The sequence below is a fragment of the Microcoleus sp. AS-A8 genome (genome assembly GCA_039962225.1).
Lineage (GTDB): Bacteria > Cyanobacteriota > Cyanobacteriia > Cyanobacteriales > Coleofasciculaceae > Allocoleopsis.
The window spans coordinates 287,892-345,562 of sequence record JAMPKV010000008.1; the positions used below are offsets into that span (position 1 = coordinate 287,892).

Below are 57,671 nucleotides of genomic sequence, written 5' to 3' on the forward strand. Positions count from 1 at the left end.
GCATACACATTAGCTGTGTCAAAGAAGTTAACGCCTAAGTCATAGGCTTGCTCAATGCATTCCCTTGCTACCGTTTCTGCCGCAGCCGCTCCGTAGGTGAGCCACGAACCTAAGCAGACTTCCGATACGCGGATGCCATGCTTGCCCAAGTGTCGATATTCCACTCAATTCCTCCTTGACAAATTGGATATAGTGAGTTATTTACTTAACCCTATCAATCGAGTGGAGGTGTTAACCCTTGCCAAAGGTGGATTCTGAAAACAAGGGTAGGCTGTATACAGAGCTACAAAGTCCAGGCTTTAGTTGATTACACCTACTTAAAAACTTAGGTCGGTAAGCAATTAGTGAGCAAAAGGCGATTTAGAGTCCTACTTAGTCCGTAGGACAGATTAAGTCCAAAGGGAAAATTATTGAATATAGAATTAATGAATTTATAAGCCAGTGTTCTGGTTCAAATGAACGAAACTATTTACGGAAATATTCAAGGATTAAAATCTAGCTATAGCAAGCAACTACAACGCTTGTATGAGCAACAGCAACCCGGCGATCGCTTAATTACTTCTGAATTCGCCGAGCAGTTAACCGCGATTAGTACGGAAATTCATCAGCCCGTTTGTTGCTACATCAATCGACGGGGGCAAGTCATTCGAGTTGCTGTGGGTACGCCTGCTCAAACTCAACTTTCTCCCCAAGAACTCCCTCGGCATGGTACTCAACGTTTGGGTGGGATTCGTTGTGTTGCCACTCAACTCAAAGGAGCAATACCGGATACAGCCGCTCTGACGGCAATGGCACGGCAGCGCTTAGACGCTTTAGTGCTGTTAATCCCAAGCAGCAACGAGGAAGGGCAGCAGGATGACACAATTCCTAGCTCTGTCCAGGAAGCTTTCTTGGCTCACCTTGTACCGGATCGAGAATCGCCTTGGCTGGTTTCTCCTCCTATGAGTCTGGATGAGCTGACGGAGCAAGACTTTGATGACTTAGTGGATGAATGGGAAAAAGAGTTTAAAGCAGCAGGCTTTGAAACCTCGCAATTCCAAGAGATTAAGACGGGGCGCGATCGCGTTCTTCTCGTTGGGTTGATGACCGAAGATATGTCCCCCCAGCGGTTTCAAGACAGTCTCGAAGAACTCGCTCGGTTGGTGGAGAGTGCGGGGGGAGAGGTAGCGGAGACAGTGCAGCAGAAGCGATCGCGTCCCCATCCTCAAACCGTCGTCGGTCAGGGAAAAATTGAAGAAATTACCCTGCGTGCTCATAAGCATGGAGCCAATCTCATCGTTTTCAATCGTGATATTTCTGCCTCTCAAGCGCGTAACTTAGAAACCGAGATCGGTATTCGAGTTGTAGATCGCACTGAAGTGATTTTGGATATCTTCGCTCAACGCGCCCAATCCCAAGCGGGTAAATTGCAAGTGGAACTGGCGCAACTGGAATATATGCTACCTCGACTCAGGGGTCGAGGTCAGGAGATGTCCAGATTAGGTGGCGGAATTGGGACACGAGGGCCTGGTGAAACTAAGTTAGAAACGGAACGGCGAACCATTCAGCGGCGCATCGCGCAACTTCAGCAGGAAGTAAACCAATTACAAGCTCATCGTGCCCGGTTACGACAACAGCGACAACAACAAGAGGTTCCCTCGATTGCTGTTGTGGGTTATACCAATGCGGGAAAATCTACCCTGTTAAATGTATTAACTCATGCTGAGGTTTATACCGCCGATCAACTCTTTGCTACCCTCGACCCAACAACGCGAAAACTGGTGGTTACGGAACCCGAAACCCAGGAACGGCAGACGCTGCTTGTAACCGATACGGTAGGATTTATTCACGAACTTCCACCGGCTCTGATGGATGCGTTCCGCGCCACCCTGGAGGAAGTAACCGAGGCGGATGCGTTGCTGCATGTGGTCGATCTTTCTCATCCTGCTTGGGAAAGTCACATGCGTTCAGTAGAGGAAGTGCTAAAAGAAATGCCGGCTCTTCCGGGTTCAGCTTTGATTGCTTTTAATAAAATCGATCGCGTGGATAGCGGGACTCTAACTTTAGCTCAAACAAAGTATCCCGAAGCCGCCTTTATTTCCGCCACTCAACGCCTGGGATTAGAGACGTTACGACAGCGATTGGTGAAACTCCTGGATGAAGCGGGTACACCTGTAGGAGTGTCCGGTAATTAGGGAGCATCCCGTTTTTGCCTAAAGAGCAAACCCCACCCGACGCCTCCCCTGATTAACCTGATTCAGGGGAGGCAATCCGAATGATTTCCCCACACGGCGTTAACATACCCTACAGATTTAAGCTTTACTTGATCAATCACCTCTAACTTTCGCTGGAAAGTTAACAAAACCTTTTATTAGTTTCAACGCTATCTTTGAGAAGAGCTAAAGTCTAAGTGCTTGAGCTGAATTTGTGTATACAATTCGATATACATGGCAGCTCAATTCCCTGTGGAGGCAGGGTAAAATGTCAGCGCCAGTGGCTGACCTGATAAAAATCGGCAAAGGTAGGCGAGTGCATCTCACCGACAGAAAAATTGACTCCACACTTCACCCCAACTCTTAGCTGAGTCATTAAACGTTGACAAAATTGCCTTTGTCTATCTGGTAATTCCCAATTTTCTCAAGTCCTCAAATGCATCCTGCTAGATGGAGTATTCTTAACTTACAACACTCCAAGGGTAGATCATTTAAAAATTGCTAAAGTTCAGGCAGAGAGGAAACAACATCTCTTGTTTCTTCCGGAACTGGCGAGATAAAACTAGGAGGGTTGAGGTGGAATCCATTTGCCAAACTGAAATGCTTCCAAGGTAGACGATCATGAGCAGCACTTTTGTCACACTGACCGGATATCGCATTCTTGACAAAATATACTCCGGCTCTAGAACCCAGGTTTATCGAGGGGTGCGCTCTCATGACCAAAAACCGGTCGTGCTGAAATTGCTGTTGAGTGAATATCCTACGTTCAAGGAATTGGTGCAGTTCCGCAATCAGTACACTATTGCTAAAAACCTTGATTTATCTGGGATTGTCAAACCCTTAGCCCTGGAAAACTACCGCAATGGTTATGCCTTAGTCATGGAAGACAATTGCTGTGTTTCCCTCAAGCAGAAGATAGGAAATACAGAGGGTATGGGAAGAAATGCTGATTCCCTCAAAGAATTTCTTAACATTGCGGTTCAGATTGTCCAAACCTTAGAAGGATTAATCCACCATCGAATTCTTCATAAAGATATCAAGCCGGATAACATTTTAATTCATCCGGAAAGCAGCCAAATAAAAATCATTGATTTCAGTATTGCCTCTTTATTACCGAGAGAAAGTCAAGAAATTCAAAATCCCAATGTTCTAGAAGGAACCCTCGCTTATATGTCTCCGGAACAAACCGGACGGATGAATCGAGGAATCGACTACCGCACGGATTTTTATTCATTGGGTGTTACCTTCTACGAACTGCTAACCGGACAACTGCCTTTCCCAGCGAGTGACCCCATTGAGTTAGTTCACTGTCATATTGCCAGAATTCCCACTCCGCCCATCGAACGGGTGCCATCGATTCCTCAGATGGTGAATGATATCGTGATGAAATTGATGGCAAAAACGGCAGAAGAACGCTATCAAAGTGCATTTGGATTGCGAGCGGACTTGGAAACGTGTTTGCAACAATATTCAGAGAATGGCAGCATTCAACCATTTCTCTTAGGTGAAAAAGATATCTGCGATCGCTTTGTCATTCCCGAAAAACTTTATGGTCGCGAAACTGAAGTTGCCACTCTGTTAGCCGCTTTTGACCGGGTGAGTGGTATAGGAGCCGGGGAACAAGGGAAACAAGCAGGAATTTCCACCGAAAGTTCTGGGTTAATCTCTCCCGAATCTTCCCAGTTTAACATCCAAAACCCGCCTTTAGGACAAAGTCAGAGGACGGTAAAATGCCAAATCGAACTCATGTTGGTAGCTGGTTTTTCGGGGATTGGTAAAACTGCCGTCGTCAATGAAGTCCACAAACCGATTGTGCGCCAACGAGGTTACTTCATCAAAGGCAAATTTGACCAATTCAAGCGGGATATTCCCTTTTCGGCTTGGGTGCAAGCCTTGCAAAATTTGATGCGGCAACTGCTAACCGAAAGTACCGCTGAAGTGGAAATGTGGAAAGCTAAAATCTTGGATGCCTTGGGTGAAAATGGTCAGGTGATTGTTGAGGTAATCCCAGAATTAGAACTTTTAATTGGCAAGCAGCCAGAAGTGCCAGAACTAGAGGGGAATGCGGCTCAAAAACGCTTCAATCTGTTATTTGGAAAGTTTATTCGAGTGTTCGCCACCCAAAAACATCCTCTAGTGATTTTCCTGGATGACTTGCAGTGGGCTGACTCTGCTTCTCTGACACTGATGCAATTGCTGATGAGCGAGGCAGATACTCGCTATTTGTTACTGATTGGAGCCTATCGAGATAACGAAGTCTGTGGTGCACATCCCCTGATGTTGACATTAGATGAAATTCGCAAAGCGGATGCGATCGTCAATCAAATTACTTTAGCGCCTTTAGACCAACCTTCTCTCAATCGGTTGATTGCTGATACCCTTTCGTGTTCCTCAGAACGAGCCGTTCCTTTGGCAGAATTGGTTTTCACCCAAACCAAAGGCAATCCTTTTTTTACCAATCAGTTTCTGAAAGCTCTGTATGAAGATGGATTAATCACGTTTAATCCTCCTACCTGTCGTCTTGCCCCCCCAACTCTCCTCACTAAAGATCCCGTTAGTAAGGGGGGAGAAAGCGCCTTAGTTCTAGAGGAAAGTACAGGAGGATGGCAATGTGATATTGCTCAAGTGAGAGCGCTGGTTTTGATGGATGATGTGGTGGAATTTATGGCACTTCAGTTGCAAAAACTGCCCATTAATACCCAACGTGTATTGCAACTGGCCGCCTGTATTGGCAACCAATTTGATTTAGCAACCCTGGCAACTGTACATGAAAAATCCCAAACTCAAACGGCGGCTGACTTGTGGAGAGCATTGGAAGCAGGGCTGATTATTCCAATTACTGAAGTCTACAAATTTTTTCAGGACGCCGAATCACTCAAAGTTGCACAGTCTCAAGAGTTATCTGTTTCCTACAGATTTTTACATGACCGAGTACAGCAAGCGGCTTATTTTCTGATTCCGGAAGAGCAGAAGTCATCCACTCACCTAAAAATTGGGCGATTGTTGTTAAGTAAGGGCGGGCAGGAAGGCATCCTCTCTCAAGCAGAGGAATTGGAAGAAACGATTTTTCATATCGTCAACCAGTTGAATATGGGAGTGGAGTTAATTGGCGATCGCACAGAACGCGATCAACTGGCTCAGTTAAATCTAATTGTGGGACGTAAAGCCAAAGCTTCCACCGCTTATGCAGCGGCTGTGCAATATTTAAACGTAGGTATGCAAATATTAGAGGCTCAAGGGTGGCAACGTCAGTATGAACTCACCTTAGCCTTGCATGATGAAGCGGCGGAGGCGGCGTACCTCAGTGGTGATTTTGACCAGATGGAAAGACTCGCTGAGGTGGTATACAACTCTGCTTCAACACTGCTGGATAAAGTGAAAACTTATGAAGTTAATATCCAAGCTTGTATCGCGCAGAACAAGATTTTGGAAGCCGTCAATATCGCCCTAAAAGTTCTCAAACTGTTGGGGGTGGAATTTCCCCAAAATCCAAGCCAGTTAGATATTCAACACGGATTAGAGGAAATAACGTCAAATTTGGCATCCCAACGCATTTCTGACTTAATTGACTTGCCAAAAATGACCGATCCAATCACCCTGGCAGCGATGCGTCTCCTCTCCAGTATATTTTCTGCCTCCTTTATTGCTGTCCCCGAACTGATGCCATTGATTGTGTTTAAACAAGTCATTTTATCAGTTCAATATGGCAATACCTCATTATCTGCTTTTGCCTATGTCAATTACGGACTCATTCTCTGTGGAATAGTAGGAGATATTGAGGCAGGCTATCAATTTGGTCAACTGGCTTTAAGCCTTTTAGATAAGCTCCAAGCTAAAGAACTCAAAACTAAAATATTCACCGTTTTTCATGCAACGGTAGGCATTTGGAAAGAGCATGTCAGGGAATCATTACCAGCGTTTCGGTCAGCTTACGCAAATGGGCTAGAAACAGGAGATTTAGAATTTGCTAGCAATTGTGCTTACCTATACTCCTTCCATTCATCTTTTGTTGGCAAGCAGCTAACGAGCCTTGAACCAGAGATGGCAGCTTACAGTGAGGTATTAGGTCAACTTAAGCAAGAAACCTATCTCAATTACAATAAAATCTATCGACAGGCCGTCTTAAACTTAATAAAAAAGACTGAAGCTCCATGTCGTTTAATGGGTGAATCCTATAATGAAGAGACAATGTTGCCGATTCACCAACAAGCGAATGATCGCTATGCAATTTGCAATTTATTAGTTAATAAATTAAGACTATGTTGCCTGTTTAATAATTCCCTGCAAGCCGTTGAAACTGCCATACTGGCAGAGCCGTATTTAGATGGGGCAACCGCGACATTACTGATTCCTTTATTTTATTTTTATGATTCTTTAGCTCGGCTGGCAGTGTTTCCTGATTCTCCTAAAAATGAACAACAGGGTCTTTTGGAGAAGGTAGCCGCTAATCAAGAAAAAATGCAGAAATGGGCTGACCATGCTCCAATGAATTATTGGCATAAATTTTATTTAATCGAGGCAGAACGGCATCGTGTTTTGGGTCAATTGATTGAGGCCATGGATTGTTACGATAAGGCCATTCAGGGAGCCAAAGAAAACGAATATATCCAAGAAGAAGCTTTAGCTTACGAACTTGCTGCTAAATTTTACCTGGCCTGGGGCAAAGATATCATTGCCCAAACTTACCTGACGAATGCTTACTATGTCTATGCTCGTTGGGGAGCAAAAGCTAAAGTTGAGGATTTAGAACAGCGTTATCCTCAAGTACTGGCTGCCCTTCTGAACCAGAAAATCAATTGTCAGGTAGACGATACCATTACTCAGCTAACTACGGGAACCCTTACATCTACCAGTAGAGGAGGTTCAGACGTTCTGGACTTGGCAACTGTCATGAAAGCTTCTCAAACTCTATCGGGAGAAATTCAGCTCGATCAGTTGCTTTCAACGTTGATGCAAGTGGTGATGGAAAATGCAGGAGCCGAAAAAGGAACACTGATTTTAATAGAAAGAGATTCATTAGCGATCGCGGCTCAAAGCGTGATTGGTCAAGTTTGCAACCTACAATCCATTCCCGTTTTTGGCTCTGAGAATATTCCCGTTTCCCTAATTAATTATGTCTGGCGCACGCAAGAAATCTTGGTGATTCATGATGCTACTGTCCCTCAACATTTTGCGGCTGATCCTTATATTATCCAGGAAAAACCCAAATCCGTATTGTGTAGTCCGATTAAAAATCAAGGTAAATTAATTGGCATTCTTTACCTGGAAAATAATCTCACCACGGGAGCATTTACCCCCAAGCGATTGGAAGTCTTAAACCTTTTATCCTCTCAAGTTGCCATTTCAATTAAAAATGCCAAACTCTATTCAGAAGTAGTCGAACGGGAAAAAGAATTAGGGGAAAGTGAGAAAAGACTCGCTCAATTCTTAGAAGCCATGCCAGTAGGAGTGGCTGTTCACGATGCCACAGGAAAACTTTACTACACCAATCAGACAGGGCAACAATTATTGGGAAGAAGTATTGTCAAAGAGGCTACCGCCGAGCAATTAACAAACGTTTATCAAGTGTATTGTACGGAAACTGACCAGCTCTATCCTACCGATCGCTTGCCGATTGTGCGTGCCTTGAAAGGCGAACGGGTAACCATTGATGATATGGAGATTCGTCGAGGCGAAACGGTTATTCCTTTAGAGGTGGAAACAACCCCTGTTTTTGATGAACAGGGCAATATTATTTATGCGATCGCCACCATGCAAGATATTAGCGATCGCAAACAAGCAGAAGCCGATCGCCTGCGCCTAGCTCAAGAACGGGAAGCCAAGAATGTCGCCTTACAGATGAATCAAGAAATTGAGGCAAAAAATCAAGAATTAGCTGCCGCTTTAGAACAATTACGAACCACTCAACAACAATTAATTGATTCCGAAAAAATGGCGGCGCTTGGACAACTGGTGGCTGGCATTGCCCATGAAATTAATACGCCATTGGGAGCTATTCGCTCTTCAGCAGGAAATATTTATAAGTTTCTCGGTCAAACCCTAGAACAATTACCTACCCTGTTTCAATCCCTCACCCCAGAGGAAGGGCAAGATTTCTTAACCTTACTCCAACGGTCACTGCAACAAGAATCTACTCTCTCAACCAAAGAAGAGCGACAATTCAAAAGGGCTTTAAGACGACAACTCGAAGAGTCAGCCATTGAAAACGCCGATGTGATTGCCGATCGTCTGGTTATTATGGGTATTTCTAACGACATTGAGCTGTTTTTGCCCCTATTAAGAAAACCCGATAGTTCGCAAATTTTAGCCCTCGCCTATAAACTATCGGAATTAAAACGAGGCACCATGACCATTAATACAGCCACAGAACGAGCCTCGAAAGTAGTGTTTGCCCTGAAAACCTATGCCCGTTATGATCAGACGGGTGAAATGACTCCTGCCAATCTGACTGAAGGCATTGAAACCGTCCTCACCCTCTATCACAATCAGCTTAAGAAAGGTGTGGAGGTGGTGCGGAACTATGGCGACTTACCAACGATGTTATGTTATCCTGATGAACTCAATCAGGTTTGGACAAACCTCATCCATAATGCCTTACAAGCCATGGACTATCAAGGCACTTTAACCCTTAGTGTCATGGCGGTTGAGCAGCAAGCTAAAATTAGTATTGCCGATACGGGAAAAGGCATACCTCAAGAGATTCAAGCGAAAATATTTGAACCTTTCTTTACAACAAAACCCGCAGGAGAGGGTAGTGGTTTAGGACTTGATATCGTCAAAAAAATTATCGAAAAGCATGACGGTCAAATTACGGTAGAAAGCGAACCGGGCTGCACTACCTTCAACGTGTTTCTACCTATTCATCCCATCCAGGAGACAGCGAATGGCTAAACCCGTAATTCTGTGCGTTGATGATGAGAAAGTCGTTTTACAGAGTCTCAGGGCACAACTTCAAGAAGCCTTTGGGGATTCGTACCTTTATGAAGTTGCCGAAGATGCCGATGAAGCGCTCGATGTAATTAATGAACTCAATGAAGATGAACTCAGCATTATTTTAATTGTCTCGGATTGGTTAATGCCCGGTATGAATGGAGATGAATTTCTCATTCGTGTGCATCAGAGATTTCCCAAAATTATTACCATCATGCTAACGGGTCAAGCTGATGAATTATCCATTAAACGGGCACAAGAGCAGGCTAATCTGCATAGCTGCTTATTTAAACCTTGGTCAGAAGAAGAATTAGTAGAAACGATAAAATCTGGCTTAGCCCAATTATGACGACTAAACGGGTAATTATCTGTGTCGATGATGAGACAACTGTACTCAGAAGCCTCAGAGCAGAGCTTCAAGAGGCGCTCGGCGATGATTACCTAATCGAAATTGCGGAAGGTGGAGAGGAAGCATTAGAGTTAATTGCAGAATTAGTCGCGGATGGTTATGAATTTCCTGTCATTATTTCTGACCATCTAATGCCCAAAATGAAGGGGGATGAGCTATTAAAGCGTGTCCATCTTATCTTACCTAAAACTCTCAAAATTATGCTGACCGGGCAAGCGGATTTGGAAGCGGTCGGAAATGCCATCAAAGATGCAAAATTATATCGCTATATTGCCAAACCTTGGCAGACAGATGACCTCTGTTTAACTGTAAAAGAAGCGGTTAACAGTTATTCTCAGGATAAAAAACTAGCACAACAGAACGCCCAGCTCCAGGAAATGAATCAATCGCTGGCTCACATGAATATCCAACTTCAGGAAATGAATCAGACGTTGGCAAAATTTAACCGTGAGCAATCCATGCTGATTGACCAACTTCACCAGAAAGAGAGTCGTTTGTTGAAAGCCGAACAAAAATATCGCCAAATTTTTGAAAACGCCCTGGAAGGCATCTTTCAAATTACTCCTGATGGACGTTTCTTGAGTGCGAATCAGGCCACCGCGCAATTATATGGTTACGAATCTCCTGAAGAGTTGATGACAACCATTACCGACATCAACCATCAACTTTATGTCGATCCACACCATCGGGTTGAATTCCTCACCTTAATGCAGCAGTATGGAGCGGTATCTGAGTTTGAATCTCAGGTTTACCGCAAAGATGGGAGCATTATTTGGATTAATGAAAATGCCCGTGCTGTCTTCGATTTTAATAGTTCATTACTCTATTATCAGGGCTTTGTTGAAGATATTACGGAACGGAAAAAAGCCGAAGTCGATCGACTTCAATTTACCAAAGAACTGTTTCAACTTAACCAAGCCTTTTCTCGTTTTGTCCCCCGTCAATTTCTGCAATGTTTGAATAAACAAAGCATTGCTGATGTGCAATTAGGCGACCAAGTGCATCAGGAAATGTCGGTGCTGTTTGCGGATATTCGTGACTTCACCACCCTCGCTGAAACCATGACTCCCCAGAACATTTTTAAATTGATAAATGCCTATCTTTCTCGCATGGAACCCGCCATCATCGAGAATCAGGGATTTATTGATAAATATATGGGGGATGGAATTATGGCACTGTTTAGCGGCGATGCGGATGACGCCCTCAAAGCAGGAATTTCCATGTTGCATCGCCTAACTGAATATAACCAGCACCGCGCTCAATCAGGTTATACGCCACTGCGGATTGGAATTGGCATCAATACGGGTCCTTTGATGCTCGGTACAGTTGGGGGAGAACACCGCATGGATAGTACGGTGATTAGTGATTCAGTTAACTTAGCTTCCCGCCTGGAAAGTTTGACGAAAGAATATGGCGTGTCACTGTTAATTACTCATCATACTTTTGCGCGTTTGCATCACCCAGCCGAGTATAGTATTCGCTTTATTGAACAGGTTAAAGTTAAGGGAAAATCAAAAGCCGTTGCTGTTTTTGAAGCCTTTGATGGGGATGAACCGACAATAAGGCAGGGAAAATTAGCGACGCTCAAAGTTTTTGAAGGCGGTTTGTGGCTCTACTATAAGCGGTCTTTCAGTGAAGCCGCCCAAATGTTTGAAGCCGTATTGACCATGAATCCATCCGATACCGTCGCCCAAATTTATCTTCAGCGTTGCCAGTTTCAGAAGACTAAGGTTTTACCGCTCTCTCCATCAATACCGAATCAAGAACATCGCTTTTAATCAATCATATAGCTAATCTATATTTGATGAAAAAATTATCGGTAATCTCGAATCACTCGCTCACCCAAGCCCAGTGGTTCTTAGTTTTTTTGATAGCCGCCCTCGTGCTTTGGGGTATTTCTCTAGGAAACGTACCTTTACGAGATTGGGATGAGGGAACTCGTGCTCTAGTCGCTAGAGAAATTTACCGTACTGGCAACTGGCTTTATCCCAGACTTCAGGGAACATCCTACCTCCTGAAACCGCCTTTGATGGATTGGGCGATCGCATTAAGTTACAGCATCGGGGGTGTTCATGAATTCACCACACGCCTACCGGGTGCTTTCTTTTCAGCTTGCGGCGTACCTCTGCTTTATGGGGTAGGGCAAGAACTTTTTCGCCAACGCTTACCAGCCGTTTTGGCTGCCAGTGTTTACTTAACCCTGCTGCCTGTTGTGCGTCACGGACGTTTGGCGATGCTCGATGGTACAGCCGTTTCTTTCTTCTTGTTGCTGCTATTTTGCCTGCTCAAATCCCGTCAGGATCGACGTTGGGCTGTCGGAGTGGGATTGGGTGTAGGACTGATTAGTTTAACAAAAGGCTTATTAGTGGTGCCTCTAGCTGCGATCGCAGGAGCATTTCTCCTGGCAAATCGGCAGTTTTCTTTATTAAAAAGTCCCTATTTTTGGCTTGGATTATTATTAGGAAATGCGCCAGTATTTGCCTGGTATATAGCCCAGTGGCAACATTACGGAACCAGTTTTTTGCAAGTGCATTTTCAATCTCAAGGGTTGGAGCGCCTGTCTCAAACGGTTGAAAATAATGGGGGCGATCCTTGGTATTACTTACTAGAGTTATTAAAATATACTTGGCCTTGGTTGATATTTTTGCCTAGTGGTTTATCGCTAGCTTGGCAAAAACGCCGGAGCAGTTGGGGTTGTTTGGTTTTGATTGGCACGATTGGTTATTTACTAATCATTTCTGTGATGAATACCAAACTTCCTTGGTACATCATGCCGGTGTATCCCTTTGTTGCTCTTGCTGTTGCCGCTCAACTCACTGAGTTTTGGCAAAATCACCAGCGCTATCCTCGATTTTTAATAGGAATTTTTGGCTTTTTATCAGTTGCAGGTTTGGCAGGATGTGTTTATTTTATCTTGGCAGATCCTCAGCCTGTGTTAATTCTTATGGGGGGTGTTGTAGCCCTGACAATGGGGGTAGTGGCTTGGTACATTCAACAGAATAATCCTAGATTTATCCTGATTTTGTTCCTGGGGATGTATTTAATTTTGGGACTATTAATGACCTCTAAATCTTGGCTGTGGGAATTAAACGAAGCGTTCCCTGTAAAACCAGTGGCGGCTTTAATCCAAAAGCACACTAATCCTAATCAAGTGGTTTATACGTCGTTTGCTTATGGGCGTCCGAGTTTAAATTTTTATAGCGATCGCCAAGTTATTCCTGCTGATGCTACTACTTTGCAACAGTTATGGTCAACGAAACCTTACTTTTTATTAGATAGCGCAACGTTAACCAAATTGTCATTACCGGATAGTGTTTCTCTCGGCACCGCAGAAGGCTTTACCCTAGTTGCGCCTTAAAACCTTATATATAGGTTCTCTCGGAAAAACTGAGAGAGCATTTTTTGTTGTTGAGTGGTCTGGTGTTCTAGCAAAAGCAGAGCAATGGAATGATAGTCGGTAATTTTAACATAGTATTTTCAGGGGGAAATTATTATGTTTTATTTTGAATCGGCGTTAGTCAATGAAGCCCAGACCAACGCACAGATGTGTAAAACAATGTTGTGCTAGTTGGCGATTGTTTATGGAATGTCTAATAAAAAAATTCCTGACTCAGCCAAGACAACCACTCTCTTTCCTGTAAACGTAGGTTTCGCAGTCAACCCCGAATCTCGTTTGTTTTGCCTGGAAGCGCAGGCGTTTTAAGTGTCTGTTTTTGTCCCTGACTTTTGTGCGCCCATGCAAAAATCTTCCGTTGTCGAAAATGATAATCGTTCCTGTCTTTAAGAAAATTGACTTAATCAAACTCTTATTTGCCAATAACAACTCAAGCTCGCCGATAGCCTGCAACTCTTGAGGAGTACAATCATCAAGTATCAGAACTTCTTGACGGTATCTGAAGTTCCCCTCTCCATTAAGTATAGAGGCTTCAATATAAGCCTTATTTTTAATAAATTCCTGGGGAACTCTAAATTTAAAAGCCTTTGTTTGCAAAACTGAAATCGCTTCCCTGGAAAGATGCTGCAATATTTGCCGTCCATCAATTAATTGAGTTATGCCACCTCCTAAGCTATCTTCTGCAACAACATAGAGAGCAACATATTGAGGTGGGGGTTCCTCAAAAGAAGCATCGGTATGTATAGGGAACTTCTTTGTCGTCAGCGATCGTGTTCCTTTATCCTGGTCTACATTAGCATCATATTTCACATCCCATATAACCATTCCTTTACCGTCATGAGTATCAATAGTGCCAAGATGTTCCACAATCGTTGTCATGATGGAAGCATCGGGATTATCAAAACCAAGATCCAGAAGTATAATCCCAGCCTCAAATAGCGCAGAAGCGTAAGCATCAAAATCAATGTCATTCTTCGTATCGATCTGAAAGAGGCATGAAGCAGGTAATATCAGGGGATTTTCTTCAATTGCTAGGAGGTCAGTCTTTTTTGCCGCTATCATTGATATCATCATTTACGCAGCAGATTTATATCCAGAGAATTACTTCGCAGCAGATTTATATCGAGGGAATATATTACTCCTGTGCCTTTGCGTCCCGATCTTCCCAATCCACCAGTCAAGGGCGTAATTTTCGATTGCTCATTTCTGCGATCGACAATCTTGATTACCTTTTGCGAAGTTGCACTCTTGAGTAATTCTTCATGTTCAGCTATCCTGACTTCTGTGAGAAAAGAATTATCATTACTCCTAAGAATTTCTTGGATTTTTGAACACAATTCATTAAACTGATAAGTCGAATACGTGGGCGTCATAGGGACACAACAGAACTGAATTCTATCTCTGGCTTTTTCTGGGTCATAGGATATTTGAATCTGAAAATCTGCAAGGCGCTCAAAAATTGAAGCAAAATCATCAAGAAAGTAATAACTTCCTCCTATAGAAAAAGAACAATCAACTCTTCCTTTTAACTCCAGCATATTGAACCTTGAACCCCGATACATTATTTTAGATAATCGCCCTATGTCCCCTGTATCGTATCGCAATAAAGGATTTCTGCTTCTGATAAGATTAGTAGCAATAATTGTCCCAAATCCTTCTTCATTAGGATTATTGATTTCAACATGCATGAGTTGAGAGGGAAATAAATAACCTTCGCTGGGCAAATCTGGCGGTTGATAAGCCCATACACCAGCTTCGGCAGAACCGTATAATCCACTAAACCGGGTGGCATGAAAGGCTTTTTGTAGGTATTCTCTTTGATGAGAAAGTAACGGCTCCCCTGCAAAAATAATGTGTTCAATCCTGACTTGTAATTTTTGTTTTATAACGTACCGTGCAAATTGCATCAGTCTCGAAGGAATTCCCATGAGCGTGTTAGCGCCAAAACGAATTGCAGTTTCATACGCTTCTCGATCCGGACAAAGAGAACTTACGGGTAGAGTGGTGGCGCGGGCACGTTCACAAAAATCATTAAAGATTTCCAATGAGCGATACATCATCGTACCGCCGAAAAGATTCAACGCCATAGTGGAGGGAGTAAATATCTCTGAGTGAATCAGGTATTTGGAAAGTAAAGCTCGTTGAAATCGATTTTCAGTAACATCTGTCGGAAAAAATAGCACTTGACTTGAGCTACTTCCTCCCGTTGGACTCAAATACAATCCTGTCCTAAAGCTTGCTTCCTTTAAGTTTGCTTCAACTTGCCTATAAAGAATCTGCTTCTCCAGGATGGGGACATCTGCAAAACATTTTGTTTCCTTCAACACATCTCGATAGAAGGAATGCTCCCTAGCCGCTTGATAAATTTCCTCAACTGTATGGATTTTTAATTCGTTACTCTGCATGTTCATCACCTATGAGTACAGGAAATAGTATCGTTCCTCCCCCAGAGACATTAACAATATTTTTGGGAGATGCTCGATAAATGCCGGAACCAAAAAAAACATCATCAAAAGCGGGTAACATGCCAACAACGTGCATGGGGATGATTGAGACTTCCCCGTTTAATGACGTGAGAATAGGAAACTTTTTTTGGGGAACATAGCGTTGCAGTACATACTCAGAGCAAGCTTTTTCTTTAATGATTTCTTCCCATTTTGTTGGTGAAGAAAATTTACCAAAAACAATACCTGCCCCTTTGCCCAAAAGGTGTGGCTTCATAATCCACGCTTCTGGATGTGCTAATGCTTCTTCAACAATCTCCGGAGATTGAGACATAACGTAAGTTGGTACGACATGCTCACGGAGAAATGCAGCCTCTTCTTGAGGCAGATAATCCTTCATTATGTCTTCTGAAGAGAAGACGGCAAGAAGTCGTTTATCATGAGCAATGAAAATTGTTCTGAGATCGTTAAAATAACCAAAGCTGGTGCTGAGGTTTTGCAGGAGTTCGCTATAGAGTGTTTGTAGTAATTCATGCTGATGTAACTCAAGAACAAAATAGTGAAAAACCCCATCCAGATCGCCTAGCGATTTTTCTGTGACCTGTAAATTTTCGGGTCTGAGCAGTCGGCATGTATACCCGGCTTTATTTAACTCATAATCCAGAAAAAATATATCCCACCCTTTTTCACAGCCTTTAACGATACCTATCTGAGAACCTGCTATGAACTTTTGGCAAAAAACGCTTTTAACCTGAGCAAGACCTGGAATGCTTCTTAGGCTGGGGTGTAAGTATGGTAAAGAAGGAATAAGGTTATTGATGTAATGACTGATGAAGTAGCCATTGACAGGGAACCGGGCATTGATTTCACAAATGTTGATGTTTCCATCGATATCATGAAGGAAGTCAGGACGAAAACAACCAAGCACATAGTTGTTTTTATAAAGGGGTTCTAGCAGGGAAAGAACGCTTTCTGATAAGCTAATAAATCGTTGTATTCTTGTATCGATAAAATAATGAGTTACCACGTATTGAATGGCTTTTTGCACAATCCGTTGTAATTTGGACTGCGTCTGAAATTCGTTGGGAGAGATACCAAACGGATAAGGATTAAAGGCTGTGGTATACCAGGTGGCATCATTCCCCTGAGTGGCTAATTGCTCAAGAAATAACTTGGTGTCTCCAGTAAACTGTCTGGCTAACCCATCTTTAACCTCAGGTATTATTTGTTTCATAAGTCGAGTTCTCGTCTAAATGTGGCTGCCAGAAGAGAGCGCGAGAGGTTCGATTAGTCTGACTCTCGCTATCTAAGCATTGATATATCTGACTAAGGGTAACTTATGCAGTTTTACCTACAGCTTGTTGAGCAACACCTGTGTCTTGACCGAGGTTATGACTATTAGATCCCACATTCCCCAGCCAAGGACTGTCACACGAGCAGCAACTAGTCAGAAGCGTTCACCTCGCTCCCAGACTTTGACTTATTATTAAGTACAAATACTTAATTAACAGGAAGACTTTTTCGCTTAATTCTCTCGATTGTTATTAAGCTTGCGATCTCACAATTGCCATCATATTGTCACTGATCTGTCATGTGTGCTGAGTAGACTGTGTGAGGTAGACAGAGTGTTTCATTTGACACACCTCAGTAATGCTCTTTCGTGGCGTATCGGCAAGAGGGCATTTTTTGTCATGAGGACGAGGGGGTGAGAGGGTGAAGGTTGTTGATAATCCTGGGATAAGAGTTGAAAAATTCTCTCAATCCCCAATCTCCCACTCTCCCCCTCTCCCACTCTCCCACTCCTTCTTAATATTTCCGCTCTTTCGGTTCAAATCTCGTAATCGCCACAGGTAGATAGTTTAAATCAATGCCTGCGGGGGAATAAAATGCCATTGTATGTTTGAGGAAATTGGTATCATCTCGCTCGGTATAATCTTCGCGACAGTGAGCACCCCGACTTTCTTTCCGGTTCAGGGCAGATGTGAGGATAATTTCTCCAACCACCATTAAACTCCGGAGTTCCAAGGCTTCGATGAGCTCCGTATTCCAAGTGGTACCTTTGTCATCCAAGTAAATTTGTTCGTATTGTTGTTGCAGTTGTTTGAGCTGATTGAATCCTTCTTGCATTAACTCTTGTGTACGGAAAACACCACAGTATTGAGTCATGCAATCTTGGAAGTTTTGGCGCAACGTCCCAATCCGGATGGTTCCCGATTGGTTCATCAGAGTATTAATCTGTTCTTGGGTGGAACGGATATAGGATTGTTCATTAATATCGGGTAATTTTCGGTCTTGGATGTAACGTGCGATCGCAGCCCCAGTTCTCCTGCCATAGACGATACATTCCAACAGCGAATTACTCCCCAATCGGTTTGCCCCATGCACAGAAACACAGGCGGCTTCTCCCGCTGCAAAGAAGCCCTCAATCAGTCCATCGGGGCCGCTACGCACCTGTCCATCGGTGTTCACCGGTATCCCCCCCATGGAATAGTGAACCGTTGGGCGCACGGGAATGGGTTCATGGACAGCATCAATCCCTAACAGGCGATGAGCTTCTTCCCAACAGAAGGGAATCCGGCTCATAATCTTTTCTCGGCCCATATGACGCAAGTCAAGATAGATAAAGGGGCCACCTGCACTGCCATCGGGATGAATCCCACGTCCCGCCCGAATTTCACGGACGATCGCTCTTGAAGTAATATCGCGAGGAGCGAGTTCCATGCGACTGGGGGCGTAGGTTGCCATAAAGCGATCGCCATTGGCATTAATTAAATAAGCACCTTCACCGCGTACCGCTTCCGACAGCAAGACACCCACCGGATACATCCCCGTGGGGTGAAACTGCACAAATTCCATATCCTCTAACGGCACACCCGCAAAGGCAGACATGGCTAGGCCGTCCCCCGTCGAGGCATAATCATTGGACGTAGTATTATAAACACGCCCATAGCCGCCCGTGGCAAACATCACCACCTTCGCCCGTACCACTTGCAACTGACTGTCCCGAATCCGGAACATCACCACCCCTTTGGCCTGCCCCTCCTCCACAATGAGCTGCATCACGTACCACTCATCGTAGAGGCGCACCCCGTTACGTTTCAGGTTGTTAACCAGTTCGTGCAGAATGGCATGACCGGTTTTATCCGCCGCGTAGCAGGTGCGTCGGTTGGAATGTCCACCAAACGCCCTCTGAGCAATGCGACCATCGGGCAAGCGAGAAAACAGAACCCCCATGTGTTCTAAGTCAATCACCACATCGGCAGCCTCGCGGGTGAGGATTTCCACCGCATCTTGGTCGGCTAGATAATCGGAACCCTTAACGGTATCAAAAGCATGGGCTTCCCAGGTATCTTCCACATCCACATTTTTCAGTGTGGCAGCCATTCCTCCTTGTGCAGCGACGGAGTGAGAACGAATGGGGTGAGTTTTGGCAACGAGGGCGACATCCAAATTGGGGTCAGTCCGTTTAATTTCCAAAGCGGCGCGACACCCAGCTAATCCGCCCCCCACAATAATGACATCGTGTTCTAGCATGTGTATTTTTCGTCAACGTTATTTAGCAAAATTTCTTGAGCAATTAAAGCTTGTAAACCAAAAAACTCCCCACCCAAAGGCGGGGAACTTTTGATTTTTTATCGGTTGCTACTGAGTGATGATAATAGCGATTTTTTAACTCGTTGCTTCCAGAGGTTTCTGGTTCGGTGTGTTGCCACGAACCGTCTCAGTGGTTTGGCCTTCCGACATGGGCAGAAACTCAATATGGTTGAGCAGAGTCGTCACGAAGGCAAAGAGCAAGAAGGGCAAAGACAATACCAAGATTAACCCAACAGTGGCTAAAGCGTAAATTTGGCGATCGGCGCTCCAAAGTGCCAGCGCTGAAGCAAGGCTGAGAAAAATCACAATTAACCAAATGATGATTTGTCCATAGATATCGCCAAAGCTCAAGGTGCAGATCATGCGATACTTGCCGAATTTATCCATGTGATCCCTCGAAATATTTCTTTAAAATTTAAGGATAATCCCCTCACTCAGAATTGGGTCATTTCTCAATATATTTTTAAAGATACTCTGGAAATTTATGGCTCCCTGACTTTACAAATCTTGACTTATTCAGGATTGAGTCCTTGGCGTTAATTACAAGGGAATAAAAGTCTATCTTTGGTTGCATTTACTCTATCACATGCTTAAGCCTCAAAAAAGTAAACTAAGTTTGTTAATGGTTGTGCAATCGCAACTTGAGACAATGCGAGGAAAGATTACGGATGAATAAGACAGCTTTGTGAAGCCTCAATCTTTCTCCTCACAAAACTCTGCAATCATCTGTGCCTTGACCGCTTCTAACGGATAGGTTTTGAGGTAGGTTGAGAACATTAAACATCTTCCTTACTCTTGAAGCCGATCATCCAGCCCTGCTAATCATCTCTGCCACAATCTTGCCTGAACTCATCACCCCTGGTAATCCCGCTCCTGGATGGGTTCCGGCTCCTACACAATAGAGATTAGGAATATCCTCGCTTTGGTTATGAGGACGGAACCAAGCAGACTGGAACAAAGTAGGCTCCACTGAAAACGCAGTGCCCTTGTAGCTATTCAACTCATCCCGGAAATGTACTGGATCGATATGGTGTTCGGTGACAATATGACTTGACAAATCCGGTAGATAGTGCTGCTCTAGATACTGAACGATCGCATCACGGTAAGGCTTTGCCACCTCTTTCCAATCCGTTGCACCATCCAGGTTTGGAACTGGAGCCAGCACATACCAGCAGTCACAACCAGGTGGCGCAAGGGTGGGGTCAGTTGCAGTAGGGCGATGAAGATAGAGCGAAAAGTCTGATGCTAGGTGCTTGCGATAGCGAAGCGCTGCTGCGAAGCGCAGATCGAACAAATCTACCATCCACTCCCGGTAGCGCGGACCCATCAAAATCTCATGGTGTGCCATGTGGTTGTAGCGTCGATTCGTGCCAAAGTAAACGACGAATAGTGACATCGAATATCGCAGATTTTGCAGGTAGCGATTGCTATATTTGCGGCGAAACTGGACTGGAACTAAATTGAGATAGGTCAGGGCAACATCGGCATTACTCACAACAGCATCTGCCTGGAGCAATTCACCATCCTTGAGTGCAACCCCAGTTGCTCGTTTCGTCTTACCCTCAATCAAAATCTCTGCAACTTCTGTATTGAGCCGTAATTCTCCACCCAAATCTTGAAACAATCGCACCAAACCCTGCACTAATGCGCCCGTGCCACCCATTGCAAACCAGACTCCGAAAGCCTGCTCCAGTTTGTGAATCATGGCGTAGACGGAGGTACTCTGAAAGGGATTGCCGCCAATCAGGAGGGGATGAAAGCTAAACACCTGCCGTAATCGCTCATCCTGGATGTACTGATTTACAAATCCTGCTACTGATTTGAAGGACTGCAATTGCAGCATATCGGGAGCGACTTTGAGCATATCGGTGAAGTGGCTAAACGGCTTCGTCATCAGGGGTAATCCCTTTTGAAACACCTGCTCAGATGCCCGGTAAAACCGATGGTAGCCTTCCACATCAGCAGGGTTGAATTGCCGAATTTGTTCCAGCAGGTAGTCGCTGGAGCCGTTATAGTGAAATACCGAGCCATCTTCAAACCGCACGTTGTAGAACGGGTCAAGCGGCACCAGTGTCACGTAATCCCCAGTTGTGCGGTTACTCAATTCAAACAGTTCATGAATCAGGTAGGGAGCGGTAATGATGGTGGGACCAGCATCGAAGGTGAAGCCATCCTGCTGATAGACATAGGCACGACCACCGGGTTTATCCCGTTTTTCTGCGATCGTCACCTGATGCCCCTGTGCCTGTAGTCGGATGGCAGTCGATAGCCCACCAAAGCCACTTCCAATTACAACAATCTTCATCAAAGGATTATGCCGTTGCCGTTTCAAAGGAGATTTTGAGCTTTGCGGGAGATGGAATGATGTAATTGAGTTTTTCAAAACCAATAACTTCTCCATTTCTATCTTTCATCAAAATCACTTCATCTCCAGTTTCTTCACAGGTATATTCCTCCTGTGGATTGCCAAACCAGACGGTTAAGGTATTGCCAACCTGGTCGTAATAAACTTTCACTTCTGCCATACGATTTCTCCTTCTTTGATTGCATCAGTGGGATAGGTGGTAATCAGGAATCCTTCTCCGTTTAGTTGTCTGATAACGGCACAAAGCCATCGTTTTTCTCGCTGAAGTTTGTAGAACAAATAAACGTTAGAATCACTGCGGCTGCGGCGGATTTGATCAGGTTGGGTCAGGGTTGCCTGTACTGCTGCTTCTTGCCCATTCATGATCGGATGTTTGATCTGGGTAATGATGTTCCAGTAGGCGACAGTGACGCGGATGTTGCAATTGAGAGGTGTTTGGGCAGTGAAGAACAGGCTGTCTGGTTCTTTGTCGGTCATGGGGTTGCCTCTCCTAACAATTGTCGCTCAAGGTCAGTCCTCTCCATTTTTGGTTAATCCGGCAAGCACCAATGCAGGTCGTCTTTTAGCAAAGGCAACACGCAAGGAATTTACGATCTCTCTGGCTCTATTTCCTCATTTAAGCTAATTAGCACCTTGCCCTCAAGTATTGTTCCCTTAAGATTTGCGCCATTAAAATCTACGTTTTCAAGATTAGCCCCTTCTAACCTAGCGTCTTCAAGATTAGCATTCTCTAAATCAACCTCTTTAAGATTAGCTAGACGTAAATCTGCTTTATAAAGGTTGGCATCACTAAGATTTGCATATTGTAAATTTGCTTCTCTAAGATCTGCCTCTTCAAGATTTGCCTTCCAAAATCGTACTCCTTGAATGTTTGCACGTTTCAAACTAGCCCGCTTAAGGTTTGCTTCATTCAAGTTAGCTAGCTCAAAATTTGCAGCTTCAAGATTTGCTTTTTCTAGGTTAGCTTGCTCAAGGTTAGCTCTAACAAGGTTAGCTTTTTCTAGAATTACCTGCTTTAAATTAGAGCCGACAAGAATTGCTTGTGCTAATTCTGCTTTTTTCAAATTTGTACCTTCTAAGTTTGCACGAAACAGATCTTTCATATATAAAATGCACCCTTGCAAATCAAGAAACATTAAACACTTCAAAGACAATGCATCTACCTCTACTCTTTGACTATGAAGCCTTGAAAGCCATGAGCCAAAGGCAGAGGGACTAGGATATTCAATTTTTGAAATTAATTTTGTCAAACAAGCACAAGCACTTAATACAAACAATAAAGCTTCTTCTGAATTGCGTGCCATGAAATTAATATACCAAAAATTATATCCAGAAATACGCTCCATTGGCATACCATGCTTTAGGATAAATCCAATTAAACGGCACAGTAGTTTTTGCCATTGTTCTATATTTAATTTGTTCTCCAACTGCATTTCATCAAAGATGAAATCAAGCAAGTATTCGTCGATGTTTGAGGGACCACACAGCAATGCCCAGCGATATAAAGCATCACGCTCATCCCAACCTTCATCTGGGTCGTACTGACGCTCCTCTAATTTCTTAGAAATTAGCCGAACTTCCCGTACAACGCGCTTTGCTACCAAATACTCACCAAAACTCTTGTGGGTAAACTCAAAGGTCTTGTTACCAGCATGATCATGTCCACTCTGGCGGAAATAGAAGGCAGTCAGCAGGCGAGTAATGCTAGCCTTTGAATCTTCCCGAAAGCCCTCTTGAAATCGGTTCAATAGGCTTTTGAGATTACTATTGTCACAATGCAGCTCAATTTCTTGTACCGTTGTCGTTCGTCCATTCCCATGCCAAGCTGCCAGGGCAATCTCCTCTAGAATGCGAACAAAATCTTTTTCCTCGATGCCCTGAAGGGCGGCGTGTTGATGTCCTGCCCAACCCCGCTCATAAATAGCTTTGAGTAGGTCAGCATACACCGCATTTAGGTTGGTTTCTTCCGAAAATTGCAGTTCTCCCCGTCTAAGACTAAGGGCAACTAGGTAGTTCAACAGGGGTTGAGCCGTAATCTCCGTCAAATTGCCCTGGTCTAGCTCGGTGGGTAAGCCAGTATAGCCACTGCCACTCACTGCACCATAGCTTTGCCACCAAAGCTGCCGGTGGTCTTGTTCCAGTAGCTTTTTAGCATCCACATAATTCTTCCGGTCATCTTCAGGCACGAAGTAGGGCAGGACGTGTAGGATTTGTCCATCCTTGCGAAAGTCAGTTTCATTTGCCTGCACCACCAGTTCTCGACCCCCGATGAGTACCTGCAAGCACGTTTCCTGCTGGTTAAACCGCTCCACTTTGCGCTGCACCTCTCGCACAAAATCTTGCGCTGTTTTCTCGGCAATCTTCCCCTGCATTGCTAACTCATCCAAGCCATCAAAGATAATCAATAGACGAGATTCTCGATGCTCAGCAGCCAGCGGATTGTGAGGTAATATCCCATCCATCTGCACAAACTTGCCAACCGCATCAATCAGATCGTCGGAAGGTTCAAAATGGTGCAGTGGAATAAATAGAACTGAAATCGTGCCCTTTGCTGCCAGCTTAGCGGCAAACATTTTGGCAAAGGACGACTTGCCACTACCAGGCCCCCCACTAATCAAGCGAATTGCATCAGTTCGCACTGCTTTACTGAGCCAGGTTTCTAATTCTTTCTCCAAGTCAACTGCCACTCGCTCAGATTGCCTGCTGCCTGCGAGTCTTTCTTCTACCTCCTCAGCCTTCTGTCCCTCAACTTTGCGGTTGTAATAAGCCCGTAACGGCACATACACCTGCTTCAGGCTAAAGGCTTCCAAAAACATCGGTTCTTCCACCTGCTTTTGGAGCCAGGTTGCATACCGCAGCCATGATTGAACTCGCTCATTGGCTTGCGTAAAGGGAGTATCTAGCTTTTCTTTGAGAACAGCATAGTCTTTCGCATGACTGCCCCACTCGTCATGGAGTGCCGCCGCAAAGTAGATGGGCAGTCGGTCACTAATCGCTTGGGCATCTGCTTCGCTCAAACCACACTGCTTTAACCACTTGACAAAAGCAGGTTTTACTGAGCCAACAATGGAGTCTTTGTCAGGATGCTCAAAAAACTTCTTATTGACGGTTAAACTGCTGGTTTCTAATGCCTCGTTAATCCCAGTTTGCAAGGCTTTGACATCAAATTTCTCCGGTTCCAGTTCAGTTTTCTCATCAATCAGGTTTTTCATTGCCTGGAGCAAAGAGCGGTAAACCAGCAACCAGGCAATTTCCTCTGCATTTGCGGCTAAACCCAGGGCAGACAGAGCCTCAACCCCATCCCCTGCCAAACTATCCCACTTGCCAAAACCCAGGTCTACTAAGCCTTTACCCAGTGCTTTAGAGAAATCTTTGAAGTTGACCTTAACTGATTTCTTAAAAACAGAAGTGGGCTTGCTGATTGAAAGTCCAGATTCGCTAGTCATAAGTAATTTGAAATTGGCTTTGCTCAAAAGCAGTGGCTTGCATCTATGTTAAGCAAGTTATTTAGCCCACGTCAGTAAAGCCACCGAGCTTCATTAAGAAACTGAGACAGCTTTCAAAGTGGCTTTTTGAGTTGAAATATGCAACGCCAACGTTTAAAGCTAAAAACTCCGACCTCCAAAACACTTCCTTGCTCAAGGTTTTGCACGAGAGGAGCGATTGCTTCGCAGACGCTTTCGCGTAGCGCATAGCGTCCACTTCACGGAATCAGCGACAATAGAAGCCTCAACGTAATCAGCCGCTACTTTCTCTAGAACCTGGAATGGACACCATCAAGTACCTCCTGTCGGAAGACCAAATGCCCACTGCCTGGTATAACATTCAGGCGGATTTGTCCACGCCGCTACCCCCCGTTCTCCATCCCGGCACCGGGCAACCGATTACTCCCGATGACCTGGCTCCCCTCTTTCCCATGACCCTGATTGAACAGGAAGTCAGCCAGGAACGTTGGATTGAGATTCCTGACGAGGTGCAGTCCATCTACCGTCAATGGCGACCAACACCGCTTTATCGGGCACGCCGACTGGAGAAAGCCCTCGATACCCCTGCCAAGATTTACTACAAATATGAAGGCGTTAGCCCTGCCGGAAGCCACAAACCGAATACAGCCGTTGCCCAGGCGTACTACAACAAACAAGCAGGCGTAAAGCGATTGACCACGGAAACCGGAGCCGGACAGTGGGGTTCCTCACTCGCGTTTGCCGGGGCACTGTTTGGGCTGGAAGTGCTGGTCTATATGGTGAAAGTCAGCTATAACCAAAAGCCGTACCGTCGAGCGTTGATGGAAACCTATGGAGCTAGAGTGGTTGCCAGTCCCAGTGAAGAAACCCAGGCAGGGCGCTCAATTCTAACTGCCTATCCCAACAGCACAGGGAGCCTGGGCATCGCTATCAGTGAAGCGGTAGAAGTTGCCGCAGGGGATGAGGGGAGCAAGTACGCTTTGGGGAGTGTCCTCAACCATGTTTTGCTGCACCAAACGGTGATTGGACAAGAAGCATTGGCACAGCTAGAAATGGCAGGAGATTATCCAGATATTGTCGTTGGTTGCACAGGTGGGGGCAGCAACTTTGCCGGAATCGCCTTTCCGTTTCTGGGCGCAAAGCTACGCGGTGAGCGAGAGGTTGAGATTATTGCCGTGGAACCCGCCGCGTGTCCTTCCCTGACTCGTGGCAAGTACGCCTATGATTTCGGCGATACAGCACATCTGACTCCGTTAGTCAAGATGCATACCTTAGGCAGCACATTTGTACCGGAAGGCATTCATGCGGGTGGCTTACGCTATCACGGGATGGCTGCCCTTGTCAGTCATGTGGTTAACTTGGGACTCGCACAAACCCGCTCTGAATATCAGTTAGGTTGTTTCGCAGCAGGGTTGACCTTTGCTCGTGCCGAAGGTATCCTTCCCGCTCCAGAAGCCAACCATGCTGTTAAGGGAGCGATTGACGAGGCATTGAAATGCAAAGAGTCTGGAGAGAGTAAGGTAATTTTGTTTAACCTTTGCGGACATGGGCACTTTGATATGCAGGCGTACATGGACTATCAGGCCGGAAAATTAGTAGATACTGAGTACAGTGCAGAGGAAGTAGCGATGGCTCTGGCAGGATTACCTGTTGTCGGTTAGAGCGAATGAAAGCTGATTTTTTACCGCCTTCAGTTGTTGATATTCAAGACAAAGATGCGATCGCTCTTCTTCAACCGCTTCAGCGTCGGGTGGTTCAGGTTCCCTTCGAGCAGGGCACAACTGCAATCGCAACTGCCTACATTCGTCATTGTTCCGATCGCTCAGCTTCCCGCTCCAACGCTACACCAATTCTGTTGCTCCACGGATTTGACAGTTCCCTGCTGGAGTTCCGGCGTTTGCTCCCCTTATTAACAACCCGACACGAGACTTGGGCAGTGGATCTGTTTGGCTCTGGATTTACAGAGTACGTTCCCACCCTTGCCGTCAATCCTCAAACCATCCGGCAGCACCTCCTTAGCGTTGTAGAAACCTGGATTGGTCAACCTGTAATGCTGGTTGGTGCATCGTTAGGAGGTGCAGTGGCGATCGACTTTGCCTTAAATTATCCCAACTGGGTGCGATCGCTCATCTTGATTGACAGTGTTGGCTTCTCTGGCAGCTTTCCGGTTGGGCAATTTCTGCCGCATCCCCTGATTGAATTGGGGGCGAATTGGCTACACTTCCGCAAACAGGCTGCTCTCACTGCCGCTTTAGCTTTCCCAATGATTGACCCAACGCTAGTCGATGCGCTTCGCTGTTCTCTGCTGCATCAGGAGATGCCAGGATGGAAAGCGGCGATCGCATCCTTCACCCAAAGTGGAGGTTATGGTAATTTGGGCGATCGCATCACTCAGGTAAACCACCCTACTCTGATTTTGTGGGGAGAAGCCGATGATGTATTGGGGACGGACGATGCAACTAAGTTTGAACAGGCAATTTCAGGCAGTCAACTCATTTGGATTCCAGAAGCGGGTCATGTGCCTCACTTCGATCGACCTCAATCTGTTGCAGCGCATATGCTGACTTTTGCGCGACGCATCAGAAGTTGATCGCCTATTTGTCTGTGTGATGCTCACTATCCCTCTCCAACTACCTGACGCCGATATCGTATTCTACCCATCTCTGCTGGATGGGCAGGAAAGCGATGGCCTTTTGACAGAACTGACTGAAACGATCAACTGGCGACAGGACTGGATTACGATTTACGGGCGTTCAATGCCTCAACCCAGGCTGACAGCTTGGTATGGCGATCCTGGTAAATCCTACATTTACTCTGGCATCACGATGCACCCCTCTCCCTGGACACATACACTACTTGACCTCAAAGCAAAGGCTGAAGCGATTTCTGGTGTGGCGTTCAACAGTGTATTGCTAAATCTCTACCGAGATGGCAACGACAGTATGGGGTGGCACAGCGATGATGAACCTGAGTTGGGGCACAATCCCGTCATTGGTTCTCTGAGTTTGGGCGGAACACGGCGGTTCAGGCTCCGGCACCGAGCTGAGAAAGACTTGAAGCATCAACTGGAGTTAACCTCTGGCAGTTTCTTGTTGATGCAAGGGACAACGCAACATTACTGGCAGCATCACATTCCTAAAACTAAACGTCCGGTTCCTCCCCGGATTAATTTAACCTTTCGAGTGATTGACTGAGCAAGGAGCAGGGAGCATCCCAAAGTTGCAAATTGCCCACAAACTAGACAACCGTGATGTAATCATACGGAGTTGCTGTCTAACGTAGAATTTAACGTAGACGCGTAGCGGCTTGCCGCAGGCTACCACAGAGGTACAGAGGACTTTGAGGTAAGAGAAACAGAGAGTTATACGTTTGAATTCAATTTGGTATCAATCAGGTTCTATCTCTCGACAGTAGCTTACCTCAATATTGAAAGGCACAAATAGAAGTGTCCCTTTCACTATTTCGCTTGTGGAAAGCATTACACTGATTGCTCCCAACATTGCAGCAGCGCTCCTCATGCTTCTGGGGGGAGCAGCGTTGCTTTTTCCCAAAACAATGGCTGCTTTTGTGGGTATTCAACCCATTGCCCCAGTTGGGGTTTCTGAAATTCGCTCAACACTCGGCAGTTTTTTTCTGGGGTTGGGAGCAACTTGTTTATGGTTGCAGTCTGCTGATGCCTTTACGGTTCTGGGTGTCGCTTCTTTGGGAGCGGCAACGGTTCGCCTGCTGTCAAGTGTGTTCGATCGCAGTGCCTCGATTAAGAACATTGGGGGTGTAGTTGCAGAGGCGTTACTCGGTGTCCTGTTTCTCCTGAGTTGGGGTTGGAGTGCTTGAGGAGAGGATTACTTCTGGGCGGAAGTTGTCCTGCGGGTAGTATAAGCAGCAATGCGGTCAACGAACCCTGGCGCAATCAACTTTACCCAAGGTGTCACTTTGCCTTTCAACGTCATCAGGTGTTCGCGTTTGCGTCGTTCCATCGCCCTAACAATTTGACGCACACACTCGTCTATCGACATATTGCCCTTGCTCTCATCACGAGGACTCTGTCCCAATGGTTGTCCATTCGCTCCTAGAGCACGTTGCCGGATGTCGGTTGCAACAAACCCCGGTGAGACAACCAGCACATCCACCCCAGTTCCCCGTAACTCAATGCGGAGGGTATCGAAGAACCCTTGCATCGCGTGCTTACTGGCAACGTAACCGGTGCGAGTAGGTACAGCCGTTTTGCCACACAGCGAAGAGATAGCCACCACAAGCCCTCGACTGGCTTTGAGATAGGGTAAGGCGTAGTGGGTGCAGTAGACGGCACCGAGGTAGTTTACCTGCATCACCTGCTCAAAAATGGACACGTCTGTAATCTCATCAAAGCGGGTCAGCATTGATATTCCGGCATTATTGATCAAAATATCAATCTGCCCAAATGTTGCGATCGCTTTCTCTATCAAATCCTGACAGGCGTCTTTTTGAGTCACATCTGTGGGAATTGCGATTGCAGTTCCTGGCTGATTGGTACAGGCAGCAACTGTTTCTTCTAATGCTGCTTCATTGCGGGCGGCTAATACTAAATTCGCCCCCTGCTGAGCCAAGGAGAGTGCTAGCGATCGTCCAATTCCGGCGGATGCACCTGTAAGAATAATCGTTTTGTTAGCAAAACTCATGGTTTGGGTCTCAACTTTTGCCTTCTGTCCTCACTCTCATCTCCGGTTTGCCTTCTGCCTTTTGTTATATCTCGATTTTCCTTCATCCCCTGCCTGGTGAACCCACTGATTACCAAAGACCAAGGGGTGGACGCAAGTCTGTCCTGATAGCGAAGCGGGCGAGCGTACCCGCTCGACGGCACTCCCCCACGAGTGCGGAAGCTCCGGGTGTAGCATAGCGAAACCCGGAGTACTTCACTGCTCAGGTTCCCAACATTTGCAACTTATACAAACTCGCATACAGTCCATTCTGCTGCAACAGTTCGTCGTGACTGCCCGACTCAATCAACTCTCCCCGTTTCAATACCAGAATCCGGTCTACATTACGAATCGTCGATAGGCGGTGTGCAATGATAATCGCGGTGCGTTTTTCCAGTACCCGGTCTAAGGCTTGTTGAATCAGCGCTTCTGTACCCACATCCAAACTAGCTGTTGCCTCATCCAGTACTAGGATACTGGGGTCACGAATCGCCGCACGCGCAAACGCCAACAATTGCTTTTGTCCCCCAGAAAGATTAGTTCCTCGCTCTCGCAGTTGGGTATTGTAGCCTTGGGGTAGCTGTTCGATGAAATTTGCAACATTCGTCACTTGAGCCGCCGCTTGGACTTGCTCAATCGAGTAAGTTTCTCCTAAGGTGATGTTTCCCTTGACATCTCCAGCAAACAGAAATCCTTCTTGCAGGATGACACCCAGGTAGCGCCGGAGTTCGGCTTGGGATATGTCGCGAATATCAATGCCATCAATCAGAATTCGTCCTTGTGTCGGTTCATAGAGGCGGCACAGGAGACGGATAATCGAACTCTTGCCAGCACCCGTCGGCCCGACTAAGGCCACTTTTTCACCGGGACGGATGGTAAAGTGTAGGTCTTTAAGCACGTATTCATCTTGCTTGTAGGCAAACCAGACATGCTCAAAGCGGATTTCCCCAGTGCCAGAGGAGGAGAAAGTAGAGCCTAGTTTGCCCTGTTCCCCTGTCAGAACTGGGTCACGGATTTCAATTGGCTCATTCATGATATCGCTGATGCGCTCAACAGCGGTGAATCCGGCTTGGAGCATGGTGAATTTTTCAGCAAACCGACGCAAGGGGTCAAATAAACGCTGTGCGTAGAGGATAAACGCTGACAAAGCCCCAAAACTCAGAGTTTTTCCGAGAACAAGCCAACCCCCTAACCCCAGCACTCCTGCGATCGCAATAAAACTAATCCACTCTAGTGTTGCCGAAACCGCTGAATCGTGAAAGATGGTTTTGTCTACTTCTTTGACGTAGCGATTGTTCACCTCACGAAACACTTCGGCATTAAATTGCTGTCGGCGGAACAGTTGCACAATATTAATGCCACTGATGTTTTCTTGCAGCATCGAGTTGAGTGCGGACAGTTCTTCCCTCGCTTTGTAGTTGGCTTTGCGATACTCCTGTTGGAAGTAAATAATTAACCCCGTGATGGGTACGAGCATCAACACTAGCATCAAGGCGAGTTGCCATTGCAGAAAGAACATCGTGATGGCAATTACCAGGATGGAGAGGACATCTCCGATAATCCCAATCGCCCCCGTGGAAAATACATCACCCAAGGCTTCCACATCGCTGGTGAGTCGAGTAATTAACCGCCCGACGGGAGTTCGGTCAAAAAATCGCACAGCCAAGGCGGTAACATGGTCAAATAGGTCTTCGCGAATCCAAGCGGTCATCTGTTGCCCTAACTTCACCACGAGGAAGCCTTGCACCGCCACGAATACCAATCGGATCACGATGGTTAACAGCAGTAGAAGGATGAGAAAGCTGAGTCCATCGGATAGCGATCGCTCTTTCAGAAAAGACCAGGTTTGATCTTCAGAACGAATCAAGGAGATAGCCTGTCCAATGATTAAAGGTTGAACCGCACTCGCGATCGACAACGGCAGCAATAACGTCATGGAAATCCATAACAGGTGTCCCGTGCGACGGGCATAAGGCACAAGTCGCAGAAACAGTCGCCAGTCGTTCTCACGGGGGCGTTGATTTTGATTCGCCTGCGCGATCGGTGAGGAGTGAGTCATCTAAAACCTAAGTCGTAATTTCTGTAACAAAAGAACCAAAAAGTACAAATAAAAGCACAAGCTTTAATAATCTAGCTTAGGAGATTACACCGTCATCATGCGTGAGAGAGAAGCATTACGACTGCAACTTAGGCAGTTTGTGGCGCGTGAGATAGAAACCCCCCGATTGCAACTTAGACAGTTCAAACCCAATGATGCAAAAGACCTGCATCGCATCTATAGCCATCCCGATTCACTCAAATATATGTCAAATGAAAAGCCGCTACTTTGGGAACAGACTCGATCGGTCATTGATGCCTTCACTGAACACTGGAAAAAGCACAACTTCGGAGTGTGGGCGATTGTTTACAAGAAAAATCAAAAACTCATTGGTCATTGCGGGCTTAAATTTCTCGCCAATACAACCGAAATTCAAATCGGCTATTTGCTATTCAAGTCCTACTGGGGCAGAGGGTTAGGAACAGAAGCCGCGTCAGCCGTCCTAAAGTATGGTTTTGATATCGCACACTTGGAAAAGATTGTGGCGATCGCTAAACCCGAAAACATCGCTTCGCGTCGGGTGATGGAAAAAATAGGGATGAAATACGAAAAGGAAGCGTATTTCTACGACAATGATGTCGTGTATTATTCTCTGGGACGAGAAGCTTACCAGTTAGAGTCAATGCGCTTAAGATTCACGACTCGAAAGGCGAATATTTCTTGCCCGATTCCCTTGTTTCTCTGCTTAAGCTGAACAGTGGCTGGAAAAGTGTTTAATGTTGTTGAGCATTTTACTTTTAAAGCCACGTTAATGCCTACCCCATCAACCGCTAGTTTTATAAGCCAATGCTTATAGATAAAGTCCTCTGGTAATAGGACTTAATGATGAACCTAAAAGGATTGCAGTCCGCTTTTATTGGCAGCTTACACAAGAGAAAGAAAGCCGTAGCTTAATGCAAAAACAAGTCAAAGTTAAGCCTAACGCTAAAAAACAGATCATAGAAGAATCCGCCGATGGCAGCCTTACAGTACATTTGAAATCTCCACCTGTGGATGGTAAGGCGAATAAGGAATTAATTGAGCTATTGGCCGATCAGTTTGATGTGCCGAAGTCACAAATCCGAATTAAGTCGGGTTTATCATCAAGAACGAAGTGGGTTGAAATTGATATAGATTCTTAGGCGATTCCCTTGGTGGTGCTTCAAAGGGGCAATCGCAAAATATCTCAGTTATATTGAATCCGTTGATATTAAAATACTAGATTTTTTAACGCAGAGGCCGCAAAGGGTCACGCAGAGGGGCACAGAGTTTTTGTACCTCAATCTCCGTTGTGATGAAAGATAATACTTTATACTGTACGAAGCGCATTCTGGTCTTTCCTTAAAATTTACTCATTTTTTGTAACTAAATTTTGGCAGGAACTCTTTAGAGAAACTCCTATGAAGCAAGGTACAGTGCATAATAAAATGTTACAACATTTGGTTCATGAGCAAACATTTCAACTAATACAGTTCAACCATCAACTTCAAGAAGAAATTAACAAGCGCCAGTTACTGGAAGATAAGCTACAAACGTCTGAGGCGAAGATACGTGCAGTCTTTGAGGCAATGACAGATATTGTACTGGTCATCAATACTCAAGGTAACCAGGTTAAAGATATAGAAGTTATACCGACTTCTTTAAATCGTTTATATGAATCTGATACTGACCTAATTGATAAGACGGTCAATTTTTTTTTGAGGATAATACAGCAAAGGCTTGGCTTCAAAAGGTTTGGGAAACTTTAGACAAAAAGCAGACGCTCAATTTTGATTACAGTTTGTCTCTGAAGGGGCGTGAGGTTTGGTTTAGTGCCAGCCTTTCCCCAAGTTCAGACGATTCAGTTGTTTGGGTGGCACGGGATATTAGCGAACGCAAGCAAGCCGAGGCAGAAGAAACTGCATTAATTCATTGTTTGGAACAAAGTGAACGTTGTCTTAGCCAAATCGTAGCCTCAGTTTGTGAAGGTATTATTGTTCAAGATAAACAAAATCATCAAGTGCTTTTTGTCAATGCTGCTGCCACAGCTTTGTTTGATAGACCTTATGAAGAGCTGATAGGCGAATCATTAGGTCTACCACTTATCAGTGGTGAATTAACAGAGGTAGATATTATTCATCCCTCTGGAAAATTGCTCGTTGCTGAGATGCGGACTGTAGATATTGTTTGGGAAAATCAAGCCGCTTATCTCATTACACTTAGAGATGTAACGAAACGCAAACGAGCTGAAGAGGAATTAAGACAGAGTGAAGAACGCTGGCGGTTAGTCCTTCAGGGCAGCCAAGACGGCATTTGGGATAAACACTTAAAAACCAATGAGATCTTTAGATCGGCTCGTTGGAAGGAAATTCTCGGTTATGAAAGCCATGAAATCCCCAACAACTATAACAACGATGAGGAGTGGGTAGGACGCATCCATCCCGATGATGTTGAGCGGGCGATGCAAGCTAAGGAAGATTATTTGGCTCGGAAAATTCCGAGTTATGCAATAGAGTATCGGTTGCAGTGCAAGGATGACAGCTACAAATGGGTTCTGATGCGATCGCAAGCGGTCTGGGATGAATCGGGTTCCCCAGTGCGGCTGGTGGGGGCGATGACGGATATCAATGAACGCAAGATTGCAGAGAAGCGGTTGCGACTCTTGGAAAGAGCGATCGCAGCGTCTAACAATGGCATTATCATTAGCGATGCTCAAGCACCAAATAACCCAGTAATTTATGCTAATTCCGGATTTGAGCGAATAACAGGCTACACAAAAGAGGAAGTCATTGGCAAAAATTGCCGTTTCTTGCACGGAACCGATACAGCACAACCCGCACTGAAAGAACTAAAACGGTCAATTGCCGAGTCAAGAGAAACTCAAGTTGTTCTACGCAACTATCGTAAAGATGGCACTCTGTTCTGGAATGAATTCTGCATTACCCCAGTCCGAGATGCAACCGGACACTTGACTCACTTTATTGGGATTCAGACTGATATTAGCGATCGCAAGATTGCGGAGGAATCACTACGACAATCGGAAGTCCGAGAACGCGAAAAGGCACAAACGCTAGAACGAGTAGTTGGCGAATTGAAACGAACTCAAGCCCAACTCATTCAAGCTGAAAAAATGTCCAGTCTGGGGCAAATGGTCGCAGGGATTGCCCATGAAATCAACAATCCCACCAGCTTCATCTACGGCAATATCGCCCCAGCAACAGAGTATGCCCAGAACCTGCTACACATGATTGAGCTATATCGACAGTATTACCCGAAGCCAGTAGAAGAGATTACGGAACAACTGGAACTCATCGAACTGGACTTCATTGTAGAAGATTTTCCCAAACTTCTGGCATCAATGCAGGAAGGTGCACAGCGGATTAAGCAGATTGTGCTATCTCTACGAAACTTCTCTCGCCTTGACGAATCGGAGCGCAAGCGCGTAGAGATTCATGAGGGTATCGATAATACCCTACTCATCTTAAATCATCGATTGAAACAACAACCCAAACGCCCTGAAATTCGAGTCATCAAGGAGTATGGTCAACTGCCCAAAATAGAGTGTTATCCGGGTCAGCTCAATCAGGTATTTATGAATATCATCAGTAATGCAATTGATGCTTTGGATGAGGCAACAGAGAAACAAACTGGCTTGGAGGCTACAATTCGGATTTGCACAGAAGTAATAAAAGGTGATTCACGCTCAAGCCACAGCAACGAGCAAAGCGCGTCGCGGGTACTTATCCGTATTGCGGACAATAGCCCTAGTAGTATCAAGGCAGAACTTCTGCCCAAGATATTTGATCCATTTTTTACGACAAAACCTGTGGGGAGTGGCACAGGTTTGGGGTTATCGATTAGCTATCAGATTGTAGTAGACAGACATCGGGGGCAGTTGAGGTGTTATTCAACCCCGGGTGTTGGAACAGAGTTTGCGATCGAGCTACCCATCGCTCCAAGCGCAACACCTCAGTAACAAACTATGGCTTGTGTGAGCTTTTGCACAGTAATCACACCGATAGTTGCTCTTGCTTACCCAACTCCCTCTCAGACCTTGTTAGCCAAGGGATTGCTTTACCTTCAGTTCTTGGCTTAAGTCTGATCTTTCTGGGATGGACACGAGAATAGATTTGAGCGCCCCACCCCAACCCTTGGAGTGGTCATAAAATTGTTCTTGCAAACTCAGACAGCTTTGACGCTTTTGTTCGTAGAATTGGTCATCGTCACACAATTTGAGTAGAGCGTTACAATACCCCATGGCATCATCGGGGGGAACTTCTACCACAGCATCGCGGACATAGGGTAGTGCTGGGCAAACGGCTGAGGTAAGGACAGGACGACCTGACAAGATGCCTTCAGCAACAACCTTGTTAAATCCTTCTGCGAACCCTGTTCTGGTCGGCACAATCACAGCATGAGAGCGGTTAAACATCCGCCGCATTTTTTGTTTATTGCAGTGACCGTGGCATATAAAACGAGCCTCCAATCCTGCAAGCTTTGCATCGCGACGTAATGATTCCAACATCGACCCGTCTCCGCAAAGATCGAAGGTAATATCGTTTCTGCCCTGCGCCGCCAAATGCTTGGCCATTTCTAGCAAATCGAGAACGCCCTTATTTTGCTCAATGCGACCCACGTACAGCACGCGAAAGGGTGAACGTTTTTCGGGGGGCGGAGTAATTTCTGCAAACTCCTCTCGACGATAGATGGGAGTAAATCTCCGAACCCGTCTATGCTTACTTCCTGTGAGTTGTGTTACCTGAGCAGCAATTTCGTCCGAAACGGTCAAGACAGCGGCGCAATCACGACCAAAGAAAGGACGGCTGAGATTTAAAAACAAGCGTTGTACTTTGCTGGGGGCAACATACTTACGCCATAACCCGCAGTGGAGGGATGGAATAACTTGCACTCCCAACCAAGAAAGTAGCGATAAAACAAACCAGTGTGTTGTACCATCAACCACTACAGCAACGTTGGCTCGAAAACGAATGGCAGAAGCAATTAATCGCAACCCATTCCACACTTGACCCAAGTGGTAAAAAAGTGCGGATGACGATAGAAACGGTATCGGACGGTGCTGAATCTTGAATTGACTATCATAAAATAATTTCCTCTGAGTCGAAGAGGAAATCACATAAGATTCTGCATCCAGTTCGCGGCACATTTCAAAAAACTGGCTGGAATAGGTAATTGAAACTTGGGATGGATCATCTTGTCCTGTAACCCAATGGTGATACGTTCCAACTACATCTCCAGGTCCGGCAGCGTATAGAATGCGAAGTCTTTTAGTCATTGCTTTAGTCGTTGTTTTTCTAGAGATTTAGTTCTTGAACAGAACTAAATTTTGACTTCTAGTTCAGTAGCGCACCGTATATCTTTATGGCAAACTCTAGCGGTTGATGAACCTTGTTTGACTTTTCCCCATTCCACCCTGACAACTGTCACACCCACTATTTGTCTCAAATAGACTGAGTGAAAAACCGGAATCTAGGGAATCTCATGGCCTTGTAATAAGACTGAATTTTCACTATTAGCATGGCAATTTGTGAATGAATCCAGCCGTATTTTGGTAGAGTTTACCCTGCTACTTTCATTAGTTACACTACTAGAATGTCATAAAAAGACACACGGAAGTTCCCCCTGGAGAAAGAACTGCCGTTTATCTGAAATTATCCAAAAGATAGATAATAAAAAAGAGCTTAAAGATTTAGGACGTAGAGCGAACTCAGCAGAAAAAAGCACGACATTGTCGTGCCTCCTTCAGCTTATATTCCATTCAATTAGATAGCGAACAGGAGTTACTCAACTGAGGGAATTATCGTTCAATTCCAGCGTTAAACCATCAGCATTCCACTAGCAGGACTGGAACCCATAGCACCGGAATAAACTAATCCTCGCGGGGTATCCATCGTTAAAATTGCCCCATCCCGAATCATTTGCGTGGCATTTTTAACGCCGACAATTACCGGCACACCCAAACGCATACCAATCACCGCCGCATGGCTGGTTAAACTCCCTTCTTCTGTAATAATTCCTGCTGACTTGCGGATGGCTTCGACAAAATCAGCATTCGTTGAGGATGCCACAAGAATTTCTCCTGGGTTGAAGTTCCCAATATCCATAGCGCTGTGTGCGACGCGGGCGAGTCCGCTTACAGAACCTTGACCGATGCCAATGCCTTGACCAAGAACGGCAGTCACGACCTCGACTTTGATCAAGTCTGTTGACCCCGGAACGCCTTGGAGTGTTCCCGCCGTCATCACCACTAAATCACCCTCTGCCAGCAGCAGCTTTTCTTGAGCGACATTTATCGCCGCTTGGAACGTTTGACCCGTGGAGGGTAAATCCAGCACCAACAAGGGTTTGACGCCCCATACCAGTTGGAGCTGTCGCGCTACATCCACATGAGGGGTGACGGCTAAAATCGGTGTAGTGGGTCGGAACTTGGAGACGTTGCGTGCCGTTGACCCAGTCTTAGTCAGGGTCATAATTGCTGCCGCCTGCAATTGTTCGGCAATTTGACCCACTGCCTGAGAAATTGCGTTAGGAATGGAACGCTTGGTATCCTTGATATTGCTAGAAATTTGTTCTTGCTCAATCCGCACGGCAATCCGCGCCATTGTCTCCACTGCTTCAACGGGGTATTTCCCCACAGCCGCTTCATTGGAGAGCATCACAGCATCAGTGCCATCCAGGATAGCATTGGCGACATCCGAAATTTCAGCACGGGTGGGTCGAGGCGAGTTCACCATGCTATCCAACATCTGGGTGGCAGTAATCACCGGAATTCCCAGTCGGTTAGACGTGGCAATCAGCCGCTTTTGCAAAATAGGCACATCTTCAGCAGGCAGTTCAACGCCTAAATCGCCCCTGGCAACCATAACGCCATCCGAAAGCGAGAGAATCGCCTCCATTTGCTCAATGGCTTCGTGCTTTTCAATCTTGACAATGACGGGTGTTTGCTTGCCTGCACTGGCAATCAGTTCTTTAATTTCCAGCACGTCTTGGGGGTTGCGGACAAAGCTGAGAGCGACCCAATCCACCCCCTGATCCAGACCGAACATTAAATCCTGTCGGTCTTTATCGGTCATCGCTTTAATCGAGAGGTAGACGCCGGGGAAGTTGACGCCTTTGTTATTGGAGAGGGGGCCACCAACAACGACGCGACAGTGCAGCGCACGGTTTTTTCGGTCTACTTCTTCGACTCGCATCTCGACTCGGCCATCGTCCAGGAGAATGTTGGCCCCGCAGGGAACTTCGTCAGCCAGGGGTTCGTAGGTGACCGAACTGATTTCTTGGCTACCTGGGACAGGAAGGCTGGTTAAGGTAAAGCGATCGCCTTTGTTGAGGACAATCGAACCGTTCTCAAACCGCCCCAGACGAATTTTCGGCCCTTGCAAGTCTTGTAAAATGCCGACGGGCTGATTCAGTTCAAAGGCGGTTTGGCGAATCAGACGGATACTACGTTGGTGATCTTCATGAGTGCCATGAGAAAAGTTGAGCCGCAGTGTGGTGGCACCGGCTTTAATCAGGGCTTTCAGCACATCAGGTTGGCTGGAGGCGGGGCCAATCGTGGCAACAATCTTTGTCCGACGCAAGGAATTTCGCAGTTGCATAGAATGGAGATGCGATGGGTGAGCATGGGTTTAGGACCGGGGCACGCACAATGGGACAGCTCGTGCGAGGGGTCAGCTAGCGTCAAGATCATAGAGGAAGACGCTTGGCTATAGTCTCACAGATTTCCCCCTGTCGCTATTAACGGCCAAAGTCTATTCCCTTCTTCTCGTTGTGGATGGTGTAATCCGGCACTTTCCCTGCGTGAGGTTTGTAAGAGTTGTGTGAAGCTCAGGAAGTGAACAGGCAGTAGATGTTGTGCCAAAGGACTCGTCAGGGATGTTTAACGACAGCATAGTCAATTTACCATTGTGATGGCGATCGGTCTAACCGCCATCCTATGCGATCGCTCATCAAGGCAACGCAGAGGGATTGAGTCCGATCGCATCTTCAATCTTGGCGTTACTCAAATTCGCACCCGTCAGATTGGCATTCGCTAGGGTGGCAAGCTCCAAATTGGCTTGAGTGAGGTTGGCATTGCTCAGGTTAGCATTGGTTAAGTTTGCCCCTGTCAAATCGCACTGAGTCAAGTTTGTGTACGTTAAGTTGGCTTGAGTTAACTGAGTACTGATCAGATTGGCATTTTCCAGGGTGGCACCCACCAAGCTTGCATTCGTTAAATCAGCGGAACGGAGTAAGGCTTGACGCAGATTAACACCGTTCAAGTTGGCTTTAGTGAGGTTAGCACTGAACAGGTAGGAGGAAAGGAGTTTGGCACCCGTCAGTTGAGCCTCCGTGAGGTTAGTGCTGGCAAGTTTGGCATTAGTTAAGTCCGCATTCTCCAGATTCGTCCGAGTCAGATTCGCCCGACTCAAATCAGCACCCTTCAAGATCGCCCCTGGCAGTTTACTTCCACTCATGTCAGAATTTCGCAAGGTAGCCGCATTCAACACCCCATCTTGAAGTAATGCTCCTTTAAGATTGCCATGGTCTAAATTAGCTTCACTTAAATTCGCCTGACGTAAGTCCGCGCCACTCAAGTTAACATTATCAGCGCTAATGGTTTGTAAATTGGCTCCAGTTAATTGAGCGCTGGTGAGATTCGCACCACTGAGGGTAGCAATATTGAGTTGCGCTTGTTTTAAATTGGCTCCGCTTAAATTTGCCGCTCCTAGTTGGCTGCGGGTGAGGTCAGCTTTTTCCAAGTTGGCACTCGAAAGCTGTGCATAATTGAGCTTGGCTTCTCTTAAATTGGCACCAGTCAACTTAGCACTCGTTAAGTCAGCAGACCCCAGATCCGCGCCCTGAAGGTCAGCATTTTGTAAATTAGTAGGGACTGTTTCCTTCTCCTTCTCCTGTTGCCTTGCTCCCAGTTTGGCCTGTCTCAAGTTGGCCCCCGCAAGAATCGCTCCAGAGAGTTTAGCCCCCTGCAACTGAGTACGGTTCAGCTTAGCATTGCTCAGATTGGCACCCTCTAGATTAGCACCCTCCAGATTAGCATCGCTCAGGTCGGCTTTTTGTAGATTCGCCCCGGTTAGCTGAGCATCTCTTAAGTCACACTTAGGACAAGAATTTGTGGTTCGGAGTTGTTCCAAGTGTTGAGAATTCGCGGCATTCGCAGGGACTATTAATCCCTGAGTGATTAAGCCGATGAACACTAATAAACCCAACATACTGCCCCTCCTAAGAAGGGAGGTAGGAGTCTGGCAATCTTCCTTTTTTCCCCAAGTCCCTATGACTCTAATTAAGGCAGAAATGAGAAAAGAAATCCGTTTTGGGTTGTTTACAGTCCGCATCATTCTAATTATATTGTTTCCCATGTAATAGAAATTAACGGAAAATTAGCTCCATCAACTCTGCGTCCCTTGGCGAAAACCTCTGCGACCCTCTGCGTTAAAAAAACATAACAGTCCCAGGCTAACGGATGCAATATTAGACCTCAAGGAGCGATCGCTCACAACCGATTGATTTGTGAACTGAACTTGTTTTAACGAACCACAGAGGCTCAGAGTACAAGGAGAAAAAGAAGAGAGAATTTGACAACTCATTGAAGATTGCTATACATTCTGGAAACTTTCGCTATTATTTTGCTGAACTCCTATTTTCATCATCCTTGATATTGAATGCGATAAATTCGGTTATTCGCTTCTTCAGTCACTAACAAACTACCATCCGGTAAGACCAGTAACCCAACTGGACGCCCCCAGGTGGTTGGCCCAGAGGGATTCACGAGAAAACCGGTCAGAAAGTCTTCGTAATAGCCTTGAGGCCGCCCTTGGCTATCGAAGGGGACAAAAACCACTTTGTAACCCGTTCCCTGGTTGCGGTTCCAAGAACCCCGAAAGGCAACAAAGGCACCATTGCGATACTTTTCGGGAAAGGTGTTTCCATCATAAAATTGCAATCCCAAGGCCGCTGAGTGAGCTTGAAACAGCACATCAGGCGTCTGGGTTTTAGCCACTAAGTCAGGACGCTTGCTTTGTCCGTTGACTGTTTGACGAGGTTCGATGCGATTTGGTGCCAGGTAAGCATAAGGCCAGCCGTAAAATTCGCCTTGGCGGATACGGGTGAAGTAATCGGGTACGAGGTCATCTCCAATCCCGTCCCGTTCGTTGACGGTGGTATACAGTTCCCCAGTGGTAGGGTGAAAGTCGATACCGACGGGATTCCGCAAACCGTAGGCGAAGGTTTGTTGGTTGGAACCGTCGAGGTTCATTACTTGTACTGAGGCGCGGGGTAGGGGTTCTTCATCAACGTTGGATTTGGAGCCAATCGTAACGTAAAGTTTTGTGCCATCAGGTGAAGCGAGGACGTTGCGTGTCCAGTGCTGATTGTAGCCGCCGGGGGTGAGGTCAGCAATTTTTTGCCCTTTGCCAGTTAGCTGTTGTTGTCCTTGGGTGTAAGGAAATCGCAAAACAGCACCCGTGTTACCCAGGAAGAAGGAATCTCCTGCAAAGGTCATGCCCAAGGGGATATTGACCCCATTCTCCGCTGTGGCAAAGGCTTTGCTGACATCGGCGACGCCATCGCTGTTAGTGTCGCGTAGCAGGCGAATGCGATTTGCCCTAGTCTCGGTCACTAAAACATCACCACTCGGAGTTAAGCTAAGCCAGCGCGGCGCGTCCAAATTATCGGCGTAGACGTTTACCTGGAAGCCAGCAGGCACATTCAGTGTTGGGTTTTGTGGGACTGGAATGACGTTGGGTGATTGGGAAGCGCTATTGGTGGCAAAGGGTTTGGGTAAACTATCGAGTGTGATTTTAATGGGTTGAGAGGTGAGCGTCTCGGTAGGCACAAGGTTGTTCGTGGCAACGGTAGCCGATTGCTGCTGTTTGTTTTGGGGAGAAGCAGCAGGTTGCTGTGCCGTTTGGGTTGATGGCTCCATCTCAGGCGCTGCGGTTTCTGGATTGGAGGTGCTCGGTACACTACAGGCAGGGGCTGTAGTCAGAAGCAGCAGGGGTATCAGAAAACGCAAGGATTGCATGATCAATAGTATAGATACAAAATTGCGACTGATCTCCAGGGTAGTTGTTGAGGCAAGGAAGCGCTGCCGCCTTACGATGGATTGCTTCTGGCTGCTGATACGAAGTTGCACTCAATGATAGGTTTATTTACGCCCACCTGCTTATTTTCAAGATAGCTGATGAACATTGACGCGGGTTCGTTTTCTGACCAATCCAGTGCTGAAAAGAGGGCTGAGGAATTGCGATCGCATGGGATAAAAGTACAGGTCATTGATTTTCAGTAATCGGCTGTCATGGGGTGAGGGGAACAGGGGCAAGGCTAATTATGTAGATGCACTAGAAAACGAATTGGGTAGACAATACTATTCGGATCAGGAAGCCGATTTTAGAGCTTTTTCGTCATAAAGACGCTATTTGGGTCATCAATGTATTCAGCAAAAGGGCCTCGGTACTCGAACCCATACCGTCTGTATAAGGCTCGTGCTGGGGCGAACTCAGGAAAAGCCCCTGTTTCCAAATTCAGACAATCGTAACCACGCCGTGAGGCTTCTTTGATGATGTGTTCAAGAATTTTCGAGGCGACACCCCTACGGCGGTGAGCTTTGGCAGTACGCATTGATTTGACTTCACCACTTCTTGGATCTAGTTCTTTGAGTGCGCCACATCCGAGTAATTCATCGCCCTCCCAAGCCGTCCAGAAAGTAATATCGGGCGATCGCAATGCCTCTAAATCAAGAGCATGGATGCTTTCAGGCGGGGTAATCTCATGCATATTTTCGAGATGTTCCCGGAGTAAGTCCGCGATCTTTTTACCGGTCAGGTCATCTTCGCGAATTTCCAATTGACTCATCTCCTGAATTTGCTATGAAACTCTACTCCATAAGGGTTTGCAGCCAATGTCTGTGAATCAAGCGATCTTAGGAGGGCGCTGGTTAGCACAACTGGCAATTATCGGGCTTTGTTTGTCATTGATAGCAATTCCGTGCTTTTTCAGATGTCTATTGCATGGCCTGGACTACTGCCGCAGCGACAGCAGACATGACGCTTTCGCGTTGCTCTAAAGGGGCTTTTGAACCGGCAATGAATACTGCGATTGCAATACGCTTTCCGCTTGGGGAACTAATCAGGCCAACATCATTGGCAGCGATGCCGATTCCTAGCACATCCGCTCCAGTACCAGTCTTATGAGCGATTGACCAACCCGGTGGTAACCCAGCTTTGAGCCGTTGCTGTCCGGTTGGAGAGTCGGTCATAATCTTGAGTAATAGAGCTGTTGAATCCTCGGATAATAGTTGACGCGATTGCAGTTTGACGAGCAAATCAATCATACCTTCCGGTGTTGCGGTATCTCGCGGATCGGTCAAATATCTTTCCATTGCAGCCTTCTTAACGGCATCGGGAATCTGCTGCACCGCCTCTTCATATTTTTGCTTGTCCACTAATTCAGGACGAAAGTTAGTGAGTCCGACAGTATCAGGCTGTAGTTGTTGTTCCAAGCGATCGACACGAATATCACGAAGGTTCATTCTGCCCAAGATAGCTGTGACTTGCTCAGGTCCACCCACTAACCGAACTAACGCATCTGCCGCCGTGTTATCACTATCGCCAACGGTTCGCTGCAAAAGATACTGGACTGTAAACTGACCGCGATCGCCTTTGATTTCTTTGAGAATCGGACTCCATGCTGGCACGAACTGTTCACGAGTAATGGTGACAGTTTGGTTGAGCGAAAGTTTACCTTCGTCTACAAGCTTTAATACAACGATGCCAACGGGAAGCTTGAACACGCTTTGCATCGGAAACCGTTGATTGCCATTGCGAAACCAACGTTCACCTGTATCAAGGTCTAAAACTCCAATGCCAACATTACCTTGAGCGCTAGAGAGATCGAGATTGTTGAGTTGCTCTTGTAGCCGTGTCGTGTTGGGTTGTGCTGCGACAATCTGTGCCTTTCCCAGTCTTTTGTCTGCCACCGATTTCCCGGAATCCATTGTATGGGTAGACGCTGCGATAGCGAAGCGCTGCTGCAAGCAGATCGCTACAGATTCGCGGGACGGATCGGGCGAGTGTACGCACCCAGGCAGTACACTAGAGTTCACTAGAAGAAGGGTTAATAGAACTTGCTTATGCATTGATACTGTTTTTGTTCAACATTGATTCTATTTTTGATGAATTAATTCAGAAGTCAACGTCAGTTAAATGCTCTTTTAAATCGTTTGTAGGCCCAGGAAAGTTAATTACTGTTATTAATCTAAATATTTGCTCTGCGCGCCGTTGTGGCTGTTGAGTAGCACATTTTTACTACTTAAGCCATCGGGTTGTGTCAGTTGCGTAAGTTCTGAATCTCTACCCATCCCCATCCTCACGCTTAGCTGGAGTCCCACTCTTCCCCACTCCTTTGGGGAATAAGGGGGTTATCGAAACGGATTGGGTATGAGTGCTGCATGTTGTAAAGATGTTGTAGCCTTAGCCACCCCGTTGCAGTTCTCTCCGTAATTTCTCGGAATCGCATCTCGCAAGTCAGAGTCGGTGGGAGTGGCAATTCCCGGATATTTGCGGATTCATTTTTTATCGCCAGCAAATATTATCGAAGTACGACGAAAGGATAAAGCCTATGAATTTTACTGGCGAAGTCTAGGTCGTAATCTCTGAGGAAATTTTTGAGAGAATTCCTAAGCCACCTAGGTTAATAGTTATGCAAAGTCTTTTAGATGCTCCCCGACCCGACCTACGTTCAACGATTAACGTGTGTGCCAGAATTCAATGCCCTTATTTTCAAAATGATTGTGCTTCATCCCAGGGTTGTGCGAGATATTGCAATCCGGGTCATTGTCATCTAACCAGCGTTTTTGCTTTCGCCTCTGAGCCGCATGGCCTGTTTGCGGCGAATGAGAGCGCCCTTCACTCGGTCAAAAGGGCTAACGATGGTTGGATTGCTAAAGATAAAGCTAGCCAACGCTCAATTAGGCATGGCGGCAGAAATAATAAGTCTAGTCCGCCCAAAAAGAAAAAAACCAAGACGTTTGATGCCCAAGTCTTAGGTGCCGATAGTGATGGCATTCCTCTGATTAACTTTCCTAGCGATGAAATGAGTTTTAAACCCATTAGTCTGAGTCTTTTAAATTCTATCCATTTTGAAGAGTATTAAGACTAATGGCTCAAGGAAATATTCAATCTTTAGGCTGCGTTAACAAAGGGCAACGCGGCGTTTTTAGGTGTAAGCTAATGTTTACTTGCTCAATGACCTGTAACGCGGATGAAAACTACTGTTTGTTGCATAGCCAAGCTCCCAGGACTGGAGCTTCAGGAGCCTCGTTAATAGAGCAACTCGACCCCGTTAAATCACTCTCGGATTCCGTAAAGGTAACAGCCTTTTGGGTATCTGGCTCATTTGGCTGACAAGAGCATTTGTAGAATGATTCCACAGCTTCTTGTTCTCGTTTGGCTGTAGCTTCTTGTTGCCACTGAGAGATCGCATTTTGAGCCTCTCTAGAGATCTGATTATCGGGGGAAACTTGTGCGATCGCTTCTTCCGCGATTCTAATCGCCGTGTCCCTGTCTATTTCCCCTCCTTTTTTGGCGACATCTCTCGCTTTAGCCAGCAGTGTTCGGGCCTGAGTTTGAGCCTGCTGTTTGATTTGTTGCTGCCGTTGCTGTCCTTGCCACTGGGCAATCTCATTTAACGCTTGCTGGTATACAGAACTTTTGGAAGGTATTTGTTCCGCTAGGGCGATCGCTGTTTGAAAATTCCCTGCACGAGCTTTTTTTCTGGCCTTTTTAAGCTGGCTCGACCCATTATCGGGAAGTGATTCGCTCGAATCAGGCTTATTTGTTGATTGACCTGTTTTAACTAAGCTAAGTGTTGCATTCGAGCCAGATATTAGTGTGTCTGTTCTAACCAAGTTATCGGTTGTATCTGAGTTAGTGATTAACGAGACTGTTCTCACTAAGTTAGGTGTTGTATCCGAGTTAGATATTAATGTATCTGTTTTAACTAAGTTAGGTATTGTATCCGAGTTAGGTATTAATGTATCTGTTTTAACTAAGTTAGGTATTGTATCCGGGTTAGCCCTAGATAGATCCGTTGGGTTTGAGTGAACAGTCGAATCTGATTTAGGGGTTGAGGTGCCTGTTGGGCTCGAATGAGCGGTTGATGTACTCGTTAAGGCTAAGTTATTAGAGTACCCTTGCAGGTAAGCGTACCCTCCCCCGACACTCACCAGCGCAGCTACCCCAATTCTCATCAGTAGAGACAGTCTGTTACGAGAGGTAAAAGCAGAGTGGGTTTGTCCTCTTACTTGTAGTCGTGTTGGGTTTCCCAAAAAACTTGAGGTCGTGTTTAGCCTTGTGGTTTGGATGGCTGAGGGTTGTAGGGTAGGCGCAATGCCGCTTAAAAGCTGTTCATTTACACCATGGCTCACCTTGTCCACAACATTGTCTTGAACCGTCAAAGAGGGATGGGACAATTGCTGTAAGGCTTGCAGGGCTTCTTTTGCGGATTGGTAGCGGTCTTTGAAGTGATAGCGCACCATTTTGGTTAAAATCGTGGCAACGCCTGAACTCACCCCGGCTTGGTGTTGCCAGAACAGCTCTCCTGTCTCATCGTCTTCTTGAAATTGGTGGGGATACAAGCCCGTCAGCGCTTGAATCGCGACGATACCCAAGGCATATAAATCACTATTGGGGCGTGGCTTGCCCCAATCCTGCTCGGTTGGCGTATAGCCTGGAGTGCCAATGCGAATACTGGTTGCTACGGACGGTTCTTGTCCCGGCTGATTGAGGGGTTGAATCTGCACTTGCTTGATCGCACCAAAGTCAATCAGGACTAATTTCTGATCACAGGCGCGACGCATAATGTTGTCCGGCTTGATGTCTCGATGGATGACGCCGTAACTATGCACAAATTGCAGAATCTCCAAGACTTCTAAAAGTAGTGGAACAATCTGAGTTTCTGACCAACCTTGACCGGGTTGCAATTCATGGGTTAGAGTATGCCCTTCAATAAACTCTTGCACCAAGTAAAACTCTTGGTCTTCTTCAAAGTAAGCCATCAACTGGGGAATCTGCTGATGTTTGCCCAGTTTGACCAGGGTTTCAGCTTCTCTTTGGAAGAGCTCTCGCGCTGTTTCTAGCAGTTGCGGGGAGTTAGTGGCGGGTTTGAGGTGTTTGACCACACAAGTCGGGTTACCGGGGATGTGTGTGTCTTGGGCTACATAGGTTTGACCGAATGCACCAGCCCCCAAAACTCGCAGGATTTGGTATCGTCTGGCTAGGAGCTGACCGATCATGTCTACCATGCTATTGTCTTCCACGGTTCTGTTGGGTATCACCTATGGCTCCATTGTCTGAGCAACTTTGATGAAACTGCCACTTAAAACCGCCGCTTCATTAAAAATTTAGAAACCTCTGCTATTGCTATATAAAAACTATTTTTTGTTACACTTCCAAATCCCACTGACTTTCGCTTCAGCGTCTTCATTCGCCGCACAACTCGACCCCGTTAAATCAATCTCTGACTCCTTATCAGTAATAGTCTTCTGGGTTTTTGGGTCGTCGGACTGACAAGAGCATGTGTAGGATAAGGCTACTGCCACGGGTTCGCGTTTTGTCGTATCCTCTTTTGGCAACTGAACGTTCGCCTGGTTAGCTTCCCTAGGCACAGCCGGATTGGGGGAAGTGTCTGCGATCGCTTCTTCTGGTTTGATGTTGCTTGTGGTTTCAATGTCTCTGTTCTTTCTGCTTGTGATTACCTCTGTTGCATTCGTAAACCGCCTTCTGAACGGATTGTTGGACGGCTGTGCTAGCTTCTGCTGTTGCTGTCCTTGCCACTGAGCGATTTCGTTTTGAGCTTGCTGGTATAAAGAACTGCTGCTGGAAATTTGTGACGCTAGGGCAATCGCTCCTTTAAAATCTCTCCCACTCGCTTTTAGTCGTGCGTTTGCTAGAAGGATTGATCCATACTCGGAAAGCAGTTCGTTTTTATCCGAATTAGTTGTTGATGCGTCTGTTTGATCCGACTTAGTCGTTGATGTGCTTGTTTGATCCGAATTAGCCGTTGCATCCGACTTAGCCGTTGAGCTGCTGATTCCACCCGAATTAGCCGTTGAATTCAACTTAGCCGTTGATGTACCTGTAGAGGCTAAGTTACTCGATTGCCATTGCAGATAAGCGTAACCGCCCCCAACACTCACTAACGCAGCAGCGCCTAATTTCATCAGTAGAGGCAGAATGTGATTAGCGGTGGAAGATAAATGGCTAGTGGGTCTACTGACAGGTTGTAATGTTGGGTTTCTCGAAGAACTTAATGTCGTGTTTTGCTTTACCGTTAGAACGGCTGGTGGTTGTAAGCTAGTGGCAACCGATGGAGGTGATGAACTCGCCTGCCGCATCGGCTGATGAGTGGGTGTATATTCCCTAGTGCCTGGAAGCGGCTTGAGGTGGATCGCCAGTACGCTCAACCTGATTTGGCCTAACTGCAAACGGCTTCCTTGGTGCAGTACTACCTCTCCGGTTGGTAAGGGTTGCCCATCCACCACTGGCGGATTACTTTGTTGTAAAGAACGCAGGTAAAAATGCTGTTCCTGAGCATTAAAAAAAATCTCAACGTGCAATCCTGATACCGTTGGTTCCGATAAAACAATATCGCACACCAATGGGTCGCGCCCGATCCGAACTGTACCAGGGTTTTTGGTGGTTTGGTTAGCGTGGATGGTTTGAGCCTGAATCCTTCCCTGTTCCACCCACCTTAACAGCAGTTCAGGTACGCTATGGCTAACCCGATCTACAACATTGTCTTGAACTTTCGGGGAGGGATGGGACAATTGCTGTAAGGCTTGCAGCGCTTCTTTTGCGGATTGGTAGCGGTCTTTGAAGTGATAGCGCACCATTTTGGTTAAAATCGTGCCAACGTCTGAACTCACATCGGCTTGGTGTTGCCAGAACAGTTCTCCTGTCACATCATCTTCTTGAAATTGGTGGGGATGCAAGCCAGTCAGCGCTTGAATTGCGACGATGCCCAAGGCATAGAGGTCACTATTGGGGCGTGGCTTGCCCCGATCCTGCTCGGTTGGTGCATAGCCTGGAGTACCGATGCGGGTGCTGGTTGCTACAGACTGTTCTTGTCCTGCCGTGCTCAGGGGTTGAATCTGCACTTGCTTGATCGCACCAAAGTCAATTAGGACTAACTTATTGTCTGACTCGCGACGCATCATGTTGTCCGGCTTGATGTCTCGATGGATGACGCCGTGACTATGCACAAATTCCAGAATCTCCAAGGCTTCTAAAAGCAGTTGCTTTACCTGAGTTTCTGACCATCGTTGACCGGGTTGCAGTTCATGGGATAGAGTATGCCCTTCAATAAACTCTTGCACCAAGTAAAACTCTTGGTCTTCTTCAAAGTAAGCCATCAACTGGGGAATCTGCTGATGTTTGCCCAGTTTGACCAGGGTTTCAGCTTCTCTTTGGAAGAGCTCTCGCGCTGTTTCTAGTAGTTTAGGGGAGTTAGTCGCGGGTTTGAGGTGTTTGACCACACAAGTCGGGTTGCCGGGAATGTGTGTGTCTTGGGCTACATAGGTTTGACCGAATGCACCAGCCCCCAAAACTCTCAGGATTTGGTATCGTCTGGCTAGGAGCTGACCGATCATATCTACCATGCTGTTGTTTTCCACGGTGTTCTTGGATGTCACCTATGGCTCCATTGTCTGAGCAATCTCGATAAAACCGCCACTTAAAACCGCCACTTCATTAAAAATTTAGAAAACTCTCTTCAAAAATTTTTGATGGGTGTATTCGGTCAGTGCGATCGCTCATCGTTGAGTTGAGCATGATTATCCTGAATGGTGCATTGGTGACAAGTTAAGCCCGTAAGACAGTTGTCAAGGGGATTTGAGAAGATGCTTGAAAAAAAGCTGGTCAGAGCCGCGCTGTTGGCAAGGATTGGGTGCAACAATTAACTTAACGTTCGGTTTTCGTTGCTGTTTAACTTATGGTAAGACTTTTAATACCAGACCCATGGAATCGGCTCAAACGTTACTAAATCAAAATCAGATTATTCAGATAAGCACAACGATAAGATTTATACCTATTAATCGTTAGGTCATCATCATGGAGCCGAATAATACAGGTGCCCGTTATGATCAAATTGCCCGATGGTGGCAGACTCAACATCAAGATTCAACCTACGGAATCGCCCAATTGGAGCGGGCTATCAAATTTACTTCCAATAGGCACTCAGCTCTTGATGTCGGCTGTGGAAGTAGCGGACGTTTTATCAACATCTTATCCCAGCATAAATTTCAGGCTGAAGGACTTGATATTTCTAGAGAAATGATAAATTTAGCCCGGAAATTGCATCCAGAAATCACATTTTATAGGGCAGACATCTGCGGTTGGATTCCTCCTAAACTTTACAGCTTGATTTCTGCTTGGGACAGCACTTTTCATCTGCCGCTAAACGCCCAAGAGCCTGTCTTGAAAAAGCTATGCGATGCTCTTGAACCCGATGGAGTACTCTTATTCACCTGTGGTGGTGGACATACAAACAGTGAGATAGAGGGGGCATTTCAAGGTCAGGACTTTGAGTACAGTACTTTGGGGGTAGAGGCTTTCCTGCGTATTCTGAGTAAGCATCACTGCACATGTCGTCATCTCGAATATGACCAATATCCTGAAAATCATGTTTATATCATTGCTCAAAAGACCTAACTCAATTTTTCAGTTGGGGAGCGGTTGAAGGCAATAAATTGCGTTGGTAGAGCGCATCTTATTGATTGCCTTGAGTATGACGGACGCCGAGGCTGCCGATTGTAAGATGAAAATCTCTCTTCTCCATTACCCATTACCCATTACCCATTACCCATTTTCAAGACAAAACTCAGTCTACGAACTTTGGGAAGGTGCGTTTTTTGAGTCTGGAGAATGAAGTCTGTACCACACGGTATGATCTACTGCTAAGACGGGACTAGCCAGGAAGAAACAGTGGGGCAGACAAACTCGATGAAAAGTAGCTTACAAAACATATTCTTTCAGTTCTCCTCTGACCTCTGTTGCCTCCTTGGAAAAGATGGCTACTTCAAACAAGTGAACCCAGCTTGGGAAGAATTACTAGGCTGGACTCCGGCAGAACTGATGGCACAACCTTGGCTAGCATTTGTTCATCCAGAAGAGGTAAGTGCTACGCAGAAACGTTACCAAGAATTGATCATGGGTGAACCGATGGAGTTAGAACATCGCTATAGCCATAGGGATGGTAGTTATCGCTGGCTTGCCTGGAAAATGTTGCTCAATGAGGATGGATGGGTTTATGCAATTGGGCGAGATATTAGTGAACACAAGCAACACGAACAAGCACTGGAGCAAATTGTACAGCCGCAAGCAACACAACTGAAAATAGCTCATCAAGCCACAAAATTAGCCCAAGAGCAGTTCCAGAAAACACAGCAACAACTAAGTGCTTTGCGATCGGAATTTAAACAGCGTTTAACAACGCAAGTTGAGCAACGTATCAGTGAAATCCTCCTGGGTGACAACATCACTGCGGAACTGGGTTATACCCTTACCTACGAAGACTTGTTGCGGTCGATGCTGGGGTACTGCTGCTCGATACTAACCGACGCATTATTTTAACCAATCCGGTTGCTCGCGATTACTTGGAGCTACTGGCTTACCTGGATGATAACAACGTCTTACAAGCTTTGGGTAGTAAATCTCTAGAACAACTGATTCAATGTGATAAGGACGAGCCAATTTGCCAGGAAGTGACTTCAGGCCATTGTCAAGATTTGGTTTTTGAAGCGATGGTTGAACCTGTGACGCTAGAAATGCAGTCAGGATATTGGTTGGTGTTGCTCCGAAATATTAGCGATCGCAAGCGTGTAGAATCTGAAATTCGCAAAGCTCTGGAAAAAGAACGGGAACTCAATGCTTTAAAAACTCGCTTAGTTCGGACTATTTCCCATGAATCAGGATTGGGTTTAGCTATTGTTAAGAAAGCGGTGGAATTGCATGGCGGTGAGATTCGTTTTCAAACTCAAGTCGGAGTTGGCACGACGTTTACTGTCAAGTTGCCCTGTTAAAACACGAACGAAGGAGTGGAGAAGTTGAGAAATTGACAAAGAAATACTCTCTCTTCATACTCTTGTCGCTTAGAGGTTAGAACGCTTACCGTGGAAAAAACTGAATTCCGGAGGGTGAGCGATGAACGATAAGGGTAATGAGCCGCTCAAAGCCTGGGAAGAACTGGAAAAACATTCCCTATTTCCGAGTGGAGAGTGGGAAGGCTTTTACACCTATAGCTTTGGACCTGATTCCCAGCGCCATATTATGTCGTTTGCTCTAACCTTTAAAAACAAAAGCGTTAGTGGCAGTGGCATTGACAATGTCAGTCGCTTCATTTGGCGCGGACATTACGATACAGAGAAACTGCGCTGTTGGATGCAAAAGCGGTATCCTAGCCATACTGTCTCCTACGACGGTTATGTTGACCAAAATGGAATATGGGGAAGTTGGGAAATCCCTCCCCACTACCGAGGGGGTTTCCATATTTGGCCAAAAGGACTTTCACAGAATCTCACGGTTGAGGACAAAGAAACTGTTCCAGAAACGGCCAAGCTTCCCCAATTATCGATACCCACTGGCATTCAGTTGTAGCAGGAATGGAAAAGACCTTCCAATTACCAATTACCAATTACCGTATTTTGTCGTTTTCACAACTGATTTAGACTGGCTATCGTTTTACATGAAGCGTGTGAGCTGTACGCGGTATCGGTCTTTTTTAGTGACGGCAACTTCCCCAATTTCCAAGCGTCCCTTGCCACGAATGGCAATTAAGTCTCCCGATTTGACGATATGACTGGCTTGGGTAATATCTTTCCAATTGACCCGGACATCGCCACCGGTAATCAAGTCAGCCATTTTGTTGCGGGACATGCCAAAACCAGCCGAGGCGATCGCATCGAGACGCATTGACGCCTCTACAGTGGTCATCTCTTTTTTCTTCGGTTCTCGAATCTTCAGTTCCGAGAGGTCAATGGGTTGGGTTTTCACGGGTACAGAACGCACTTGAGTTAACTGAGTGCCCAGAAATTCCACGATTTCGGGTACCACAATTACCTGACCCCCTCGTTCTCCCAAAACGATGATGTCACCAATCTTGTCTCGCACCAAGCCAGTGCCCAAAATGGCACCCAAAAAGTCTCGGTGGGTTGCCTGATCAAACAAAAAGTTACCAGCCATATCTAATGCGGCTACTGCAACTTGGGCGCGATCGAGGGGGAGTTCGGATCGTGCGATCGCAATCCGTTGTCGTTCAGCCTGAGGATAACCGCCCCAAGCCAGCAATTGCACTTCCGTCAACCGTTGAAACTGCTGCTGAATTTGTGCCACTTCCGGCGGCGAGAGAAAATCGGTAAAGACCACTTCCCAGGTCTTAATCGCCTGTTCAGCTAGGTCAATCACACGGGCAATACTTTCTCGATTTTCGACTCCTTTGAGCAATTCTTCTCTGGGCAGCATTCGCGATCGCTTTTAGACAACACCTCCTTGATTCTAGCGGTGGGTTATCGCAAAAGGCAGAAGGCCGAAGGTAGAAGGCAGAGGACTGAAGGTAGAAGGCTTTTATGTTTATTACTGATAAGTGGTGGCAAGAGCGGTTAAAGAAAGTCCTAACCTTTATGGCAACAGCGATCGCTAGTCGGTTGGCGTCGCCTTGGATTAGCCCCTTTATGATTAGGGCTGAAGCTGTTTGAGTTTATTTTGTGCCGATAGCAGCAGGGATTGGGCTTTCAGATAGGCCGTTGTGCCGTTTTGGACTTTTTCAAGTTCATAAATAATTCCTTGGAGTTCGCTAATGGTGTAGTTACGATTCACAGATTGGGCATCAACGGGGATGGAGGCAAGTAATCTTTCAATTTTGCTTTGTGATCGTTGTAAGGCTTCTACCGAATTTTGCTCAGCTTGCTGTCGGATCTTGACTTGTCCCAAATTACTGTTGTACTGCGCGAGTAACTTTTGCGCTTCTGCATAGCCTGTTAAGTCATCTGAGCGAATCTGTTGAAGCTGTGCGATCGCTTGTTCCCACAAGTTTTCTACCTGTTCCCACTCAGGAACCGTGTGCGGTGGATTTTGACCGGCTTTAGCCGCTTCCCAAGAAAACTGCCGCGCTGCTGCGATCAAAGTGCTGACGCGCTCATTACCCGCCGCAAGACCTACAGTTTCTTGGATATCACCCTGGTAATGCTCTAGTTTGGCTTTAGCTGTTTTTCCCGCTAGGGTGATGGAGGGGACTTGCTCTAGCTGGTTGATGGCTGAACGCCAAGAAGAAATGGCAGCCTGTTTATCTATTGGGGTTGAGGCTTGTTGATATTGCTGTTTGGCTTTCAGGATGTCCTGTTCGCTTTGGGTGAGCGAAGTTTGAGCATTCTTTTCTTGAAAGACTTTAGCGTCTAATTGCCCAACTTTTGTGCGAGCTGCATTAAATCCGTAGATGCTAAACCGCCAATCGTACCACCAAGCTCTGTACTCTGGCCAATCGTTTAAAAACCAAACTGGCAAAGCATCGAGATTTTTTTGTGCCTCTTTGACTTTTTGTTCCCCTCGATGCAAGTCAGCAGGACTGGTGGGGTTTTCAATCAATTGTTCAGCTTGTTCAACTGAGGTAATGGCTTGCCGATAGTTAGCTTCCATATTCATGTAGCTGGGTAATAAGAGTATGGGAGCTTTTTGTGCCACCGGACGACGAATCACTGGATAAGGCAAGTTGGCCACCCAAACCACACCAACAGGAACACCCAGAAGTATCCCCATCCAGATGATTTTGCTCAGTACACCCGGCTTGGCTTTTTGAGGTACGGGTTGCTTATGAGGATAGGTGGCGTGGTACTGTGCCTCTACTTCTCTCTCCAGCTCGGCAAATGATTTTGAGGCTGGCGGAGACGGTATCGATGGCTTGAGTATTACTGGCTGCTTACTTTTAAGCGATGGATCGACTCCAGAGATGTTCTGAGCTTTTCTGAACGGGAATTTGAAAGGCAAATTGAAACCAGCCATAAAATTTACCACATCACTATTTCTAGTATTCCCCTAGGGGGATGCGATCTAACAGCGGTATGGATATTTGGATACCTAATCAGTTTTTATGCATTGAACTGGCACAAGCAGGACGGGCAATCCTTGCCATTCCATTAGAAATCTCTGGCTGTTGAAGCCTCTGTTGTGAGCTGATTGTGCGCTTAGCTCAGGGGGTATGCCAAAAGGAGTCGTCAGGGTTGCAGGTAGAAGCGGTCAAAACTAAGCACTTCTCGGTTCGATATAGCCTTGAATGGCCTCCGGTTCAAATTGGCGGAGAATCGGGGTTGCTTGCTCAGTCAAATGGGCGGCACCTCTGACAACAATCAGGTATTTGCCTTCATTGAGCCGATTTCGGTAAGGCAAGGCATCTCCATCACCGAAGATTAAGCCAACACCGCCACCGACAAATAAGCTACCCATGGCACCAGCGATCGCACCAAATATTCCGCCAATAATATGGTTACCCAGGCTACCCGCCCACTCCACGATTTCTATCCGCGTTTGCAGATTAAAGGCAAAACCGGCGAAGAATCCAAAAGGAATCGTCCAGATAGCAAGCCTCAGCGCTTGCTTTTTTGCCTCTGATTTGGGGTCAATTAAACCCAATTCATCAGCGCTTTTGTACCCTTTACCCAAAATAGAGACTTTATCCATCGGTAAACCTTCGCGCTCTAAGGCGGAGTAAGCTTCTTCGGCCTCAATGCGGTTTTTGAGTACAGCGATTAGATAGTTCATGGGTTTATTAACGATTCAATACATTTTTGGATTATAGGTAGGATAACAGCGCTACTGCCTACTGCCTACTGCCTACTGCCTTTTGCCTACTGCCTTTTGCCTACTGCCTTTTGCCTACTGCCTTCTGCTATAAGTTCAGCCCCTGGTTGATGGAAATTGAAAAACTTTGAGACGAATAGCCTTGTATTGACAGCTTTACAGTTACAATGACCTTCGTCAGTCAATTCTCCTCATTGTGGGAAAATTGCAGGGTTGTATCAACAGACTGCCCTTAAATTTAACCGTTAACCGCTATTCCAGGTCTGTTGTCTGTAGCGCTCATTGTTTTGGATGGGGTTCGCTCATGAGAATAGCGGTGTGTTCTTGTTCTTGTGTAGCCCACTTTCCTCCATCTGCTGGTAATGTCTAAGGTTCTCGTCTCTGACCCAATTGACCAAGCTGGTATTGATATCCTCTCTCAAGTTGCTCAGGTTGATGTCAAAACCAATCTCTCGCCTGAGGAACTGGTTGGGATTATTCCAGAATATGATGCCCTAATGATTCGCTCTGGTACCCGTGTGACCCAGGAGATCATTGAGGCGGGCAAACAACTCAAGATTATTGGACGTGCTGGCGTTGGGGTGGATAATGTCGATGTCCCAGCCGCCACTCGTCAAGGAATTGTTGTCGTTAACTCTCCCGAAGGAAACACGATCGCGGCGGCTGAACACGCCCTGGCCATGATGCTGTCTCTTTCGCGCCACATCCCGGATGCCAATCAATCCGTCAAAAGCCATCAGTGGGATCGCAAGAGCTTCATTGGAGCCGAAGTTTATAAGAAAACCCTGGGCGTGGTTGGCTTAGGGAAAATTGGCTCCCATGTGGCGACGGTAGCCAGAGCTATGGGCATGAAGTTACTCGCTTATGATCCCTTCATTTCTATCGAACGAGCCGAGCAACTCGGCTGTCGTGTTGTAGAGCTGGATGTATTGCTGCGGGAAGCCGATTACATCACCCTGCACATGCCGAAGACAGCGGAAACCACTCATTTAATCAATGCTGAGGCGCTGGCGAAGATGAAGCCCACGGCTAGGGTGGTCAACTGTGCTAGAGGTGGCATTGTTGACGAACAGGCTCTTTATGAAGCCTTAAAAGCGGGGCGAATTGCAGGAGCAGCCTTGGACGTGTTTGAGTCAGAACCCATCGGAGACTCGCCGCTCTTGTCGATCGGAAAAGAGATGATTCTGACCCCCCATTTGGGAGCCTCCACCGCCGAAGCGCAAGTGAATGTCGCAATTGATGTGGCGGAACAAATTCGTGACGTGCTGTTGGGCTTACCCGCACGCTCAG

General features: G+C 46.2%; 41 protein-coding genes and 1 pseudogene (2 of these 42 cut by a window edge). 19 read left to right on the forward strand and 23 right to left on the reverse strand.

Annotated features, from left to right (window positions below; genetic code table 11):
- On the reverse strand, positions 1 to 164 hold the 5' end (the start) of the coding sequence (locus NDI48_15285; protein MEP0832536.1) for an aldo/keto reductase family protein. Its footprint begins 832 nt before the window's first position; the window shows 164 of its 996 coding nt (coding positions 1–164); it begins with the start codon at positions 162 to 164; the stop codon falls past the left edge of the window.
- A 291-nt stretch (positions 165 to 455) separates the two neighbouring features.
- On the opposite strand from NDI48_15285, the gene hflX reads away from it, so the two are divergent.
- From hflX to NDI48_15310, 5 genes are all read left to right on the forward strand, one after another.
- Positions 456 to 2,174 carry a GTPase HflX gene (gene hflX / locus NDI48_15290; protein MEP0832537.1) on the forward strand — a complete coding sequence of 573 codons (1,719 nt, stop codon included), beginning with the start codon at positions 456 to 458 and terminating at the stop codon, positions 2,172 to 2,174.
- Between the two features lie 639 nt (positions 2,175 to 2,813).
- The gene (locus NDI48_15295; protein MEP0832538.1) at positions 2,814 to 9,083 is read left to right on the forward strand and encodes an AAA family ATPase; all 6,270 of its coding nucleotides are present in this window, start codon (positions 2,814 to 2,816) and stop codon (positions 9,081 to 9,083) included.
- Positions 9,076 to 9,471, forward strand: a complete 396-nt coding sequence (locus NDI48_15300; GenBank protein MEP0832539.1) for a response regulator — start codon at positions 9,076 to 9,078, stop codon at positions 9,469 to 9,471. Before NDI48_15295 ends, NDI48_15300 begins: the two co-directional genes overlap by 8 nt.
- A complete protein-coding gene (locus NDI48_15305; protein ID MEP0832540.1) occupies positions 9,468 to 11,309 on the forward strand; it encodes a PAS domain S-box protein in 1,842 nt (613 codons plus the stop codon). The genes NDI48_15300 and NDI48_15305 overlap by 4 nt, the downstream gene beginning before the upstream one ends.
- A gap of 26 nt (positions 11,310 to 11,335) precedes the next feature.
- Positions 11,336 to 12,889 (forward strand): glycosyltransferase family 39 protein, encoded by a 1,554-nt coding sequence (locus tag NDI48_15310; protein ID MEP0832541.1) that lies wholly within the window; start codon positions 11,336 to 11,338, stop codon positions 12,887 to 12,889.
- Between the two features lie 252 nt (positions 12,890 to 13,141).
- Here NDI48_15310 and NDI48_15315 read toward each other — a convergent pair whose 3' ends face one another.
- The 9 genes from NDI48_15315 to NDI48_15355 all read right to left on the reverse strand — a co-directional run bounded on the left by NDI48_15315 (position 13,142) and on the right by NDI48_15355 (position 24,774).
- The gene (locus tag NDI48_15315) at positions 13,142 to 13,987 is read right to left on the reverse strand and encodes a TauD/TfdA family dioxygenase (protein MEP0832542.1); all 846 of its coding nucleotides are present in this window, start codon (positions 13,985 to 13,987) and stop codon (positions 13,142 to 13,144) included.
- A gap of 8 nt (positions 13,988 to 13,995) precedes the next feature.
- A complete protein-coding gene (locus tag NDI48_15320) occupies positions 13,996 to 15,330 on the reverse strand; it encodes a hypothetical protein (GenBank protein MEP0832543.1) in 1,335 nt (444 codons plus the stop codon).
- A complete protein-coding gene (locus NDI48_15325) occupies positions 15,320 to 16,603 on the reverse strand; it encodes a tubulin--tyrosine ligase family protein (protein ID MEP0832544.1) in 1,284 nt (427 codons plus the stop codon). The genes NDI48_15320 and NDI48_15325 overlap by 11 nt, the downstream gene beginning before the upstream one ends.
- Before the next feature lie 572 nt (positions 16,604 to 17,175).
- Positions 17,176 to 18,903: a succinate dehydrogenase/fumarate reductase flavoprotein subunit gene (locus NDI48_15330; GenBank protein MEP0832545.1), complete on the reverse strand. Its 1,728-nt coding sequence runs from the start codon at positions 18,901 to 18,903 to the stop codon at positions 17,176 to 17,178.
- 135 nt (positions 18,904 to 19,038) lie between these two features.
- The gene (locus NDI48_15335) at positions 19,039 to 19,350 is read right to left on the reverse strand and encodes a hypothetical protein (GenBank protein MEP0832546.1); all 312 of its coding nucleotides are present in this window, start codon (positions 19,348 to 19,350) and stop codon (positions 19,039 to 19,041) included.
- 418 nt (positions 19,351 to 19,768) lie between these two features.
- Complete coding sequence (locus NDI48_15340) at positions 19,769 to 21,268, reverse strand: phytoene desaturase (GenBank protein ID MEP0832547.1); 1,500 nt, start codon at positions 21,266 to 21,268, stop codon at positions 19,769 to 19,771.
- A 7-nt stretch (positions 21,269 to 21,275) separates the two neighbouring features.
- A complete protein-coding gene (locus NDI48_15345; protein ID MEP0832548.1) occupies positions 21,276 to 21,488 on the reverse strand; it encodes a DUF2283 domain-containing protein in 213 nt (70 codons plus the stop codon).
- Entirely contained in the window at positions 21,476 to 21,805 is a 330-nt protein-coding gene (locus NDI48_15350) for a DUF4258 domain-containing protein (GenBank protein ID MEP0832549.1), read from the reverse strand. The genes NDI48_15345 and NDI48_15350 overlap by 13 nt, the downstream gene beginning before the upstream one ends.
- A gap of 110 nt (positions 21,806 to 21,915) precedes the next feature.
- Entirely contained in the window at positions 21,916 to 24,774 is a 2,859-nt protein-coding gene (locus tag NDI48_15355; GenBank protein MEP0832550.1) for a pentapeptide repeat-containing protein, read from the reverse strand.
- Positions 24,775 to 25,094: 320 nt separating this feature from the next.
- Between NDI48_15355 and NDI48_15360 the strand changes: the two genes are divergently transcribed.
- The 4 genes from NDI48_15360 (at position 25,095) to NDI48_15375 (ending at position 28,626) form a co-directional block, all read left to right on the forward strand.
- Complete coding sequence (locus NDI48_15360; protein MEP0832551.1) at positions 25,095 to 26,453, forward strand: TrpB-like pyridoxal phosphate-dependent enzyme; 1,359 nt, start codon at positions 25,095 to 25,097, stop codon at positions 26,451 to 26,453.
- A gap of 5 nt (positions 26,454 to 26,458) precedes the next feature.
- Positions 26,459 to 27,382: an alpha/beta hydrolase gene (locus NDI48_15365; GenBank protein ID MEP0832552.1), complete on the forward strand. Its 924-nt coding sequence runs from the start codon at positions 26,459 to 26,461 to the stop codon at positions 27,380 to 27,382.
- Complete coding sequence (locus tag NDI48_15370) at positions 27,360 to 27,986, forward strand: alpha-ketoglutarate-dependent dioxygenase AlkB (GenBank protein MEP0832553.1); 627 nt, start codon at positions 27,360 to 27,362, stop codon at positions 27,984 to 27,986. The genes NDI48_15365 and NDI48_15370 overlap by 23 nt, the downstream gene beginning before the upstream one ends.
- 274 nt (positions 27,987 to 28,260) lie before the next feature.
- Positions 28,261 to 28,626, forward strand: coding sequence for a DUF4345 family protein (locus NDI48_15375; protein ID MEP0832554.1), 366 nt, complete (start codon positions 28,261 to 28,263; stop codon positions 28,624 to 28,626).
- An 8-nt stretch (positions 28,627 to 28,634) separates the two neighbouring features.
- On the opposite strand, the gene NDI48_15380 is transcribed toward NDI48_15375, so the two are convergent.
- Together NDI48_15380 and NDI48_15385 are read right to left on the reverse strand one after the other, a co-directional pair.
- Positions 28,635 to 29,450, reverse strand: a complete 816-nt coding sequence (locus NDI48_15380; GenBank protein ID MEP0832555.1) for an SDR family oxidoreductase — start codon at positions 29,448 to 29,450, stop codon at positions 28,635 to 28,637.
- A gap of 241 nt (positions 29,451 to 29,691) precedes the next feature.
- Positions 29,692 to 31,527 carry an ABC transporter ATP-binding protein/permease gene (locus tag NDI48_15385; GenBank protein MEP0832556.1) on the reverse strand — a complete coding sequence of 612 codons (1,836 nt, stop codon included), beginning with the start codon at positions 31,525 to 31,527 and terminating at the stop codon, positions 29,692 to 29,694.
- A gap of 97 nt (positions 31,528 to 31,624) precedes the next feature.
- Between NDI48_15385 and NDI48_15390 the strand changes: the two genes are divergently transcribed.
- The 4 genes from NDI48_15390 (at position 31,625) to NDI48_15405 (ending at position 35,500) form a co-directional block, all read left to right on the forward strand.
- A complete protein-coding gene (locus NDI48_15390; protein ID MEP0832557.1) occupies positions 31,625 to 32,260 on the forward strand; it encodes a GNAT family N-acetyltransferase in 636 nt (211 codons plus the stop codon).
- A 199-nt stretch (positions 32,261 to 32,459) separates the two neighbouring features.
- Entirely contained in the window at positions 32,460 to 32,687 is a 228-nt protein-coding gene (locus NDI48_15395) for a DUF167 domain-containing protein (protein MEP0832558.1), read from the forward strand.
- A 258-nt stretch (positions 32,688 to 32,945) separates the two neighbouring features.
- Positions 32,946 to 33,293 carry a hypothetical protein gene (locus NDI48_15400; protein MEP0832559.1) on the forward strand — a complete coding sequence of 116 codons (348 nt, stop codon included), beginning with the start codon at positions 32,946 to 32,948 and terminating at the stop codon, positions 33,291 to 33,293.
- Between the two features lie 32 nt (positions 33,294 to 33,325).
- Positions 33,326 to 35,500, forward strand: a complete 2,175-nt coding sequence (locus NDI48_15405) for a PAS domain S-box protein (protein ID MEP0832560.1) — start codon at positions 33,326 to 33,328, stop codon at positions 35,498 to 35,500.
- A gap of 81 nt (positions 35,501 to 35,581) precedes the next feature.
- Here NDI48_15405 and NDI48_15410 read toward each other — a convergent pair whose 3' ends face one another.
- The 6 genes from NDI48_15410 to bla form a co-directional block, all read right to left on the reverse strand.
- Positions 35,582 to 36,817, reverse strand: coding sequence for a glycosyltransferase family 4 protein (locus NDI48_15410; GenBank protein MEP0832561.1), 1,236 nt, complete (start codon positions 36,815 to 36,817; stop codon positions 35,582 to 35,584).
- Positions 36,818 to 37,358: 541 nt separating this feature from the next.
- Positions 37,359 to 39,140, reverse strand: a complete 1,782-nt coding sequence (gene pyk / locus NDI48_15415) for a pyruvate kinase (GenBank protein ID MEP0832562.1) — start codon at positions 39,138 to 39,140, stop codon at positions 37,359 to 37,361.
- Positions 39,141 to 39,491: 351 nt separating this feature from the next.
- Positions 39,492 to 40,751 (reverse strand): pentapeptide repeat-containing protein, encoded by a 1,260-nt coding sequence (locus tag NDI48_15420; protein ID MEP0832563.1) that lies wholly within the window; start codon positions 40,749 to 40,751, stop codon positions 39,492 to 39,494.
- A 434-nt stretch (positions 40,752 to 41,185) separates the two neighbouring features.
- The gene (locus NDI48_15425) at positions 41,186 to 42,562 is read right to left on the reverse strand and encodes a PQQ-dependent sugar dehydrogenase (GenBank protein MEP0832564.1); all 1,377 of its coding nucleotides are present in this window, start codon (positions 42,560 to 42,562) and stop codon (positions 41,186 to 41,188) included.
- Positions 42,563 to 42,927: 365 nt separating this feature from the next.
- Positions 42,928 to 43,392: a GNAT family N-acetyltransferase gene (locus NDI48_15430; GenBank protein MEP0832565.1), complete on the reverse strand. Its 465-nt coding sequence runs from the start codon at positions 43,390 to 43,392 to the stop codon at positions 42,928 to 42,930.
- Between the two features lie 148 nt (positions 43,393 to 43,540).
- Positions 43,541 to 44,674 (reverse strand): class A beta-lactamase, encoded by a 1,134-nt coding sequence (bla, locus tag NDI48_15435; protein ID MEP0832566.1) that lies wholly within the window; start codon positions 44,672 to 44,674, stop codon positions 43,541 to 43,543.
- Positions 44,675 to 45,237: 563 nt separating this feature from the next.
- Between bla and NDI48_15440 the strand changes: the two genes are divergently transcribed.
- The gene (locus tag NDI48_15440) at positions 45,238 to 45,690 is read left to right on the forward strand and encodes a hypothetical protein (GenBank protein MEP0832567.1); all 453 of its coding nucleotides are present in this window, start codon (positions 45,238 to 45,240) and stop codon (positions 45,688 to 45,690) included.
- A gap of 115 nt (positions 45,691 to 45,805) precedes the next feature.
- On the opposite strand, the gene NDI48_15445 is transcribed toward NDI48_15440, so the two are convergent.
- Both NDI48_15445 and NDI48_15450 read right to left on the reverse strand, forming a co-directional pair.
- Entirely contained in the window at positions 45,806 to 47,839 is a 2,034-nt protein-coding gene (locus tag NDI48_15445; GenBank protein ID MEP0832568.1) for a serine/threonine protein kinase, read from the reverse strand.
- 129 nt (positions 47,840 to 47,968) lie between these two features.
- The gene (locus NDI48_15450; GenBank protein MEP0832569.1) at positions 47,969 to 50,194 is read right to left on the reverse strand and encodes an FHA domain-containing serine/threonine-protein kinase; all 2,226 of its coding nucleotides are present in this window, start codon (positions 50,192 to 50,194) and stop codon (positions 47,969 to 47,971) included.
- A 451-nt stretch (positions 50,195 to 50,645) separates the two neighbouring features.
- Between NDI48_15450 and NDI48_15455 the strand changes: the two genes are divergently transcribed.
- From NDI48_15455 to NDI48_15470, 4 genes and pseudogenes are all read left to right on the forward strand, one after another.
- On the forward strand, positions 50,646 to 51,245 hold the full coding sequence (locus NDI48_15455; GenBank protein MEP0832570.1) for a class I SAM-dependent methyltransferase: 600 nt from the start codon (positions 50,646 to 50,648) through the stop codon (positions 51,243 to 51,245).
- A gap of 291 nt (positions 51,246 to 51,536) precedes the next feature.
- Positions 51,537 to 52,166 (forward strand): PAS domain S-box protein, encoded by a 630-nt coding sequence (locus NDI48_15460; protein MEP0832571.1) that lies wholly within the window; start codon positions 51,537 to 51,539, stop codon positions 52,164 to 52,166.
- Between the two features lie 335 nt (positions 52,167 to 52,501).
- A pseudogene (locus NDI48_15465) lies at positions 52,502 to 52,615 on the forward strand (ATP-binding protein).
- A 121-nt stretch (positions 52,616 to 52,736) separates the two neighbouring features.
- On the forward strand, positions 52,737 to 53,189 hold the full coding sequence (locus NDI48_15470) for a hypothetical protein (GenBank protein MEP0832572.1): 453 nt from the start codon (positions 52,737 to 52,739) through the stop codon (positions 53,187 to 53,189).
- An 84-nt stretch (positions 53,190 to 53,273) separates the two neighbouring features.
- Here NDI48_15470 and NDI48_15475 read toward each other — a convergent pair whose 3' ends face one another.
- The 3 genes from NDI48_15475 to NDI48_15485 form a co-directional block, all read right to left on the reverse strand.
- Complete coding sequence (locus tag NDI48_15475) at positions 53,274 to 54,053, reverse strand: photosystem II S4 domain protein (protein ID MEP0832573.1); 780 nt, start codon at positions 54,051 to 54,053, stop codon at positions 53,274 to 53,276.
- Positions 54,054 to 54,266: 213 nt separating this feature from the next.
- Complete coding sequence (locus tag NDI48_15480) at positions 54,267 to 55,586, reverse strand: hypothetical protein (GenBank protein MEP0832574.1); 1,320 nt, start codon at positions 55,584 to 55,586, stop codon at positions 54,267 to 54,269.
- Between the two features lie 240 nt (positions 55,587 to 55,826).
- Entirely contained in the window at positions 55,827 to 56,342 is a 516-nt protein-coding gene (locus NDI48_15485) for a hypothetical protein (protein ID MEP0832575.1), read from the reverse strand.
- A gap of 401 nt (positions 56,343 to 56,743) precedes the next feature.
- Between NDI48_15485 and serA the strand changes: the two genes are divergently transcribed.
- Positions 56,744 to 57,671 carry the 5' portion of a phosphoglycerate dehydrogenase gene (gene serA / locus NDI48_15490; protein MEP0832576.1) on the forward strand. It continues 656 nt past the right edge of the window, so only the first 928 of its 1,584 coding nucleotides appear in the window; the start codon lies at positions 56,744 to 56,746; its stop codon lies off the right edge, out of view.

What these genes read in the sequence shown, in the direction of transcription:
- hflX (MEP0832537.1), top strand. Translation starts at nt 456, where the DNA reads ATGAACGAAACTATTTACGGAAATATTCAAGGATTAAAATCTAGCTAT.
- NDI48_15295 (MEP0832538.1), top strand. Translation starts at nt 2,814, where the DNA reads ATGAGCAGCACTTTTGTCACACTGACCGGATATCGCATTCTTGACAAA.
- NDI48_15300 (MEP0832539.1), top strand. Translation starts at nt 9,076, where the DNA reads ATGGCTAAACCCGTAATTCTGTGCGTTGATGATGAGAAAGTCGTTTTA.
- NDI48_15305 (MEP0832540.1), top strand. Translation starts at nt 9,468, where the DNA reads ATGACGACTAAACGGGTAATTATCTGTGTCGATGATGAGACAACTGTA.
- NDI48_15310 (MEP0832541.1), top strand. Translation starts at nt 11,336, where the DNA reads ATGAAAAAATTATCGGTAATCTCGAATCACTCGCTCACCCAAGCCCAG.
- NDI48_15315 (MEP0832542.1), bottom strand. Translation starts at nt 13,987, where the DNA reads ATGATAGCGGCAAAAAAGACTGACCTCCTAGCAATTGAAGAAAATCCC.
- NDI48_15320 (MEP0832543.1), bottom strand. Translation starts at nt 15,330, where the DNA reads ATGCAGAGTAACGAATTAAAAATCCATACAGTTGAGGAAATTTATCAA.
- NDI48_15325 (MEP0832544.1), bottom strand. Translation starts at nt 16,603, where the DNA reads ATGAAACAAATAATACCTGAGGTTAAAGATGGGTTAGCCAGACAGTTT.
- NDI48_15330 (MEP0832545.1), bottom strand. Translation starts at nt 18,903, where the DNA reads ATGCTAGAACACGATGTCATTATTGTGGGGGGCGGATTAGCTGGGTGT.
- NDI48_15335 (MEP0832546.1), bottom strand. Translation starts at nt 19,350, where the DNA reads ATGGATAAATTCGGCAAGTATCGCATGATCTGCACCTTGAGCTTTGGC.
- NDI48_15340 (MEP0832547.1), bottom strand. Translation starts at nt 21,268, where the DNA reads ATGAAGATTGTTGTAATTGGAAGTGGCTTTGGTGGGCTATCGACTGCC.
- NDI48_15345 (MEP0832548.1), bottom strand. Translation starts at nt 21,488, where the DNA reads ATGGCAGAAGTGAAAGTTTATTACGACCAGGTTGGCAATACCTTAACC.
- NDI48_15350 (MEP0832549.1), bottom strand. Translation starts at nt 21,805, where the DNA reads ATGACCGACAAAGAACCAGACAGCCTGTTCTTCACTGCCCAAACACCT.
- NDI48_15355 (MEP0832550.1), bottom strand. Translation starts at nt 24,774, where the DNA reads ATGACTAGCGAATCTGGACTTTCAATCAGCAAGCCCACTTCTGTTTTT.
- NDI48_15360 (MEP0832551.1), top strand. Translation starts at nt 25,095, where the DNA reads ATGGACACCATCAAGTACCTCCTGTCGGAAGACCAAATGCCCACTGCC.
- NDI48_15365 (MEP0832552.1), top strand. Translation starts at nt 26,459, where the DNA reads ATGAAAGCTGATTTTTTACCGCCTTCAGTTGTTGATATTCAAGACAAA.
- NDI48_15380 (MEP0832555.1), bottom strand. Translation starts at nt 29,450, where the DNA reads ATGAGTTTTGCTAACAAAACGATTATTCTTACAGGTGCATCCGCCGGA.
- NDI48_15385 (MEP0832556.1), bottom strand. Translation starts at nt 31,527, where the DNA reads ATGACTCACTCCTCACCGATCGCGCAGGCGAATCAAAATCAACGCCCC.
- NDI48_15390 (MEP0832557.1), top strand. Translation starts at nt 31,625, where the DNA reads ATGCGTGAGAGAGAAGCATTACGACTGCAACTTAGGCAGTTTGTGGCG.
- NDI48_15395 (MEP0832558.1), top strand. Translation starts at nt 32,460, where the DNA reads ATGCAAAAACAAGTCAAAGTTAAGCCTAACGCTAAAAAACAGATCATA.
- NDI48_15400 (MEP0832559.1), top strand. Translation starts at nt 32,946, where the DNA reads ATGAAGCAAGGTACAGTGCATAATAAAATGTTACAACATTTGGTTCAT.
- NDI48_15410 (MEP0832561.1), bottom strand. Translation starts at nt 36,817, where the DNA reads ATGACTAAAAGACTTCGCATTCTATACGCTGCCGGACCTGGAGATGTA.
- pyk (MEP0832562.1), bottom strand. Translation starts at nt 39,140, where the DNA reads ATGCAACTGCGAAATTCCTTGCGTCGGACAAAGATTGTTGCCACGATT.
- NDI48_15420 (MEP0832563.1), bottom strand. Translation starts at nt 40,751, where the DNA reads ATGTTGGGTTTATTAGTGTTCATCGGCTTAATCACTCAGGGATTAATA.
- NDI48_15425 (MEP0832564.1), bottom strand. Translation starts at nt 42,562, where the DNA reads ATGCAATCCTTGCGTTTTCTGATACCCCTGCTGCTTCTGACTACAGCC.
- NDI48_15430 (MEP0832565.1), bottom strand. Translation starts at nt 43,392, where the DNA reads ATGAGTCAATTGGAAATTCGCGAAGATGACCTGACCGGTAAAAAGATC.
- bla (MEP0832566.1), bottom strand. Translation starts at nt 44,674, where the DNA reads ATGCATAAGCAAGTTCTATTAACCCTTCTTCTAGTGAACTCTAGTGTA.
- NDI48_15440 (MEP0832567.1), top strand. Translation starts at nt 45,238, where the DNA reads ATGCAAAGTCTTTTAGATGCTCCCCGACCCGACCTACGTTCAACGATT.
- NDI48_15445 (MEP0832568.1), bottom strand. Translation starts at nt 47,839, where the DNA reads ATGGTAGACATGATCGGTCAGCTCCTAGCCAGACGATACCAAATCCTG.
- NDI48_15450 (MEP0832569.1), bottom strand. Translation starts at nt 50,194, where the DNA reads ATGGTAGATATGATCGGTCAGCTCCTAGCCAGACGATACCAAATCCTG.
- NDI48_15455 (MEP0832570.1), top strand. Translation starts at nt 50,646, where the DNA reads ATGGAGCCGAATAATACAGGTGCCCGTTATGATCAAATTGCCCGATGG.
- NDI48_15460 (MEP0832571.1), top strand. Translation starts at nt 51,537, where the DNA reads ATGAAAAGTAGCTTACAAAACATATTCTTTCAGTTCTCCTCTGACCTC.
- NDI48_15470 (MEP0832572.1), top strand. Translation starts at nt 52,737, where the DNA reads ATGAACGATAAGGGTAATGAGCCGCTCAAAGCCTGGGAAGAACTGGAA.
- NDI48_15475 (MEP0832573.1), bottom strand. Translation starts at nt 54,053, where the DNA reads ATGCTGCCCAGAGAAGAATTGCTCAAAGGAGTCGAAAATCGAGAAAGT.
- NDI48_15480 (MEP0832574.1), bottom strand. Translation starts at nt 55,586, where the DNA reads ATGGCTGGTTTCAATTTGCCTTTCAAATTCCCGTTCAGAAAAGCTCAG.
- NDI48_15485 (MEP0832575.1), bottom strand. Translation starts at nt 56,342, where the DNA reads ATGAACTATCTAATCGCTGTACTCAAAAACCGCATTGAGGCCGAAGAA.